Genomic DNA, 57,671 nt, shown 5'->3' with positions numbered 1-57,671 from the left:
GTCACCACCCGCCGCGCGCCGAGCAGGATGCCCGGCATGAAGCTGCTGTGGTGCAGGGAGTCGTGGCGGACGGTGAGGGTCTCGCCCTCGCCGCCGAGGAGGACCTCCTGGTGGGCGAGCAGGCCGCGCAGCCGGACCGCGTGGACCGGGATCCCGTCGACGCTGGCGCCGCGGGCGCCCTCCAGGGCCGTCTCCGTGGCGTCCGGGGCCGGTGCCGTGCCCGCCGCCCGGCGTGCCTCGGCGATGAGCTGAGCGGTGCGGGTGGCGGTCCCGGAGGGGGCGTCGACCTTCTTCGGGTGGTGCAGTTCGACGACCTCGACGGACTCGAAGTACGGCGCGGCGATCTGCGCGAACCTCATCGTCAGGACGGCGCCGATGGAGAAGTTCGGCGCGATGAGCACACCCGTCTTCGGGGAGGCGTCGAGCCAGCCGCGGAGCTGCGCGAGACGGTCGTCGGTCCAGCCGGTCGTGCCGACGACGGCGTGGATGCGGTGGCCGACGCAGTACTCCAGGTTGGCCATCACCGAGTCCGGCGTGGTCAGTTCGACCGCGACCTGGGCACCCGTCTCCGCCAGGGTCTCCAGCTGGTCGCCCCGGCTCAGGGCGGCGACCAGCTCCATGTCCTCGGCGGCCTCGACCGCCCGTACCGCCTCGGAGCCGATCCGGCCCTTGGCGCCGAGGACCGCCACGCGCAGCTTGCTCATCTCTTGTGCTTCCTTCAACCGGGGATGGTCAGGCGACGGCGTCGTGCAGCCGGGCCGCCTGCTTGTCCTTGAGCGGACCGATGACCGACAGCGAGGGCCGCACGCCCAGGATGTCGCGGGCGACCGCGCGCACGTCGTCGGGGGTCACGGCAGCGATGTGGGACAGCATGTCGTCGACGGACATCTGCTCCCCCCAGCACAGCTCGCTCTTGCCGATACGGTTCATCAGCGCGCCGGTGTCCTCCAGGCCGAGGACCGTGGAGCCGCGGAGCTGGCCGATGGCGCGGTCGATCTCGTCGTCGGACAGGCCGTGCTCGGCGACCTGGTCGAGCTCGTCCCGGCAGATCTTCAGCACGTCGTGGACCTGCGAGGGCCGGCAGCCGGCGTACACCCCGAAGAGGCCGCAGTCGGCGAAGCCGGACGTGTACGAGTACACGCTGTAGGCCAGGCCGCGCTTCTCGCGGACCTCCTGGAAGAGCCGGGAGGACATGCCGCCGCCGAGGGCGGTGTTGAGGACGCCGAGCGCCCAACGGCGTTCGTCTGTGCGGGCCAGGCCGGGCATGCCGAGGACGACGTGCGCCTGCTCGGTCTTGCGGCCGATCAGGTCGACGCGGCCGGCCGCCCGGATGCTGCGCCGTCCGTCGCGCGGGGCGATGGGGGCGGCCGCCGGGTCCTTGAAGGCGCCCGCCTTCTCGAAGGCGGCGCGGACCTGCCGGACGACCTTCTGGTGGTCGACGTTGCCCGCGGCGGCCACGACCAGGTGCGTCGGGTCGTAGTGCTTCTTGTAGAAGCGGCGGATGCGGTCGGCGGTGAGCGCGTTGACGGTGTCGACGGTGCCGAGGACGGGGCGGCCGAGGGGGTTGTCGCCGAACATGGTGTGCGCGAACAGGTCGTGCACGCAGTCGCCCGGGTCGTCCTCGGTCATGGCGATCTCCTCGAGGATGGCGCCGCGCTCGACGTCGACGTCCTCCTCGCGGATCAGCGAGCCGGTCAGCATGTCGCAGACGACGTCGATGGCGAGCGGCAGGTCGGTGTCGAGCACGCGCGCGTAGTAGCACGTGTACTCCTTCGCCGTGAAGGCGTTCATCTCGCCGCCCACCGCGTCGACCGCGGCGGAGATGTCCAGGGCGGACCGGCGGGCGGTGCCCTTGAACAGCAGGTGTTCCAGGTAGTGCGTGGCGCCGTTCAGCGCGGGCGTCTCGTCGCGGGAGCCGACGTGCGCCCAGATGCCGAAGGTCGCCGAGCGGACCGAGGGCAGGGTCTCGGTGACGATGCGCAGACCGCCGGGGAGGGTGGTCTTGCGGACCGTGCCGATGCCGTTCCGTCCCTTGATCAGGGTTTGGGTACGGGCGACGGCCCGCGCCTCCGAGGAGGTGCGGGCCGTCGTCGTGGAGCTACTGGACGTCACTTGTCGGCGTCGTCCTTCTTGTCGGCGGAGTCCTCTTCGCCCTCGATCACGGGGACGAGGGAGAGCTTCCCGCGGGAGTCGATCTCGGCGATCTCGACCTGGACCTTCTGGCCCACGCCGAGGACGTCCTCGACGTTCTCCACGCGCTTGCCACCGGCGAGCTTGCGGATCTGCGAGATGTGCAGCAGACCGTCCTTGCCGGGCAGCAGCGAGACGAACGCGCCGAAGGTCGTCGTCTTCACGACGGTGCCCAGGTAGCGCTCGCCGACCTCCGGCATGGTCGGGTTGGCGATGCCGTTGATCGTGGCGCGGGCGGCCTCGGCGGCCGGGCCGTCGGCGGCACCGATGTAGATGGTGCCGTCGTCCTCGATCGTGATCTCGGCGCCGGTGTCCTCCTGGATCTGGTTGATCATCTTGCCCTTGGGGCCGATGACCTCACCGATCTTGTCGACCGGGATCTTCACGGTGATGATCCGCGGCGCGTTCGGGGACATCTCGTCCGGCGTGTCGATCGCTTCCATCATCACGTCGAGGATGTGGAGGCGGGCGTCACGGGCCTGCTTCAGGGCCGCGGCCAGGACGGAGGCCGGGATGCCGTCCAGCTTGGTGTCGAGCTGGAGGGCGGTCACGAACTCCTTGGTGCCGGCGACCTTGAAGTCCATGTCGCCGAAGGCGTCCTCCGCACCGAGGATGTCGGTGAGGGTGACGTAGTGCGTCTCGCCCTCGATCTCCTGGGAGATCAGGCCCATGGCGATACCGGCGACGGGGGCCTTCAGCGGCACACCGGCGTTCAGCAGCGACATGGTGGAGGCGCAGACCGAGCCCATGGACGTCGAGCCGTTGGAGCTCAGCGCCTCGGAGACCTGGCGGATCGCGTAGGGGAACTCCTCGCGGGTCGGCAGGACCGGGACCAGGGCGCGCTCGGCGAGGGCGCCGTGGCCGATCTCGCGGCGCTTCGGGGAGCCGACGCGGCCGGTCTCGCCGGTGGAGTACGGCGGGAAGTTGTAGTTGTGCATGTAGCGCTTGCGGGTCACCGGGGAGAGGGTGTCCAGCTGCTGCTCCATGCGGAGCATGTTGAGGGTGGTGACGCCCAGGATCTGGGTCTCGCCACGCTCGAACACCGCGGAGCCGTGCACGCGCGGGATGGCCTCGACCTCGGCGGCGAGCGTACGGATGTCCGTGACGCCGCGGCCGTCGATGCGCTTCTTCTCCTTGATCACGCGCTCGCGGACGAGCTGCTTGGTCAGGGAGCGGTACGCGGCGGAGATCTCCTTCTCGCGGCCCTCGAACTCCGGGAGGAGCTTCTCGGCGGCGAGCGCCTTGACGCGGTCCAGCTCGGCCTCGCGCTCCTGCTTGCCGGCGATGGTCAGCGCGGAGGCGAGCTCCGGGCGGACGGCGGCGGAGAGCGCCTCCAGGACGTCGTCCTGGTAGTCGAGGAAGATCGGGAACTCGCCGGTCGGCTTGGCGGCCTTCGCGGCGAGGTCGGCCTGGGCCTTGCACAGGACCTTGATGAAGGGCTTCGCGGCCTCGAGACCGGCGGCGACGACCTCCTCGGTCGGCGCCTCGGCACCGCCCTTGACCAGCTGGATGGTCTTGTCGGTGGCCTCGGCCTCGACCATCATGATCGCGACGTCGCCGTCCTCCAGGGTGCGGCCCGCGACGACCATGTCGAAGACGGCGTCCTCGAGCTCGGTGTGCGTGGGGAAGGCGACCCACTGGCCGTTGATCAGCGCGACGCGGACGCCGCCGATCGGGCCGGAGAAGGGCAGGCCGGCCAGCTGCGTCGACGCGGACGCGGCGTTGATCGCCACGACGTCGTACAGGTGGTCGGGGTTGAGCGCCATGATCGTGGCGACGACCTGGATCTCGTTGCGCAGGCCCTTCTTGAAGGAGGGGCGCAGCGGGCGGTCGATCAGGCGGCAGGTGAGGATGGCGTCCTCGGAGGGACGGCCCTCACGGCGGAAGAAGCTGCCGGGGATCTTGCCGGCCGCGTACATCCGCTCCTCGACGTCCACCGTGAGGGGGAAGAAGTCGAGCTGGTCCTTGGGGTTCTTGGAGGCGGTGGTGGCCGACAGCACCATGGTGTCGTCGTCCAGGTACGCCACGGCGGAACCGGCGGCCTGCTTGGCCAGCCGGCCCGTCTCGAAGCGGATGGTGCGGGTGCCGAAGGAGCCGTTGTCGATGACGGCCTCGGCGTAGTGGGTCTCGTTCTCCACTAGCGTTTTCTCCGTTACTTGTCGTCTTTTGTCCGCCGGCTGCCCGTGTGGCAGGGGGACGGTGGCGGAGAAGCGCTCGGTGCGGGCCGGTCTTCGATCGAAGCACCCGGGGATCGCTTCCCCCCGGGGGCCACTACCGAGGACCGGCGGCGGCTAGGCGCGCTTCTCCTCGTGCCGTGGACCACATCGTTCCGTGTTCCACGTCATGCGTTGTGCTACCACACTACAAAGCGTGAGTGACAGTCCGCATGTTTCCGCACGTGCGGGCGGTTTCCGCATGTACGGCAAAGGGAGCGGCCCCCGAGTCGTCGGGAACCGCTCCCCTCATGGCGTCCTACTTGGCGCCCGCCGCACCGCGGCGGATGCCGAGGCGGTCGACCAGCGTACGGAAGCGCTGGATGTCCTTCTTGGCCAGGTACTGCAGAAGGCGGCGACGCTGACCGACCAGGATCAGCAGACCACGACGGGAGTGGTGGTCGTGCTTGTGGGTCTTGAGGTGCTCGGTCAGGTCGGAGATCCGACGGGAGAGCATGGCGACCTGGACCTCGGGGGAGCCGGTGTCGCCCTCCTTCTGGCCGAACTCGCTGATGATCTGCTTCTTCGTAGCGGCGTCGAGCGGCACGCGTACTCCTTGGGTGTCTTCTGTTGCCACCGAGTGCCCCTGGTCTGCATCTCAGGGGAGCTTCCGTGACTCGGGAGGCGGGGATCCGCTGGGCGCAGCCCCCAGGTGGACCGGGGGCGCGTACACAAACGGCCGTCACACAGCGTACCAGCCCCGAGGCACGCCCCCGGACGGGGCCCTCCCCGGCAGCGACCGGGTCAGAATCCGCCGCGGACCTCGGCGTACACGTCGAGGACGGCCAGGCAGATCGGCACCAGGGAGAGCAGCACCAGCGAGTCGGCGAGGTCCAGCATGCGGCCCCAGAAGGGCGACAGCCCCTTCTGCGGCACGATCAGGGCGATCGCGATGAGCAGGAGGACGCCCGCGCCGACGGAGGCTCCGAGCCAGAGGGTGCGTACGTCGACCGGTCCGGAGTTGCCCTGGAGCAGGTCCATGATGATGTCGGCCGGCGGAGAGATCGCGAGGCCGAGGACCAGCAGGGCGAGGGTGACGACGCCGGCCACGAACAGGCACGTCACCTGCGCGGTATAGCGGAAGAGCCGGGCGCGCAGCATCGCGGCCAGGCCGGTGCACAGGGCGAGCAGCTGGGCCCAGCCGCTGTCGCTGAAGCCGAGCACGGCGCCGGCGGAGCCGACGATGACCGCGGCGCATCCGCCGACCAGGCCGAGCAGGAGCTCGTGGCCGCGGCTGGTCTGGGCGACGATGCGCTGGACGTCGACGGCCTCCAGGTCCCCGTCGCGGCCCTCGCGGCGGGCGCGGGCCAGGTCCTCGGGGTTGCGGAAGCCGATGGGGAGCTTGGCGAAGCGGGCCGACCAGCCGGGCAGGAAGCCGACGACGGCCAGGGCGACGACGGCGGTGCCGGCGGCGATCTCGCGGGGCTCGGCCTCGGTGAGCACCCCGCAGAACACGGCGAGCGTGCCGATCGCGGAGGCGAGCGCGGCGGCCACGAACGGGGCGTCGCCCTGCGGCAGCAGCATGATCAGGACGACGGAGACGAGGAGCACGGCGACGCAGCCGACCAGGAACTGGATGCGTCCGGGGCCCTCCCCCGCGTCCTGCGGGATGGCGCCGGAGCCGGCGATCAGCGCGTGCGGCAGTGCCGAGATGCCGAGGGCGACGGCGGAGCCCCGGTCGTCGTAGACACGGGCGCGGACACCGGCGAGGGCGGTCAGGGCGATCGCGGTGACACCGGCGAGGATGCCCTGCAGTCCGTGCATGTCGTGCCGGACCGGGTCGGCGAACCAGAACACGAAACCGAGCATGACCAGCAGCAGGGACCCGGCGACGAGGCCGGCGAGCCGCATCAGGTTGTCGTTCCAGCTGCGCAGGTCCTGCTTGACGGCGGCGGCGATGGCGTCCACCACGTCGTCGTGCACGGCCGGCGGCAGCGAGTCCGCGAAGGTGCGCAGCAGCAGCACCTCGCCGTCCCTGACCCGGTGCTCCAGCAACGAACGGCTGGCGTCGAGCACCTGTCCCTCACGGGTGACGAGGTGGTAACCCGAGGGGCTGGTGTCCGACTGGACCAGGCCCGAGAGCCTCACGATCTCGGGAAAGAGGTCCTGGATCGGCAGGTCCTCGGGCAGCGCGACGTCGACACGGCTGTCCGGTGCTGCGATGGTGATTCGGCAGAAACCTGTCGAAGTCCCCGTGCTCACCTGGTGTTCCCCCTGCTAGACAAGGCTTCTTCGCGTCGCTCGTACGACGCGGTTGGCCACCCTATCCGTTGTGGCACCCGCCTCAGGGGGGACCTCCCGCATTCCTCCCAGGACCTGCGCCGCATCTCCATCCTCCTGGCTCCCTGGGGCCCTTCCGGCATCAGTAGGATCGACGCCTACGCGAACGGCGCCTACGCGAACAGAACGTCGCGGTACACGGGGGCGTCAATGCCAGGACGTATCAATCGCGAAGGATGAGTGCATCGGTGAGCGTCGTCATCATCAAGCGACCACCGCGGACAGTGCCCCCGGCCGTCCCGGACGGCGAGGTCAAACTCGAGACGCCGCCCGAGATTCCGCGCGAGGGCGACGAGAGCATGCTGATGAACCTGCTGCCCATGATGGGCATGCTGGGTTCGGTCGGCTTCTTCTTCATGCCCAACCTGCCCTCGTACATGAGGGTGGTCGGTGGTCTGATGCTGGCCTCGACGGTGGCCATGGCCATAGCCCAGTTCGCCAAGTCGCGGCAGGGCGGCGGCGCGGGCATGGCGCAGGACCGGCGTGACTACTTCCGCTATCTGGAGCAGGTCCGCAAGGACGTGCACAAGACCGCCGAACTCCAGCGGCAGAGCCAGCTGTTCCAGCATCCGGACCCGGAGCAGCTGTGGGCGGTGGCGGCGGACAGCAGGCGGCTGTGGGAGCGGCGCCCGACCGACGGCGACTTCGCCTCCGTGCGCATCGGCCGCGGCGTGCAGCAGCTCAACACCCCGCTGGTGGCGCCCGAGACGGCGCCCAAGGAGGAGCTGGAGCCGCTGACGGCGGCCGCCATGAAGGCGTTCCTCGACGCGCACGGCAGCCTGTCCGACCTGCCCGTCGCGATCTCGCTGCGCGCCTTCTACCACGTGACGATCTGCGGCGAGACGGAGACGGTCTACGGCAACGCCCGCGCGGCCCTGTCCCAACTGGCCACGCTGCACTCCCCCGAGGACCTGATGATCGCCGTCGTGGCGCATCCGTCCTCGGCGGAGGAGTGGGACTGGATCAAGTGGCTGCCGCACAGCCAGCACCCGAAGGTGAAGGACGGCGCCGGCTCGACCCGGCTCCTCTTCGACGACCTCGGCGAGCTGGAGGAGTCGCTGGCGGACCAGTTGGACGACCGGCCGCGCTGGAACCGCGAGGCGAACCCCGTCTACGACCAGCCGCACCTGATCGTCGTCCTGGACGGCGGCACCGTGCCCCCGGACTCCGAGCTGGCCAGCAGCGAGGGCTTGCAGGGCGTCACCTTCCTGGAGATCGCCCCCGGCGAGCTGGAGGAGGAGCTGCGGGCCGGCCTCACGGCGTACGTGAAGCCGCAGCGGATGCGGCTGTTCGTCGGCCACGAGTCCGCGTACAGCGGCCGACCGGACGTCCTCAACGTGGCGCAGGCCGAGTCCCTGGCCCGCCAGCTCGCCCCGTTCCGGGTGGGCTCGGCGGAGGAGGGCGAACCGCTGCTGTCCAACCTGGACTTCACCGACCTGATGGGCATCGGCGACGCCGGCACGGTCGACGTCTCCCGCACCTGGCGGCCGCGCACCCTGCACGAGCGGCTGCGCGTGCCGATCGGCGTCGGCGAGAACGGCGAACCGGTCATGCTCGACCTCAAGGAGGCCTCCCAGGAGGGCATGGGCCCGCACGGCCTGTGCGTCGGCGCCACCGGTTCCGGCAAGTCCGAGGTGCTGCGCACGCTGGTGCTCGGTCTCGCGGTCACGCACTCCTCGGAGACGCTGAACTTCATCCTCGCGGACTTCAAGGGTGGCGCGACCTTCGCCGGCATGGCGGACATGCCGCACACCGCGGCCGTCATCACCAACCTGGCGGACGACCTCACCCTGGTCGACCGTATGCGCGACTCGATCATGGGTGAGACGCAGCGCCGCCAGGAGCTGCTGCGCTCGGCGGGCAACTACGCCAACCTGCACGACTACGAGAAGGCCCGGGCCGCGGGCGCCGCGCTGGAGCCGCTGGCCTCTCTGGTGATCGTGCTCGACGAGTTCTCCGAACTCCTCACCGCCAAGCCCGACTTCATCGACATGTTCATCCAGATCGGCCGTATCGGCCGGTCGCTGGGCATCCACCTGCTGCTGGCCTCGCAGCGCCTGGAGGAGGGCAAGCTGCGCGGTCTGGACACCTACCTGTCGTACCGGATCGGTCTGCGGACGTTCTCCGCCGCCGAGTCCCGTACGGCGATCGGTGTGCCCGACGCCTACCACCTGCCGTCGATCCCTGGCTCCGGCTACCTGCGCTACGACACCGACACGATGGTCCGCTTCAAGGCCGCGTACGTGTCCGGGCCGTACCACGGCGAGGGCCCGTCGCGGGTGAGCCGTTCGACGCAGCTGCGGCCCGCGCTGTTCACGGCGGAGCAGGTGGCGCTGCCCCCGCAGCCCGTCGTGGAGGAGCCGGAGCCCGAGAACCGCGTCGACGACGCGCTGGCCGACACCGTCCTCGACGTCCTCGTCGGCCGCATGGTCAACCAGGGACCGCCCGCCCACCAGGTGTGGCTGCCGCCGCTGGAGGAGGCGCCGTCGCTGGAGCAGCTGCTCCCGCAGCTCGCCGTCACCCAGGACCGCGGTCTGACCGCACCGGACTACACGGCCCTGGGCCGGCTGAACGTACCGGTCGGCCTCGTCGACAAGCCGTTCGAGCAGCGGCGTGACGTGCTGTACCGGGACTTCTCCGGCGGTGCCGGTCACGGTCTGTTCGTGGGTGGCCCGCAGTCCGGCAAGTCGACCCTGCTGCGCACGCTGATCTCGTCGTTCGCCCTCACCCACACACCGTCCGAAGTGCAGTTCTACTGCCTGGACTTCGGTGGTGGCGGTCTGATCTCGATGGAGGAGCTGGCGCACGTCGGCGGCGTCGCCAACCGTCTGGACGCCGAGAAGGTGCGCCGCACGGTCAGCGAGGTCGAGGGCATCCTCAACGCCCGCGAGGAGTACTTCCGCACCAACAACGTCGACTCGATCACCACCTACCGGCAGCGCCGGGCGGCGGGGCAGCTGCCCGACCAGCCCTGGGGCGACGTGTTCCTGGTCGTCGACGGCTGGGCCACCTTCAAGACGGACTACGAGCAGCTGGAGGCGTCCGTCACCGAGATCGCGACACGCGGCCTCGGCTTCGGCGTGCACGTCATCCTCACCGCCAGCCGCTACACCGAGGTCCGGCCCGCGCTCAAGGACATGCTCCAGAACCGCATCGAGCTGCGGCTCGGCGACCCCACCGAGTCCGAGATCGACCGCAAGGTCGCGCAGAACGTCCCGGCGACCGTGCCGGGCCGCGGTCTGACCCAGGACAAGCTGCACTTCATGGCGGGTCTGCCGCGCGTCGACGGCTCCTCGGAGACGGAGGACCTGTCCGAGGCCACGTCCATCCTGATCCGCGGCATCAACGACAACTGGCAGGGCAGCCACGCCCCGGCGGTGCGCCTGCTGCCCACGATGATGCCGGCGGACCGGCTGCCGAAGGGCTTCGAGCACCCGGACCGCGGTGTCGCCATCGGTATCGACGAGTCCTCGCTGTCGCCGGTCTTCGTCGACTTCGAGACCGACCCGCTGTTCATCGTGTTCGGTGAGAGCGAGTCCGGTAAGTCGGCGATGCTGCGGCTGCTCATCAAGCAGATCACCGAGCGGTACACGCCGGAGCAGGCGAAGATCGTCATGGGTGACTACCGTCGCGCCCACCTGGAGGGCGTGCCCGAGTCGCACCTGTCGCGCTACTGCGCGGCGGCGCCGGCCCTGAGCGAGACGCTGGAGGGCCTGGCCGGTTCGATGCACCGCCGGATGCCCGGCCCGGACGTCACGCCCGAGCAGCTGCGCAACCGCAGCTGGTACAACAGCCCGGACGCGTTCGTCATCGTCGACGACTACGACCTGGTGGCGACCGGCGTGAACCCGCTGGCTCCGCTGCTCGAGTACCTGCCGTTCGCGCGTGACATCGGTCTGCGCGTGATCATCGCGCGGGCGTCGGGCGGTGCCAGCCGGTCGCTGTACGAGCCGGTGATGCAGCGGATGCGGGAGCTCGGCGCCCAGGGTGTCGTGCTCTCCGGCGACCGGTCCGAGGGCGCGCTCCTCGGCAACATCACGGCGACGCAGTTGCCGCCGGGGCGTGGGTACTTCCACACCCGCAGGCGTGGGGGGCAGCTCATCCAGACGGGGTGGCTGCCGAACCGGTTCTGAGCGCTGTCGGCTTTTGTGTGTGGGGCGGTACCCGAGGAGGGTGCCGCCCCTCCGGCGTCCAGGGGATGTCGCGGGGCTGTCCCGGGCCGGCCCGGGGCTGGGTCCGCGGCTGGTGCCCCGGTTATGGTGGCGGTGGGACAGAGATGCCGAGCCACGGGGGGCAGTTGTGTCATCGGACTACATGGACTCCGATCCCGCGGTCCTCAAGAGCGAGGGCTACACGATGTTCAGCGCCGGCGCGGACTTCGCCAAGGCCGTGAAGGCGCTCCAGACGGGTCTGACCGCGCTGGAGAAGGGCGACACCCCGCCCTGGGGCGACGACGACATCGGCGAGAAGTTCGGCGTCGTCTACGAGGGCCTGCGCGACGGCATGTACGAGTCGATGGGCAGCCTGGCGGAACGCATCGCCGGCATGGGCGTCGCCTTCACCAAGATGGGTCTGGCCCACGAGCAGAACGAGGCCGAGCAGGACGCCATCTGGCGCGACACGATGGCCGACTACGACGGGCAGGTCAAGGTGCCGTCGGGGGTGGCGCAGGGGCAGCTGCACACGCGGCCGTCGAACTGAGCCTGCGCCCATCGGTCTTCGCGGCACACCACTCGTCCGCTGTTCGCGGCCCACCATTCGTCCGCTGTTCGTGGCACACCACCCGCCCGGGGGACGAGTGCGCGACCGCCATGTGGGGGACTCCTGGCGTCAGTAGGGTGAGAGCCGTACGTCGTTCGCACGTCAGGAAGAGGCCCAGCGGCATGACCGAGGCACGCAACAACGAGGCCGGGACCGCGGCCGAGGACACCAAGGCGCGCAAGGAGCGGGAGCGGGACGAGCTGTACGCCCTCGACATCTCCGGCGTCGAGTGGCACTGCGCGCCCGGCACCGAGCAGGACGAGGAGCGCGTGGAGATCGCGTACCTGCCGAACGGCGCGGTCGCCATGCGGTCCTCCCTGGACCCCGGCACGGTGCTGCGCTACACCGAGGCGGAGTGGCAGGCGTTCGTCCTGGGCGCACGCGACGGCGAGTTCGACCTGGAGCCGGCGCCGGGCGAGTAGCGGGTCCGGGCTGGGGCGCGGGGTGCTCCTGTCCGTACGCCCCCACCGTCGTGTTCGTTCGCTGCCCGGCGCCTAAGATCGGGACCGTAACGATTGCGTCCGTGACGGCGGAGGACGGGGACCCATGACCGGCTCGACCGAGGACTACGCACCGCACCCCCACATAGGTGGCCGTACGGCGGCCTTGCGCGCACTCGCCGCGTGGCGGGCGGCGGCGCCCGGCGCCCCGCGCGTGGTGGTGCTCACCGGCGACGCGGGCAGCGGGCGTTCGCGACTGCTCACCGGGTTCCTCATGCTGTGCGAGCCGGAGTACCGCAAGCAGCTCCCGCTGGACGCGATGGACCCGTCGACGGTGCCGCCGGAGCTGCCGGCGCCCGCGGTGCCGAGCGCCGAGGGGCTGACCGCGGCCCAGGTCCTCTGGCTGATCGCCGACCACTTCGGGCTGCGGGCCACCGGCGTCCAGGGCGTGTACGCCGAACTGGCCGCACTGGACGAGCCGGTGACCGTGGTCGTCCCGGACGTGGACCGGGCGGGTCCGGTGCGCGCCGCCGACGAACCGGCCCGGCTCGTACGGGAGGTGCTGGCCCCGCTGGCCGCCACCGGGACCGTGCGGCTGATGGCCGAGGTGCCGCGTCCGCTCGCCGCCGAGGTGGCGGAGGGACTGCCGCCGGGCACCGCTCAGATCATCGACCTCGACGCACCGGAGTGGGCCGACCCGGACCTCCTGGTGCGGTACGCGCAGGCCGCGCTGGACCCGGAGTTCGGCGCACCGGAACTGCCGTTCACCGTGGACCCGGCCGCCCGGCTCGCACTGGGAGCGGCGATCGGGCGGCGGGCCGGAAGTCCGCTGGTCGTCCAACTCGCCGTCCACTGCGCGCTCATGGCCCCGGAGGGCTTCGATCCGGCCGACGAACGGTTCCTGCCGACGTCGGTCGGGACGGCCCTCGACCTGCACGCCCGGCGGCTCGGTACCGACTCGCAGACGCTGCGGCTGCTGCTGGCGCCGCTGGCGCTGGCCGAGGCGGAGGGGATACCCGTTCAGCTCTGGTCACGGCTGGCGAGCGCCGTCGCCGGGCACGACATGAGCCCGGCCATCGCGGGCGGCATGCTGCTCGCGGGGCCGTTCGTGCAGCCGGTGGAGGTTCCGGCGGAAGCGGAGGAGGCGGCGTCTGAAGGAGGGGGCGAGGCTGCCGGCGGGGGCGAGGAGGGCGCGGAGGGCGACAGCGCGGACGGTGAGCGCACTCTGCTGCGGCTGCTGCATCCGGCGCTCGCCGAGGAGATCCGCGCCGGTCTGCCGAACGTCGCGGCCGCCCAGACGCAGATCGCGATGGCGCTGCTGGAGGCCGTGCCGGACCAGGACTGGGGCAAGGCCGACCCGTACGTCCGCGACCACATCGCCGGCCACACGCTGGAGGCCGGGCTGCTGCCCCAACTCCTGACTGACCCCGGGCTGTTCGTGCACGCCGATCCGGTGCCGCTGCGGGCCGCCGTCGAGGCCGTACCGCTGGAGCAACTGGGCGCGCCGGCCCGGACGTATCTGCGGACGGCTCCCCTGCTGACCCGCACCCAGGCGCCCACCCTGCTGCGGGCGGCGCTCCTGGAGACCGCGTTCGTCGAGGACGGCCTGCCCGAGTACGCCGAGGCCATCCACGGACGGCTCGGCCTGGACCTGCCCTGGCAGACGCTGTGGAGCCTGCCGGTGGCCGGCGGCGTCAGCGCGGTGACGGTGGGCAGCCTGCCCGGCGCGGAGGGGGCCGGCGCCACGCCGGTCGCCGTGCTGGTCTTGCCGCCGGGGACGCCGGGCGCACGGCCCGTCGGCGCCGGTACGGGGGGCGGGGAATCCGGGACCACGGTGGAGGGCGGGGAGTCCGGGACCACGGCGGGGGGCGGGGTGTCCGGGACCGCCGTACTCGTCCACCGCCTCGTACAGCCGGGTCTCCTGGACGACGCCGATCTCGACCGGATCGTCCGCCCGTCCGAGGAGGAGCGTGCCGCCGCACCGCTCGGTCTGAGCCGTGGCGGGGACTACCTGCGGGTCTGGAACCGGGCGGACCAGGAGGTGGTGGCCGCGCTGATCTCGGACACGCCCTTCACGGCCGCCGACCTGTCCCCCGACGGCATCCTGCTCGTGGCCACAACACGGGGGGCGAAGGCCCTCCGGATCCGGGCGGCCGGCGCGGGGATAGCCTCGTAGGCGGCACGACCACCTGGGACGCAGCCCCGTCCCCACTCTTCCGCAGTGCAACGACCGATCGAAGGAGCCTCCCGTGACCAGCCAGGAGCAGGCGCTCGCCGTCGCCGACCGTTGGCTCAACCCGGAAGGGACGACGGAGCCGCGCCGCGAGGTCCGGATGCAGGAGTTCGACCTGGGCTGGGTCGTGTGGGCGGCACCCGCGGCGCCCGAGCGTGACCCGGAGACCGGGGAGCGGCGGCCGCCCTCCGAGATCGGCGCCGCGTGCGGCGTCGTGGACCGCCGCACCGGCGAACTGACGGTCTGGCCGTCGGTGCCGGTCGAGGAGGTCGTGCGGATGTACAGGGAGAAGCACGGGGGTGCGGGTGCCTCCGGTGCCGCGGGTGGCTCGGGCGAACGCCCGGTGACCGGGCCCGGGAACACGGCCGTGTTCACGTTCATCGATCCCGCGAACGGCGAGGAGACCACCCTCTTCCGCACCTCGGCCCCGGGGCAGCCCCCCGCCGAGTACCAGGCGTGGTCCGAGCTGCGGCGCATGCAGGTGCCCGTCGAGAACGTGGTCGCCGTCCACACGGACCTGCGCCCCAGCCTGCTGCCCGGCGGCTACACCGCCGAGCTCCTCAACACCTTCCGGAACGCCCAGTTGTCCTGCTCGCAGACGTACGGTGCCCGTGCGGAGACCCGGGCCGAGGGCATCGCGGCCCTGGTCGAGCAGGTCGAGACGACGCATCGCATCGCCGGCCAGCAGCCGCCGCCCCGCCCGCACCGCGTGTCGGTCCCGGCGCAGGTGACGCCCGCCGCGCCGATGTCCGACGAGGAGCTCGGCCGCCATCTCGTCGAGGTGTTCGGCGGGGAGGGCGTACGCCGGTACGCCACCGAGGCCCTGGCGGGCAGCGCGCTCCCGGAGACCGCCGCGTCCACGCTGACCTCGGCGGGGCTGCCCGACGACCTCCCGCTCTTCTTCACGGCCGACCGGCCCGACGCGCCCCCGGCCGGGGGCCTGTTCACCGACGTGACCACCAACCTGCGCGAGCGGCGCAGCCCGGCCGGCGAGGAGAAGATCGCCGCCCTGTCGTACCTGGTCCGCATCGGCTTCGACGGCGTCGCGGTCATCGCGGTGCAGTGCCTGCCCGGCAGCGGCCAGCCGGACGGCCTCGGCGCGCTCTGGGCGGTGGACCCGGTCACGGCGACGGCCCGCTACGTCAACGTCTCGACGGCCGCGTTCGCCCGCTCCCTCGCCCTGCTGGCGACGGCACGGCAACGGATGCGGGGCCTGGACCCGGTGGCGGCGGGCGCGGAAGTGGCCTCGCTGCAGGAGCAGTTGGTGGCGGTGGACGCGTCGGCGCTCACGGATCCGGACGCGTGGTGGTCGTTGGTGGTCGAGCAGATGTGGCACGGGTTGTTCTGACGGCAGGCGGGTGACGGCAGGCCGGTGATGGTGGGGGACGTGTCGGTGACGGCGTCGGGTTCCGGGCCTCTTGCTCCGGGTGCGGTGGTTGCGCGGGTGCGTGACTGGTGGGGTGACGGTTCGCCGGAGGACAGACATCTCGACGTCGTCGGCTTCGGTGGTGGTGCGGCGGTCCTCGACGAAATTGACCGGCGGATCCCTGAGAGTGTGCTCGTCGATGCCACAGGGGCTGATGCAGAGAGCGTGCTCCAAAGCGCTCTTAGAGTCGTCGGGGTGCCTGACGACGAGGCGCGACCCCATACCTGGCGCGATGCTGTCCGCAAGCACGGCGAAGGCAAGCTCGTACTCATCAGTCACGCGGGCCGCGCGGGTCTCACACGGCTCTCCGCCCAGCCGGCTCTTGTCCCAAAGCACGTGGCAGAGCGCCTCGCGCGCGCTGGTCTGAGCATCGTCGTCGACACACCGCCACTTGACGACGGCCAACTGCCAGATCGTTGGCCGTCGCTCCGGCTGGACGACGACTCACCGGGTGTTGTCGCAGCAGTCCCCCAGACGTTGGAACTCTGTGCGCTGGCGTTGTCGGAGCCGAGGCGGGTGCCCTGGGAGGTGTGGGGCGAGTTGGCCCGGGCGGCCGGGGCGAGGGACGCCGACGAGACGGCGCTCCGCGCGTTGGCCGCGCGATTCCCGGATGCCCTGATGACGACCGACGCTGAAGTGGCCTTCACCGACGAGTCGGTGGCCGACGCGCTGCGCCGGGGCGCCTCTGCGGAATTGGCTCGGCGGGTGAACAGCCACATGGTCACCTGGCTGCGCGGGCTGGCCCCGCAGCTGCGCCACCCGGACGGCTGGGCCGCCTCCGGTCCCCTGGGCCGCTACGCCGCGCACGGGCTGGCCATGCACGCCGTGCAGGCCGGCGAGTTCGACACACTCCTGCGTGACGGCGAGGTCCTGGCCAACCTCCCGCAGTCCTCGTTCCTGGACGCGGCGCATTGCGCGCACGAGGGTTCGGTCCCCGATACGAACGCGGCCGCCGACGCGGTCCACCTGCACATGTACGGGGTGAGCCCTGCCGAGCAGGGCGAGTGGGCGGCGTGGCTGCACCTGATGGCCACGGCCCGCCACGACACCGAGCTGTGCACGTCCATCGAGCGGGCGGGCGTGGAACTTCCCTGGAAGGTGCGCTGGACCCACTGGCGCCCACCAGGCGGATACGACCCGAGCTACCTCAAGCCCGGCCCCATCTCGTCACTGTTCGACGTGCGCTGGCACGGCCGTCCCGCGATCGTCTCCAGCACCTACCCCCATGGCATCCATGTCTGGGACGCCGAAACCGGCGACCTGCTGGCCGGGCCCTGGTACGGCGACAACCTCCCCGACGAAGCCATCTTGGCCCTGACCTGGCCGACAGCACCGGGCCAGGCTCCTCCCACCACCCGCAAGGAACTCCGGGCATTCAACGCCACCCAGGAAGGGCCCGACGACGAGTTCCTCCCCGCCCTCCTGCGCACCGGCCGCCTGACCGTACTCGCCGGACCAGACGGACTCTTCGCCGTGGAAGGCACCAGCCCCGCACCCCTGCCCGGACCACCGCTCCTGGGTACCAAAACCGCAGCCGGCCCGGCCCTCCTCACCGACGCCACGACCACCACGGCAGCCGCCCTCCCGCAGCTCTTCTCCACCGCCCGCGTCCTGCGCACCCCACCCGAGTCGCTGCCGCCGGGACTCACCGACGTGACCGCCCGCCGCGTCCTCACCGACATCGGTCTCCCGACCATGCAGGAGAAGGGCATCCGGCTGGAACCCGACTACGACAAATTCCTGTCGGAACTCCCCTGGACCCAGGGCCTGCAACCGCCTGCGGAAACCGGCCCGTTCTTCCAGATCGGCCTGTGGTCAGGCGCCGAGATCGTCATCGACGGCCCCACCGGCCACATCCTGCGCATGCCCCGCAGCACCGACGAAAGCGGCCTCGACGGCTACCTCGTCGCCACGAATCTCGACCGCTTCCTCGCCCTGGTCACCTGGTGGATCACCGGCCGCCGCATCCTCAACACCATCGAGAACCGAGACGAGGAACACCTCTTCCGCCAGCACATCGAAGACGCCGTCTGGATCATCGACAACGCAGGCTCCCGAGCCCAGATCTGGACCTACGCCCTCTACAACGACTGACGGGGAGGCGAACGCCAGAAGCGGGGGAGCGGGGTGGAAGTGGCACCCGAGCGAGCACTCGAACAGGCTCAAGCCTGGCTGGTGGAGCCCCACCGGCTGTACCGAACCCTTGCCGTCCGGGGGTGTCCCGGGCTCCGGGAAGACTGCCTTCCTCAGCGAGTTCGCATCCCGGATCCCGGACGCTGTCCATGTCGATTGCCGAGGCAGGAGCGCGGACGACTTCGCCCGCGAGCCTCTGCGCGCCTGGGCGCCACCGACTCCGCGACCTCGCTCGCTTCCGGAGCGCGGCGCATGCGAAGCGGCGGTGTGGCACTGCTGAGCAACGGGCAAAGGGCCGGCGAGTTCGTGCATCGACGCCCGTCGCAGCCTGTGGCAGTGGGCGGAGGACATCGACCCGGTGACGGTTGACGCGGATCACTGGGAGCAGGTCTTCGACGGAGATCTGGACTCCTGGGCCACGGAATAGGGTTTCGGTACGGCGATACGGCTGGGTCCGCAGCCGGTACTCACCCCCGGCGAGCGACTGTCGGGCACTTGGAAAGGACGTCATGGCTCCCGAACCCGAAGCCGAGCCCGCCGGATCCGTGGATCCGCGTGGTCCGCCGACCAGTGTGTGTCCAGGATTCAGTCATGGTGGCAGGAGCACGGCCCTGAGTGATCGGCCGAGGTCTTCTGGGCTGTCGGTTCGGGCAGGACCGGGGTCCTTCTGCGGCTGCGCGAGACGCTGCCCGACCCCGTGTACGTGGACGCCACCGGGCTCAGCGCCGAGGAGGTCCTGGGGAAGATCCTCGACGCGTTCGGTGTGCCCGATCTGTGGCCCCTGCGGGTTGATTGGCTGTGGCAGCTGAAGCGGGCGGGGGTGAGCGGCAGGCCGCTTCTCGTCGCCAACTCCCAGCGGGCGGGGCGTACGCGCCGATCGATGCAGCCCGGCCGTGTCCGCAAGCAGGTGCTGGACCCGCTGGTTCGGAATGCCGGGGCCAGGGTGAGCGTCGAATCGGGGCCGGAGCCGGACCGTTCACCACGGGACTGGCTGACTCTCCAGCTTCCCGCCCCGGCAAGCGCCCTTCCCGGCCTCGACGCCGTGCGCAGCCGGCCTGCGCTGCGTGCGCTCGCCTTGGCGGAGTTGCGGTGGACGCCCTTGCCGGTGTGGTCGGCGTTGGTGCACGGGGTCACCGATGAACGTATCGGTGAAGACGCCCTGGCCACCCTCGCCGAGGATCTACCCGACACGATCGAGACCGTCGATGGGCAGGTGCGCTTCCTGGACGAACGGCTCGTCGATGCGGTTCGGGCGGAAACGGCAGCCTTGGACCGGTGCCGAGTCCACACGCGGCTCGTGACGGAACTGCTGTCCCTTGCTGAGCGGTTGGTGTTCTCGGAGGGATGGGCGTCAACCGGGTCGGTCGGGCACTACCTGGCTCATGCTCTCCCCCTGCATGCCCTCCAAGCTGAACGCCTCGAGGACGTCAGCGGTGACGGGCGTCTGGTCGCGCACATCGCCCCGACGGCTCTCCTCGACGCGGCGAATCTGCAGGCCGCGGTGTCGTGCTGGCCGGGATCGGTGGCCTGGCGATGGTCACCCCTGGTGAACCGGACACCTGCAAGCAACCGGAGCCGCCGTACGGTTCCGCACTGCTCGGCCACTTCGTGCTGGTCGACAACAACGCACAGGACTTCTGGGAAGAACCCGATCGCACACTTCTCGAGGAACTCTTCGAGCCACAGGCAGTACAACGACTCGCAGCGACGGAGCTGCCACCAGGACTACTGGACGAGGACGCCCGGCACATCCTCCGCGAAGTGGGACTGCCCGCCTTCACCGGCGCCGAGATGAGTCTCGTGGCCGTGGCCGAGCAGGGACTCACGGAGCTCACGGCGGAAGAGGTGTGGGGGGACGGCGGCAGCAGCCCGTACTACCTCCTCGGAACCTGGCTGGACGGCCGTATCGTCCTCCACGGCGACAGCGGCGCCGTCCACCGCCTCCCGGCAGAGGGCGAGGAGGACGACTCGGACCCCCAGGTGGCCGCGTCCCTGGGCCAGTTCGTGACCATGCTGCAGAACTACATTTCGGGGCGCTGCCTGCTGCCGATGGCGTCCAGCCGCACCGAACGCGAGGATGTCCGCGACGAGATCGAGGACTCGCTGACCGCAATCGACGAGGGCGGCGGAGCCTCCCGAGCCTGGACGTATGCCCTTCATGACAATGACTGACCCTGCCCTCACCCCTGCACCCGTGTCCCCCGAGCAGGCGCTGGCCGAGCTTCTGGAGTGGTCGGAAAGTGACACTCAGAGCGTGGCCGAGGTGACCGGCCCGCCTGGGTCCGGACGGACGGAGACACTGCTGCGGCTGAGCGAGGCCCGCGGTGGCGCGGTGTTCGTGGATGCCACGGGGCTGACGTGCGAGGACGTCATCGAACGGGTCATGAGCGCCGCAGGGTGCTCCACGCTTCCGGAGAAGCGGTCGGACTGGGGATTCGAGCTCGAAGACTCCCCGCTGAGGGGCGGGCTCGTGATCATCGTCAACGCGCAACCGGGCCGGCCGCACTCGGCGCTCCAGCGAGCCGGAGCGCCTGGTGCACCGCTTCACCGTGGACCTGGCCGTGGTCGGCCGCCTCAAGGTCGTCATCGAACGGGACCTGCCGGAGGTCCGTGGGGCGCACAATCACCTGGTCGTGGCCTTGCGACCGGCCCCTGCCGGCGAGGCACCTGGTCTGGTGCCGGACGGGGCGGACGCTGAAGCGTTGCGTGCACTCGCACTGGCCGAGGTCCGTCGTGCTCCGATGCCCGTGTGGAGCGCCCTGGCCCGAGCGCTGGAACCTCATGTGGGCCGGTCCCTGCCTGTGGCCGCGGCACTGGAGACTGCCGGGGACTTCCTGGAGGTGGACGGCGACGGCTGGGTCCGCTTCCGCGACGAGCGCCACGCCGAGGCGCTGCGTCGGACCACCGCTGCAGAGGTCGTACGAGCGGTGAATGGAGAGTTGGTCGCATGGTTGCGCGAGCGGCCTGCGGCGGGGCCGACCGGCCCATACTCGGCGCAGGGGTTGGCGATGCATGCCGTGCAGGCAGGCGAGTTCGACGCTGTTCAACGCTCCGGCAGGCTCGTCGCCCGGATCGATCAGGTCGCCCTGATCGACGCGGCTCACGCCGACGATTCGTACGCCGTCAGCGGTGCGTCTCCGGCCGGTGACGCCGTCAACTTGTGGATGTGCGGGGTCGATTCGCTGCCCCAGGGTGAATGGGCGTCGTGGCTGCACTTGATGAGTACGGTGCGGGGCGACACGGAGACCGCCGCCGAGATCGCCTCGTCCGGCGAACCGCTGCCGTGGACGGTCCGCTGGGCTCACTGGCGGCCACCGGGTGCCCTGAGCGCCGCCTACGTGCGTCCCGGCCCGCTCGGCGACCCGGTGATCGCCCCCGAGGACTACCTTCCCGGCCGCCACGCCGTTGCCGCTCCCGGCGAGTGGGACGGCCGCCACCGAGTCTGGGACGCGGAGACCGGCGAACAACTGGCCGGCCCCTGGCCGGAGGCACTCCCGGCACCCGGCCAGCGCGAACCACTCTGGCCCACCTACACCGAACCCAACGTCACACCCGACTGGGACGACCTGTCCGTCTTCGAGATCCTGGCGCCCCCCTTCATGTCGGACCAGGTGAAGGTCGGCGACCTCCTGGTGGTGACGGGGCTCGGCGGCGTCTTCGCGGTCGACGTCCACGACCCGTCCATGAGCGAGGGCATCAGCACGGTGCACGGTGAACCGCTCTTCGACGACTCCGGCTTCGTCCCCGCCCTGCACCACGATCCGGCCCTGCGCCGTGACGCCTACGACCCCGACCTCTTCGAACCGGGCGTCGTACGTCGCCTGCCCGCCAGCCTGCTGCCCGACGGAGTGACGAACACCGATGCACGCCGCGTCCTCACGGACGTCGGACTACCCGCCTTCCAAGGCGCCGCACTCCGGATCGAGCCACTGGACGAGGCCGGCCTCCCCCTCCTCTCCCCCGACGCCCCGGAGGAAGTCAGCGCATCTGGCCCGTACTTCAAGATCGGCCTGTGGGGCGGGGGCGACCTGGCCCTGCACTGCGAAACGGGACAGGTCGTCGTGCTCGGCGCGGACGACTGGAGCAGCACGGAGGACGACTTCGACGACGAGCCCGACGAACCGGACGGCGACGGGGAGCAGGGCACCAGCCCGGTGGTGATCGCCAGCAGCCTGACCACGTTCATCGACCGCCTCCAGCACTACCTCGTGGCCCGCTGCATGCTGGCCTCGGCGTCGAGCCGCATCGAGCGCACCGCGATCAGGGACGACCTGGAGTCCACGCTGTCCGACGCCGACACCATGGGCACCGCGTTCTGGATGGCCCCATTGAGATCGACCTACTGACTGGCGTTGACCGCAAGGAGCTCGGCAGCGACGGGCGAGTACGAGCAGAGCGCTACGGCGAAGGATGCGGCGAGGGTCTGGATGCAACGCGTCACCGGTGCTGACGTAGCCTGGCTTCGTCGGGCCGGGTGGGGGTGGACGACAGTGCTGAGCGGGGATGCGGGCATCGCCCCCTGCGGGATCCGCAAGAGGATGCGCTCGCGGGGATGTGCACGGGAGGCATCGTGCTCCTGGCCAACGTGCAGGATCACGGACGGCGGCAGCCTCGACGGAGGCGACCTCATCGAAGAACTCGAAACCTGCCTCGCAGGCATCGACCCCGCCGCCGCAGCCACCCGCAACTGGGGACACGTCACAGAGACCGATGAATTCTTCTACCTGCAGGAAGACCTGACCCGAAGCACATGAGTACAAGCCCATACCCGGACGCCGTCTCAGCCGACCTCGCCTTGAATCGCGCCCTGCGCTGGATCGACCGCCCTCGCGACACCAGCGCGTGGATGTGGATCGGAGGGCGTGCGGGCAGCGGGAGAACCGCGCTGCTGCGTGAAGTCGTCGTCCGTCACCCTGGCGCGGTGTACGTCGACTGCACGGGCAAGTCCGCGGAAGACGTGGCCCGGGAGGCGGCGGCCGCCCTCGGCATCCGCGCCACGGACTCGTTCAAGGGCAACTTCGCCACCGTCGTCGGCCAGATCACCGACGACCCCGTAGTCATCCTCGCGAACACGCAGTGGGCTGGGCGACTGCGCACCACGCGTGAACCGGAACGTGTGCTCGGTCAGGTGGCGCACGCGCTGATCGAGCACCATCGGCGCGGCCTGCGGATGCGCTTGCTGGTCGAAGTCGACGACGGTCCGGGCAGGGTCGCCGAGTGGCACGGACGGCAACTGACACTGGAGGGCGGCTTCGAACCCGGGCCCGCCGCCCCGTCACCGGACGACGAGGCGCCTCTGCCGTCCGCCCTTCGCGCGCTGGCCTTGGCCGAGCACCGTTTCGTTCCCCTCTCCATATGGTCCGTTCTCTGCTCGGCCCTGGGCCGGGACATGTCGGAGGTCCAGCTCGAGTCGCTGCTCGACGACACGGCGGCCACGGAGTGGATCCACCGGACCGAGGACGGGACCGGCACTCCGCTGGTCTCCTTCAAGCAGGAAGCAGCCGCCCGGCACTTGCGTGGGCAGATGCCCGCCGACGAGGCCAGGCGCTGTCACGCGCCTATCGTCACCGCCCTGTCGGACGTAGACGCCTCAGACGCCACGCGCTGGTACGCCGAGCGTGCCCTGGCCGGTCACGCCGCCGCAGCCGGCCAGTTCGAGGGACTTCTCGAGGACGCCGCCGCAGTCGCCAGGGTCGGATTCGCAACGCTCTTCGAGGCGTTCGAGGCCGCTTTCCATGGGCAGCCCATTGCCCAGGGCACTGCGGGAGCCCGACTCCACTACCTGGTACGCCGTGGTGGGCAGCCTTCGTCCCAGGGTGAGTGGCTGGCCTTGTTGCACCTGACATTGATGCAGGGCGGACCGGCGGAAAGAGCGGTCGCCGACCGGCTCCTGGCTGCGGCCGGACCCGTGGTGCTGCCTTGGCGGACGCTCTGGGCCCAAGGTGTCGGCGCCGGTGCGTTCAGTACAGACGCCCTGGTCAAGCGCCCGATTGTCCGAACTCTCCAGATCACGCACACCTCGGCCGGTGACGTCCTCACAGCCCGCACCCGCCGCGACCACATCGGCACCTGGGACCTGGCCACGGGCGCACCACGCCCCGCGCCGGGCGAGGCCGCGAGCACGCCGAGTACGACGGCAGCTGATCAAGGGCCCCGCGGATGGCGCCCTGAGGGAGCCGCGGATGGCGAAGTGGATCTGCCTCGCATGCCCGAGTACGTTCGGCGAGGCGTGCGCCTGGGCCAGAACCTTGCACTGGCCTCCACGGACGGAGTGTTCGTGGTCGAGATCAATCAAAGCGCCGGGCGGGAGACCGCGTCCGGTCTCCTCAAACGGCTCCTGGGCACCGGAACGACTCTCGCTCCGGCGGACCTGCCGGCCGCGGCCTCGGCCCCCACGACCGAATGGCTGACGGACCTCTGGGGCCCTGCGGCGGTCAAGCACTTCTCGCAGGAAGCTGTGCCGTCCACCCTCTCGGACGCCGGCGCGCGCGAATTCCTCACCTCAGTCGGCTTCCCCTGCGTCACGGGCTTCCTCGAACTCGACACCACCGGCCTCGCGGACACCGGCCCGCGCCCCCTCGCCGGGCCGGCCGAGGAGGAATCCGCGTACTACTCGCTCGGATGGTGGCAAGGTGCGCGTCTGCTTCTCGACGGTCGCGACGGGCGGGTGCTGCAAGACGGTTCGTCCGGGATCGAGGACGCGCTGGCCGGCAGCAGCCTCGGTCAGTTCGTCGCCATGGTCCGTCTCTACTACTGGTGGTTCGCCTCCGACTGGTCGATCGAGGACACGGAGTCGGACCTACGTCACTGGCTCGATCTCATCGACCCCGATGCCTACCGGACACAGGGATGGCAAAGAGTCTTCGAGGACTACAACTTCGCCGACCGAGTCTGACCGGGGCGGGTCGAGGCCGGGTGCACGGGACGAGTTCGGGCTTCGCTCGGGAGGACGGCATCCCCCTCATGTGCGCGCCATCGCGCCGGGTCAGTAACGTCGCGGACCGCACCACCACTTCTGGAGGGGGAACACACGAGTGCCCGAGATCAACGCTGAGGCCTGGGCTCGCATCGAGGCCTGGCGGGAGCTGCCCGCACCGCAGCGGCGGGTGTTCTCCGTCCTCGGCCCGGCGCTGAGCGGCAAGAGCGCGTATCTACGGGCCGTCCAAGACCGCTGGCCCAGCGCCGTACTCATCGACTGCCGGGGCTTGAGCGCCGACGCCGTGGCAACAAGCATGCGCGAAGAGTGTCGTGCCGCTCCGGCCGGTCACCCGTGTGTCCTTCTCCTCGCGAACGTGCAGTACGCGGGTGAGGTGGTGACCTCGACCGAATCCGTCCGCGTGGCTGAAGTCCTGGCTCCTGGGTTTCGACGGTTCCAAGGGCGTGAGGTCTGGGTCATGGCGGAGTACGACCCGGACATCGTGGCAACCCCCCGCTTCGCCGAACATGAAGTCATCCTGCCCGCACCGGACGTGGGCACAAAAGTTGGCGGGGAGGAGGAGTTGGCCGCCCTGGCCGCTGCCGAGCTGCGTCAGGTGCCGCTACTTGTCTGGCAGTTGCTGTGCGACGCGCGCGACGTGCCCACGGAGGCGCGCTCGCTCCTCTCCTTCGCGGAGGAGCGCCCGGACATCCTGATCGTGGACGAGGACCGGTCGTCGGTCGCGTTCCGGTCCGAGGCGTTCCACCGTGCGTGGCGACGCAGGCAGCCTACGGATTCGGAGGTCCAGACCCGCATCGTCGACGCGTTGGTGTCCGCGACGACGGACGGCGACGGACCGGGTCTCTGGTCGGAGCGGGGGCCGGTGAGGCAGTACGCCGCTCGCGCTCTGCCTCTGCATGCGGCCCTGGCGGGCACCCTCCCCCACCTCCTGGACGACGGGCGTCTGCTGGCCCAGTTCTCGCCGACTGCGCTGCGTGAGGCTCTCGCCATCGCCCACCCGGACGGCGTGCCGTACGGCAGCGTGGCCGCGCTGCTGCACTATCTGGAGGCTCAGGGCGTTACTCCCTCGTCGCAGGTTGAATGGGTGGCCTGGCTCCACCACGCCGCGCTCAGCTCCGGCCGTGCGGAGCTGGCCGACGGGCTCCTGGCCGCGGGGGTCCCGCTGCCGTGGCGGACGACGTGGACCCACTGGCGCCCCGCAGGCATCTTCGGTCGCATCGAGAGCGAGGCCGGCCGGGTCGACGAACTCGGCATCGCGGTCGGAGAGTCGGGACTGACCGTCATCACGGCCCGGGACGTGACGACCGGCAAGATCGCCCACCCGAAGTACCAGTACGTCCGCCAGGAGTGGAGCCCGAGGACCGGGGAGCCTGTCTCGGCTCCCGTCGAGATGCGCGCCTCCCTGTCGGACGGACTTCTCCCCTGGAGCAGCCCGAGACGCTCCGAGGGTCCCGAGGTACCGGACGTCACGTTCGCCGAGCACACGGACACCGGCTGGAAGCTGGAGACGCCCACCGTCCCCGGCCCGCCCGCCTGCCCTCAGGCAGTGACGAAGGGCGCCTACGTCGACGGACACTGGGTACTCGCCGGCACCATGGGCCTCTTCGCCGTGTCCGTCCAGGCGACGGCCGACACCGCGCAGGACACCTACCCCAAGCGCCCTTTGATCGCCGCACACACCCGACCCGCCCCCTGGCCGCTCCCCCCATCCGCGGCAGCCGCCCTACGCGGTGACGGCATGCGGGACTGGCTCGAGGAGACCTTCGGCACAGGGGCCTGCCACCAGCTCACCGATGAGCGGCTTCCTGCCGGCCTCACGGACCTGGCCGCACGGGACTTCCTCACCCGGACCGGTCTGCCGGAGATCAGAGACTTCCTGCACCTGGCCATCACCCCGCGCGGAGACAGCCCCTTGGTCGAGGTGCCCTGGCCCGGCCAGGACCGGAGCCTGCCCCGGCAGCGCCGCGCCAAAAGCGAGGCACCCACCAGCGGCCCGTTCTATGAGCTGGGCACGTGGATGTACTCCAGACTCCTGCTCGACGGCGGCACCGGCCGGCTCTACCGAGACACCACGGGCGGCTCCCCCGACCCCGTCGCAGGCAGCAGCCTCACCCAGTTCTTCGCCACCGTCCGGCTGTACGACGAGTTCCGCAGGACCCACTTCCCCTACGCCACCGACCACAAAGACGCACTAGACAACCTCGCCAGGTGGCACGAGCACATCGATCCCGCAGCCTCTCGGGCCGAGACCTGGACGCTCATCCTCGAGGGCTACGACTTCGAGGACAGCACGTGGGACCTGGCGTCCTACGGACTGGAATGGATCTGAGCCGTAGTTCAAGCACCCCGCTTGTCCGCCGCCGACAACGGCAGTGATTCAGGGCCGCGTGCGGGGCCGTCAGTACAGCGAGAAACCCCCGCTGTGCCGCCCCCCGCCCGGCTTCTTGCCGCCCGGTTCCGAAGGCCCGCCCTCGGCGTCCTTCCGAGCGGCGTCGGCGTCGCCCTGCAAGGGCTCGCCGTGCCGAAGGCGGTCGCGCTCCTCCTCCGGCAGCGACTCCCACTGGCCGCGCAGGGACGCCAGTCCCCCGCTGCCGAAAGCCCGGGCGAACGCCGGGTCGTCCAGGGCGTCACGCAGAGCGAGCCGACCGGACAGCATCCGCTTGGCGGCCTCCTGGAGGTCCTTGCTCACGTTGTCGGTCTGCGACAGCTTGCGCAGCGCGGAGTTCAGGGACTTGATCTGCTCGGGCTCGAGGGCCTCGTCGAGCACGCCGCGCTCGGGCGACGCGCCGTGCGGGTTCGATGAGTTGTCGGGCTGCCGTGCCATGTCGCATCTCCTCGCTGTTCCGGTCCGCTCGTCGGCCCCCGCAGTATCTCGTGCTCTCGTGCGGGATGTTCCGTGGGACCGCATGGCTGCTGCCGTGGCCACCCCAACCGTACGGCCACCGCCGCCAGGAGCCGTACGGACCTCCACAACAGCCTCACGGGCGGACGCAGCAGTCTCACGGGGCCAAGCGGCAAGTACCGCCTCAGCCACTCGCCCAGGCCACCCGGTCGCGGCCGCTCGGCGGTCAGGGCAGCGCGTTGCCCAGCGTCGCGCCGACCGCGCCCACGATGGTCGCCATGAGGGCCCAGCGGGTGCGGCCGCGCCGGGCCAGTTCCACGCCGGGAGTGGCGGACACCAGGCCTATCGCGTAGGCCACGGTCCAGGCACCGGCCTCCGTGCCGCCGTTCAGCCGCCCCACGATCGCGAAAAGGCACGCCACCGCGACCAGTGCCCCTATGGCCATGAGGCCGCCACGAGCGCTCCGCGCCTGCTGCGAGCGCTCGCTCGGCGTGCTCGGCTCCGTGAGCCTCTGAGGACGCGCCCGCAGTTCCTTTACGTCTACGTCGTCCCGGACCGGACTGTCCGCGCCGCGTTCCGCCAGCATTTGTTCCCCATCACGCGTCGTCATGTGCAGGCAGCGTAGCGCCCGCGGGGCCGTACGCGAACGGCGGGCGAGTCCCATGATCCAGCCGCGCGGACGGCCGTCGCGTGGCGCTCCGCGACAGGCCTCCGCTCTGCTCTTCGCCCGGGGGTCTCGCTGGGAAGGTACGGGCGTCGGATGAGCGTCGGTCGGCCCGAAAGAAAGAGGCGTTCGGCGTGCATCGCGGTGACGCCGGCCGGGCCGTCGCGCCAACGGCTCAGTCCTGAAACGGACTTGTGACAGCACCACCCTGAGGCGGTTCGACGGTGATTCCGTAAACTTTGCGGACGGCTGTACTCCTGTGTGATTTCCCTGGACGGGTGAGGGAGTTGTACGGCCGTTCGGTCTGACGGGGGTGCTTTCTGCTGTGTCGATGATGCTGCCGGACGAGCTCGAGTGGGTACTCGAGATGCTGGGCTACCGATGGCCTACAGCGGACGAGGACAAGCTCAGAGACTGTGCCGAGGTGTGGCGGCAGTTCGGCGAGAAGGTCACCGAGCTGCACGGCACGGCGAACGGCGCCGCCCGTCAGGTCACCGCGCACAACGCCGGTGAGTCGATCGACAAGTTCGTCAAGACGTACGAGAAGTTCGACGGCGGTGGCGGCGGAGACGGTTACCTCCGCAACGCCGCCGAGGCCGCATTCCTCATCGCAAACGTGCTGGAAGCCTGCGCCTACCTCGTCGAGTTCGCCAAGTGGGCGGTCATCGCCCAGCTGATCGCCCTGGCGATCGAGATCGTCGCTGCGCACGCCGCCGCTCCCTTCACCTTCGGCCTGTCCGAGGTCGCCGGCCTCGGCGCCACCCAGGTCACGCGTCTCATCGTCCGCCGCCTCCTCGACGAGCTGAAGAAGGCTCTGCTCGAGGCGATCGTGGAGACGATGAAGGAGCCGGCCATCTCGGCGATCGAGGCGATCATCACCGACCTCGTCCGCCAGACGGTCAACGTCGGCTTCGGCGCTCAGGAGGGCTACGACGTCGGCGCCACCCTCAAGGCCGGTGGTACGGCGGGACTGGACGCGCTCAAGCAGAGCCCGCAGACGTTCGCCGAGGGCGTCCGCGACAGCCTGGGCCAGAAGGCCGGCAGCCGGGCCCGCCACGCCATCGACAGCCGCATCGACGGCTACGACGGGGCGTCGGGGCTGCCCAGCGGCGAGGTCGGCAGCGACCCCGGTTCGGACAGCGGCTCCAGGTCGTCCTCCTCGTCCTCCGACTCGCCGTCCTCCAACTCCTCGTCATCGAACTCGGACGGCAACTCCGGTACGTCCAACTCGGATTCGAACGGGTCGGACTCCTCGACGTCCACGCGGTCGGGCAACGGCAACAACCTGCCCGGCACGAACATAGGCAACGGCATATCCGCCGACACCGGCGGCAACAACATAGGCGGCCCCAATGTGGGGGCGGGTCCGGACTCTGGTTCTGGGCCGGGCTCGGACTCCAGCAGTCCGTCCTCCTCGGACACGCCGTACTCGCGGCCGGCGCAGTCGCCGTCCGACTCATCCCTGTCCGACTTCGACGACCCCTCGCCGGGCGGCCGCTCGCCCAGCGGCTCCGACAGCTCCACCGGCTCGTCCGGCTCGCCGAGCACGTCGGGCCCGTCCCACAGCGGCGGCTCGCCGGTGTCCGGGCTGTCGTCACCGTCCCCGCAGTCGGCGCCCGCGCACGCGTCGTCGTCCAGCAGTCCGTCGTCCTCGCCGACGGGCGGCTCGATCGGCACTCAGATCGACAGCCTGGCGGCCACCGCGCCCACGCAGACCAACGCGGCGCCGACGCCGACGACCAACGACTCCGCCCCGACCGGCTCCGGAGGCCGTCCGGACGGTGGTTCGGGCGGCATGCCGACGTCGCCCACCGCAGCCGCCCCCGCCGGTACGACCCCGGCCGCGAGCCACAGCTCGGGCGGCCCGTCGGCCGGCAGTACGTCCCCCACAAGCCCGAACGCCAACTCGGGCCCAGCGAGGAATCCTTCCGCCAACACGCCCGGCACGGCACCCGCAGCGGGTACGGGACCGGCCTCCACCCCGCGCCCCACCTCTCCTACGGTGCCTCGGAGCACGCCCACTCCCGACGGCCGCGTCCCCGGGGCCGGTGACAGCCGTACGCCGGGCACGCCCGACGGCCGAATACCGGCGCAGCGCCCCGGAGGCACCCCCACGGGAGACGCCGGCACGACCCGGAACACCCCGGGCTCGCCGACCGGCGACCGCACCGCACCGCGCGGCAACACGCCTGGTAGTCCTGCCACCGCCGGGGACGGCAACGCACCCCGGCCGCGTCCGACGACCGCGACCCCCAACGACGGAACGGCGTCCCGCACCAACACGAGTACGACGCCGGGCGACAACTCGACGTCCCGGAACAACGCCGGCACAAGGCCGAGCGACGCGTCAACGCCCCGCAGCAACCCCAGTACGACGCCGGGCGACAACTCGCCCTCTCGGAACACCCCTGGTACGAGGCCTAGCGACACCTCGACGCCCCGCAACAACCCCGGTACGACACCGAACGACCGCGGCGACCGCACGCCGCCCCGCACCACCATCCCCGGCAACCCGAGCACGACCCCCCGGAACGACAGCACCGCTCCGCGCAGCACACCGGACCAGCCCGGGAGCAGCCGTACTCCGACGCCGGGCCAGAGCCCCACCCAGTCGACACCTTCCAGGACGACACCGCCGTCCACATCGACACCGGGCGGCAGCACTCCCCACTCCCCGTCGACGTCACCGGGTCCCGCCACGCCCAACCAGCCGGGCACCGGCACCACCACCCCGTCCCGCCCGCCGCAGCAGCCCGCAGGCAGCACACCGAACCAGCCCGGTCCCCAGACCCAGCCGCAGCCGCACACCCAGCAGTCCCCTGCGAGCACCCCGAATCACCAGCAGCAGTCGCAGGTCACACCGGTCCCGATCCACCACGTGACCACCACGCCGAGCGGACAGCCCACTCCCTCCGCGCCCCACAACCCGGACTCGGGCGGCCCCACCACTCCCGACCACCAGAGCACCACCCCCGACGGCGCGAAGCCAAGGGACGTCCCGACCCCGGCCTCGGAGACGCGCAACACGAACCCCCCGGGTGGCGTGACCGACCCCACCCGGGCCGAACAGGACGCCCTGGAGAACTCGGTTCCCCGAGACGCGAACGGCGACCCGACCCGGCCGCCGGACCCGGCGGACGGCCCGTGGGTGCAGCGCATCAACGGCGACGGCCCTGACGCGCCGGGCCGGAGCAACAACTGTGTCGACACGGCCCTCTCCACGGTCGACACGTACGCGGGCAACCCGACGGCCGCTGGCGCCCGTACCCCCGACCTGGACGCGGACGGCAACCCGTCAGACCGCGGTGAGAGGGGCGGCCGCGACCGCATCGAGAACACGCTCGGCGCCCGCTTCAACGACATGGGCAACGGCCGAGATGCCTTCAACCGCCTGGAGAACACCCTCCGCGACAGCGGCCACGGCTCCCAGGCCGTCATCATCACCCAGGACGCCAACGGCCGCGCCCACGCCTGGAACGCCGTCAACCACAACGGCAAGATCACCTACATCGACGCCCAGACGGGCCAGCAGAGCCGGACCCCGCTCCACAACGGCGACCACGGCGTCTTCGCCATCCCCCTGGACCCGAACCGCCAGCCGGTCAGGTCGGAGAACAGCGGCCAGTCCAGGCCAGGCACCACCTCACGGCCCACCAGTGAGATACCAGGTGGTCGGCGGGCGGCCGAAGAGCCAGCTGGCGCCGATAACCACGAGGGTAAGAAAAACGAAAAGACTGAGGATCAAAAAAAGCATGAGGAGAGTCAGAAAGAAGCCAAGAAATCCAAGAAGTCGAAAACCCCCGAAGAAAAAGCAGCTGAGATAGCAAGGGCCAGGGAGGTTGCCAGAGATCCCTACAATTCGTCGCGGGCCGAAGGTATCCCGGGGTATGGCGTGGATCAGCCTGGAGACGGCTCTCACACTCACTACGGGATGCACACCGATGACTCGCAAGACAGGCTGCGCCAGACGAATCGCGTGGAGCAGATGGACCTCGGACCCGTCGTCCGGCGCCTCCAAGAGTGGGCAGAACCAGGTCCGGAGGGCACGACTCCGCCACTCGTCGCTGCCGCGCGAGAGTCCGCCTCCGGGCCAATCAGCCAACAACGATTGGGCGAATTGCTTCGCCCAGGCTTCGAGGAGATGAGCCGCGAGGAAAAGATGGCAGCCGTTGCGGCAATCGCCCGCCTCAGCAGCGCCTTCCATGAAGCACACTCCGTCGAGGAGTCCGGCGGAGCAGAACTTCATTCCAGGCACAACCCCAAGACCGGTGAACGTCTGGATCCGGCTTCACTGGCGCGTGAATATGCGGCGGCTCAAGAGCTCCTGGAAGGCGGCCACGACCCTGAAAACGGTAAGGAGATGCGCGCCGAGAAACGCAAGTTCACATCACTTTGGAACGAGCACGTAGGCGACAAAGCCAGAATCGCGAAGGAAGAGGCAGGCAAAACCGAAAAAGAAAAGCAAGAGATGCGGGAAAAACGGAGGCTACTGCGCCCCGATTTCTCTGGAAAGAATTACGCAGTACTTGAGATAGTGGAGACTAAAGACGACGGCAGCACCGAAACGCATTACATCATCGATTCGTCAGTTCCACCAAACTCTGAGGATATCGGCCAGGATCACTCCGAACCAGTACTTGGTGAAGCATTCCGCGCGCTCGACCACGCGAATCCAGGACGCTACACGGCGGCTGCGATGTACACAGAATTCGAGCCTTGCGGGGACAAGACCCACCCTGCCTCCGCCAACTGCTCAGACTATCTAGTGCACGAATTGGAACGCCCGGAGGGACAGGAGCGGAAAAAGTATCACGAGAAAACGGATGAAGAGAGAGCAGCTCCGGAAGGAAAGAAAAACAAAACAACCATATATTACGCCGCAGGCTACCGGATGGGAGAGATGGATCCGACTGCCATTCAGCCAGAAGACGGCGAGACGATGGAAGAAGCCACGAGAAGAACGCACAGGGAGGCCAAGAACCGTCGTGACGAGGACATGCATCGCTTCCGTGGTGAACTTGTCCGGGTCTGGATGAAAGCTGCACAGAACAGTGTCGTAAGCTGACGCGCGAGGGCCGATTGGAGGGACGAACAATGATCCTTGCTGACGCCGAGCGCGCCGTTGGTGACTGGCTTGCCGAGCCCCGGAAACGCGGATCGGTGCTGTCGGTGGTGGGACCCGTCACGATGGGCAAGACCGCACTTCTGAGAAGGACGCACGAGCGGTTCCCGTCGTCCATCTTCATCGAGTGCAGTGGCCTGACAACGGACGAGGTGGCCCGCAGGCTCCTCGCGGAATTCTCCATCGACGCGGTTAACCCCCGGAGTAAGGACCCGCTGCTCGACGCCGTCGTGAACATACGCAGGGACGCCATCATCCTGCTGGCCAACGTGCAATGGTCCGGCCCGTTGTTCACATCGCGGGAACCTGGCCGCATCGCGGGTGCGTTGGCCACGACAATCGCTGCCCACACCCGCGGATGTGTACGTGTGGTCGTCGAGGCCGACTCGGCCCGTGATCGAGTGCGTGTGCCGGGGACGAACGAAATCATCCTGGACGCAGAGCCCGGCACCCCACCTCGTACGGCGACCGCCGACTCGTATCCCGCAGTACGCGCCCTCGCCGCATCCGAGGTACACGACACCCCCCTGCCGGTCTGGGAGCACCTCTGCGCCATACTCGGGGAACATACGGATGCGGCCTCTCTCCAGCGGCTGGCACAGCAACTACCGGACACAGTCCTCATACACGAGACCGCCCCCGGGGTCAGCGCCCGCTTCATCTCGAATTCCCACAAATACGACATCAGGGCACATCACCCACTGACCGCCACCGAGCAACTCGCGATCACCGAATCCCTGCTCGGCGCCTCAGTCCGTGCCGACCCGTCACATCCGGACCAAGCCGAGGCGACCTCGGCGGTCCGTGCCTACAGGGCTCGTGCCGCAGCCCTCCACGCCGCTCTGGGCGGAGCCCTGCCCCGGCTTCTGGACGAGCGGCCGGACTTCGTGGCCCTCTGCGACCGGACCGGACTGCTCGAAGCGATCTCCGCGGCATGGCCGAAGGGCGTGCCCACGGGCGGTGCCGCCGCTGACGCGCGCTACCTGGATGCGGAAGGGGTCGCACCGCAGTCCCATCGCGAGTGGCTGGCATGGCTCCACTGGGCCGCCGTGAACCGCGGACGTACGGACTGGGCGAACGCCCTCGCCGAGACGGTACGGCTGCCCTGGCGCACCGCATGGTCGCGGTGGCGTCCGTACGGCGTCTTCGGGAAGCACCCAGGCACGAGCGGGGCCGTGGACTACGTCGAGCTCGGACTCAGCGACGGCGGCGTTCCCGTGGTGACCACCCAGCGCGAGCTCCCGGTGCCGGCGGACGACGAGTCGGAGGAGCCAGGCGACGAGCGGTATCTGGAGCGGGTATGGCGTCTGACGGACGGCACCGAGCTCGCCACCCCGTCCGTCGTGGACGTATTCCTCGATGCCGACGGCGAGGTCGACCGTGTGCTGGGCCGTACGGTCGACATCTACCCGCACGCCCCGGCGCACCCGGAGGTCCCGCGCCCGCAACTGCCGCACAGCGTCCGGGATGTGGAGCCGGCCGGCGACGGTCGCTGGGTGCTGGGCGGCAGCGGAGGCGTTTTCGCCCTGGACGTCTTCGAACCCGACGAAATGGCAGGAGCTCCGAACCGCTGGCCCAGCCCCCTCGTCGCACCCGCCCGTCGTACGGCGGTGTGGCCCGTGCCTGCCCTACCCGGTCCGGAGGAAGACCCCGATCATTCCTGGTGGGCGACCGCTTTCGGTGAGGGGACCCTGCGCCGGCTCGAGCGGTCCGCCATCCCTGCCGGGGTCGTCCACGCGCAGACGCTGGCGACCCTTACCGGCATCGGCTTCCCCGCCCTCGACGGGAGCGAGCCGAAATTCCTGAGCACCGTCGACCTGGCGCAGACCGGCTTGGAACCCCTCGACGCTCCGGGCAACGTCGAGCCGACGTATCTCCTGGGGTTCTGGCTGGGCGAGAAAATCGCCGTGGGCGGAGAGTCCGGCCGTGTGCTGATGACCTCTGCCGCGGGGGTGCAACTCCTCGGCAGCAGCCTGCGTCAATTCATGACCCTGGTCAGCCTCTACGTCACACTGCGTCGCAGCGAATTCTCCACGCGATACGAAGAAGAAGACGCGCGTCGCAGCCTCACGGCCTGGGCCCGTCAGATCGACCCGGCGGCAGGCTCCTCCGCGTCCTGGACCGCAGCCTTCGACGGGGACCTGGACGTCCCGGAATCGCTGTGATGCGGCGCCCGGCCGCACTCCTACCTGCTACAGCGGTCCCGCCTCACGCCCCCTCGAGCACCGCCAGCCCCAACGCCAACGGCAAGGCGCCCACGGCGAGCACCAAGCCGATCGCCGCCAGCCCGGGCCGGACCTCCCGGTTGCCCCGGAAGGCCAGGTAGGCGCCGATCGGCGGCAGGATGCAGCACAGCAGCAGGCTGAAGCGCCAACCCTCTTCGCGGATGAAGAAGAACATGAGTGCAAGGCTCACGGGAACCAGACAGGCACTCATGATCCGGGCACGTCCGAGGAAGAGATCGAGGCCCCCGGTGCCGTTGAAGAAACTCATTCCGCCCGTCCCGTTCAGCAGTCAGCCATTATTCTTTTGTTCTTTCTGGGGCTAGACGGCCGCGTGGTCATAGCCGCCGGTGCCCACCTGCGGAAATCCGTCCGCGGCGGCGAATCCGTTCACGGCCGTCGACATGACCAGACCAAGCGCGCTCAGCGCCGAAGCGAACGTGTCGAACGCCTTCGACGCCTCGGCCCACAGCTGCATGAGCCGGATGGCCTCCGCCGCGGCCAGCGCGAACATCGCCGCCGAAGCGACCTGTCCGCCGACCGGGATGACGTTGACGGCCTGCGCGGCGAGCAGGTTGACCAGCCAGATGACGAGCAGGTCGCAGAACATCACCAGGAACGACTTCAGGAACTCCGCGAACTGGAACGCCATCTGCGCCGCCTGCGCATAACAGCGCTGCAGAGACGTGAACGTCTCCTTGATCTCCTCGAGCTTCTTGGTGAACTCGTCGAAGTACACGGTCGCCGCATTCGCGGCGTTGCCGTCCCACGTCAGACCGACGTTCTGGGTGCCCTTGCGCACGTTGGCGGCGAGCGCGTCGCAGAAGGACGCGAGACTGCCCCAGACGTCGGAGCAGTCGTTGTACCCGTTCCAGTCCCCGAACACCCAGTTCGTCACTTCGGCGAATGGGTCGAAGTCGAAGAGCAGCTTGGACGCCTCCACGGCCATCGCCGAGGGGCTGCCCAGGTCCAGGACGCTGCCCAGCGTCTTCTGCACGGGGCTCATCTGGTATTCGTCCGCGTGCCCGGACGCGTATTTCACGAAGGGATTGCTGGGATCCCCGGGCGCCTTCAGCAGGTCCACCGCGTCGCTGGCGTCGGAGAAGTCGTGCGGATCGCCGCCGGAGTCCCCGCCCGAGACCTTGGAACCCGGGTAGGTGGCGTCGAGCTTGGCCGCCTCGTCCGTGTCGGTCGCCCTGTAGTACTTCGCCGTGCCGGTCAGCTCCTTCTCGGACGCCTCCAGCAGGCTCTTGACCTTTTCCAGCGCCTTCTTGGCCTCGCTGACGTACCGGTCGTGCTCACCTGCGACGAGGTCCCAGGCCATTCCACCGACCGACTTGTCGATCTTCGCGTTGTTGCCGACGAACGAGACCGCCTGCGCGCCGCCGTCCGCGGCACGGCCGACGAGCTTCGAGAAGCCGTCGATCGCACCGGGTTCCACCCGAAAGTTCACTTCTCCCCCATTGCCGGGATCAGAGCCGCGTACAGCCGCTCGGTACCGGGGCCGGCCACCGCTCGGTTCGAGGGCGGGGACCGGTCTCCCCTCGTTCTGGTTCCAGCCGCCCCTAGTACAGGGACCAGCCACGCCCGTCGTGACGCCGATTGCCGCCGGAACGGTTCTCGGACTCCGTGCGCCGCTCCTCCTCGAGCTTCTGGCGCTCTTCCTCCAGCCGGCGCTCTCCCTCCGCGGCGAGGGCCTCGCGCTCGCTGTCGGACATGGCGGCCCACTTCTCCGCCAGCGGCGCCGACCGCTGCACGGCCTCCTCGGCGTACGCCGAGACGTTGGCGGCCTCGCGCAGCCCCATGCGCCCGGAGAGGACCTCCTGGGCCATCTCCTTGAGGGCCGGACCGCCCAGTCCCGAGGCGAGGTGCTCCAGGGACTGCCGCAGGATCTTCGCCTGGGCAGGGTCCTGCTGGGTCATCTCCAGAAACTCGGAGTCGTCGACGCTTTTGTCGGAACTGTTCTCGGCGCTGTCCAAGGGAAACCTCATCAGGAGGGTCGGCGGGTCTCGACCGGCGTGAACCTACCAACGCATCTGCGAACGCTTCAACACACGCCCCACGGGACATGCCCGCCCGGCGCTCAACTCCACATGGGCCAGTAATGGTTGGCGCTCGACGAACGGTATCCCTACGTATCCCTGTGAACAGGCCCACTCGCGACGAGCGGGCTCGATATGCCTGCCTCTCTCCGGTACTCCCGGAAGATGCGACGGGCATGCCCGTGTGAATATTCCTGGGAGAAATCGTCACAAGCTCTTGAGGTCCGCCGACGCAGAGGCATCAACGACTCGACCTCACCCGAACTCGTTCCGAGCCCAGTCGGCGCCGGCCGCCGCAGGTACGGCGGGCGGGTCGGCGGGTGTGCCTGTGGGCGGGTCGGCGGGCGGAGTCGATTCAGCGGACCCCTGCTCCCCGCCCGCCGCCCCACCATGCCCGCTCAACGCGTCGACTCCCCGCTGCACGCGGTCGCCGGCCGCGCCCGTGACCGCCTCCGTGCCGCGGTCGATGTACGTGTTCGGGTCGAGGTAACCGGCGAGCGACGAGCCCTCTCCTCCCGTGACCTCCGTCTTCAGGCCGTCCAGGTACTCGCCGCCCGCCTTCTTGGCGACGTCGGCCGTCTCCCCGAGGTCGATGCCGGAGCGGGCGTCGAAGTACGCCTCGATGCTCTGCTGGCCGACGTTCTGGGCCATGCCGACGGCGGCCTCGCGCGCCTTCTCCTTGGCCGCGTCGACGACCTTCTCCTGGACGATCTGCTTGACCTGATCCTTGACGACCCGCTTGGCGACCTTCTTCAGGGCGTCCACGGTGGCGTGCTCCATGGCCTTGGTGACCGCCTCCATGACCTCCTTCTTGAGACGGTCGAGCAGCTCACGGACGATCACACGGGTGGCCTGGGTCGCGCCCATCGCTCCGAGTTCGGACAGCCCGAAGGTGAAGGGTGCCACGGCCTGCGCCGCGATGATCTCGATGGCCAGCGCGATGAGCTGGGCGATGACGGAGAGCTTCGCGGTGAGGACCGCGATCGCAGCCGCGTCGAAGGCGAGGGCGATCACCTCGCACGCGAGCTTCGCGTCGGGCAGGTACCTGTCCTCGCCGTTCGCGCCGGTGTAGGCGCCCCAGTCCTTGCTGAAGCCGTCGATGGCGGACCCGATGTTGGCGGAGACGACGGTGCGGGCGAAGCCTTCGCCCTGCGCCTCGATCTTCTCGAGTTGAGCGCCGAAGCCGCGCCAGGTCTCGGCGACCTGGTGGAGCGCCTCCTCGTCGGCCTCGGGCCAGTTGTATCCGAGCAGGTCCAGGACCCAGACGAGCTCGCCGGGCAGAGTGAGCGACATGTGAAGTACCCCCGCCCGGCTCAGAGTTGACCGGCGATGCCGCTCAGCAGCCCGCTGTTCGACGTATCGGAGGCGTCGTACGTACGGGCGTTGTCCTGAAGTGTGTGCCCGATCTGCTGGAGTCGTTCGGCGAGGCTGTCCATCGAGGCGAGGATTCCGTCCCGGATCGGCGTGTAGATCTCGCCGAAGACATCTCCGAAATCAGCGTCTGACCAGGGCTCTCCGAGACCTTCCAGAGCACTCTCCAGTTGTTTGGACGCTTTGGCGAAATCGCCTCCGAGGTCGGTGAAATTCTGGCCCTGCCGTCGCAGCACAGCCGTATCCACGTCAAATCCGCCGAACGTCATCAGTTCTCCCCCGAACTCCTAGTGCAGCACGTCGTATTGCACGACTGGCCGGTAGCTTAGACTCCTCGCGCACGACCCGGAAAGTCGACGGGTCAAGAGATCGTCAAGTTGACCAAAGGACCCTCAAGTGGTGACGTCACCGCCGCATCGCCCCAGCTCAGCGGCCCTGTGGACAGGACGGCTCATCGGGCTGGGAGCAGTGCTCGCGGCGATCCTCATCGCCGCGGTGGCGATAGCGGAACTGCGCGGCGAACTCGCCGGAGGGGGCACCGAAGGAACCCTCACCGTTGCTTCATGCGAGGCGCACACGAAAACCCGCTACGGCGGCGGCTCGCACCGGCGTAGCACTGAACTCCGGTTCAACTGTGCCGGAACCTGGACCGCGCAACACGGTGACCTTTCCCACGAAGACGTGGAAGTGGACACTTCATCGCGTTTCGAGACGGGTTCCAAGATCCCAGTGATACAGGTCGACGACACATTCGAACTTCCCCAGAACCGCGATCCCGGAGACGACGCCGCCGTCGTCGCGCTCTGCCTGTCCTTGCTGGCGGCGGGCGCCTACTGCCTGCTCACCGGCTTCGGCGCCCGCAACGGCCTCGGCTTCGCGGCCTCCTCGCGCCGTCTGCCGGCCGCCACGGTCACCGGCCCCGTCCTGGGCGGCCTTTTCGGCCTGGGCGTCCTGGCGGCACTGATCTGCGCGCTCGTCCTGTGAGGCCTGAACCCGGGGCTGCCCGCCCCGGACTGGGGCTCTCACCACGACCAGTGACCACCCCCGTAACCACACCGTGAGGAGCACCCCATGGCACAAGCACAAGCGAGCTCCACCTCGTCGGGATCGAGCACAGGCGGTCTCGGCCGGCTCATCGGCGTCGGCCTGCTCCTGGCCGGCGTGGTCCTCCTGGCCCTGGGCGCGTACCTGGGCCCGTACACCTACGCCACATCCACTCCGGGCAAGCTGACGGTCGAGACCTGCACGGTCGACTACAAGCACCGCAGCACCAGTTCCAGCAGCTCGCGCAAGCGCACCAAGACCAAGTGGTGCTACGGCACGTTCACCGCGACGGACGGCTCCGTCAAGGACCTCAACGCCGAGCTGCGCAGCGACTCCCTGCACCAGCGGGGCGAGGTGATCGACGCCCTCAAGACCGGGGACACGTCGTACCAGCAGGACACCGGTTGGGACAGCTCGATAGCGGTGGGCTGCGCGTGGTGGTTCGGCGCCCTGATCCCGCTCGCCCTCGGCCTCCTCTGCACCGCCACCGGCTTCGCCTTCGGCGGCGCGTCCGACTTCAACTGGGCCAAGCGGGCGGTGGCACCCGGACTGCTCAGCACGGTCTACACGCTGCTCGCGGTCGGCATCGTCGGCGTCGCGCTCAGCTTCCTGGTGATGTTCATCGCGTGACACAGGCCCCGGCGCCGCCTCCAGGAGACGAACGCCGGGTACGACCGCCGAACGAGCGGCCCGTCAGGCAGGGCGCGGAACCGCGTCGAGGTGACTCAGCCGCACCGGAAACACGTCCGGCACCTGGCTTGCCCGAGAAGTGGACCGAGCACCACGAACCATCGACGAAGCCGATCTCGTGGTCACCGCCCACCACATCGCTTCGGTCCCGGATCCAGGCCACATTACGGATGTCCGTGCCCCACCCCGCTTCGACCGGGCCTGGCTGGCCGGTGAGGGAGCGCACACGGGACACGTACACGATGTGCAGACGGCGGTCGGTCACGTGCATGACCACGAGCGCGGGGTTCGCCGGGTTCTTCGTGCGAGGGACAAGGCCGCGGGCAAGATGCCCGGCCATGCTGTTCCAGCCGCCGTGGAACGGCTTGCCCGGCTTCCTCTTCTCGCGCTCCGTGAACGCCTCGATCAACCGCTCGAACGGACTCAAGGTGGCCGTGACAATTCTCAGGAGCCAGGCGAACGGGGCCAGCAACCAGCTGCTGAGCGCACGCCGTTCGGACGGAAGAACGCGCGGGCGACGGAAGTAGCCGGGCGAAGGCGCGCGCACGGCCAGACCGAGTATGTGCTCGACGCGCAGCACATCACCGGCCGGCACCGACGCCCTCGCCCGCTCAACCGTGTCGCGAACGAAGTCCGCCTGATCCATTCTGCTCACCCGAAATCGTCCCTCACTGTCCTTGCCGCGCTCGACGGCGTGACGTCCGTACGCTCGCCGAGCATCTTCGAATCGGGACGCTGATGGTATTCGTAGCGCTCCTCCGCCACACCGGGACCGTCCTCCAGCAGACTCCCCTGAACCGCTCCGGCCGGATCCGCGCCGATGGCATCCTTGACCACCCCCTTTACGCCCTTCTTGACGACCCGGTAGCCCGCATACATGGCCAGGTCGTTGATGTTGCGCTCGGCTATCGGATTCCCGCGCTCACCGACCTTTTTGATGTAGCGCATGAGACCCCCGATCCTCACCCGCCATCGCTGAGCATCGAGGCGCGTGATGAAGCCCCGGCTCGCATCCAGGAACGGGCGGGCCGGGGCTGGGAGGGGGCGTCACTCCTTCGTACCTTGTTCCCTGGAAGCGTCGTCGCTCACATGCAGCCCAACGGCGGCCCACACCCCGAGAAATGCGACGACTCCCGCCGTCCAGCGCCATCCGTTGGCCACGTCGAAGGTCATGAGTGCCGCACTGGCAATCACCACCGCGCAGATCTGGAACATGAACGGATCGACGTACGACGGCCATTGTGCGCGTACGTCGAACAGCCGCAGACGGCGACTCCCCTGCGGCATGGTCGCCACTTTCCCCAAGGAGACACCCCCGGAGGCGAGTGCTTGTGCCTCCTCGACCTTCATCATCCCGTGCAGGACCAGTCCATGGTCGAAGACCAAGGCCGCAGGGGTCATGCTCGGCGAGAATCGAGAAGACCGTGCCCCCCGATGCGCATCCCAGCACACCCAGAGAGGATCGTGCTCCATGAACTCGGGCAAGCTACGACTGCCAGTGATCGTGTGGAAGCGGGCGATTCCGGCATCGGTCTGGATCTCGAGGCGGGTCGGGCCCTCGGAAGATTCTCTTCGGCCTCTGGAATCAAAGAGGGCGACTCGCTTGTACCGCCCTCGAATGGCTCTGTCCTTCTCTCCCAGACGGGAAAAGGATCGAAAACCGTGACTCGTCGACATGTGGCTGACGGCACCAAGACAGCTGAGGCCCCAGGCCGCGACGAACGCCCAACGCAGGTACGCGGGCATGGTCTCTCCCCGCAACTCGGCGCCCAGACTGCGCTCGCCGCCTGCCACTGCGCCCAGCTCCGGCTGCGACGGCGCGTACAGCACGGTCACCGGGTCACCCGGACTCAACGGCTGGTTGGTCGTCGCCTTGACCACGGCGGACATGGGCTCTTCGCCTGTCGCGGCAGGCAGCCGGACGACGACCGTTGCGATGTAGGGGTCCTTGCCCCTGGAGGACTTCCGTCGAACATCGCTGATCTTCTCCGCCGTTGCGGTGCCGAACTCGGCTCCGGCCGCGTGGATACGCTCGACGCGCCCCGACCTTTGAGGGGTTCCCGCCGCCAATGCGAGGATCGCCAAGAGCGCGGTGGCGATCCCGGCCACCCAGGCGAGGCTCCGCACCTGCTGACCTCGCCTCGAGGGAAGCATGAGCGGCAGATCCGCTGTTTCAAGGGTGGATCCCGGCGCCTCGTCCGCCGGCTCGTCCACCGAACGAGCGGAGGCGGCCAGGGCGACCTCGCGCACCGACTTTCGCCCACCGAATGCCCGTTGTCGCAGTGCGATCACCACGACGCACATCAACGTGGTGGCCAGGCACATCAGGATCAGCAATCGACGCCGGTCCGAGTCCGTGCCGAACAGCCAGAGCCCGAATACGGACGTTGTGGCCAGGAGCCCCAGCCCCGCACACCAGGCACCTAGTGCGGCCGAGGAGGTGGGGGAAGGAGTGCGGGTGGCTTCCACTTGGGTCATCAGCCGAAGTCCTCGCGAATCCGATCCGTCGCTGTCCTGCTGTCCGCGGCGACGCCTCGCCCGGCAGACTTCTGCGCCCCTGAGGCGCCCTTGTCCACTCCGTCGAAACCGTCCTTCGCCGCGTTCGCAGACACGCCCCCGGCGACGGGAGTGGAAGCCCCGAACGCCGCATCCACACCCGTCTGCTGATACTCCGGACGACCCTCGGCGTAAGCGAAGTCATTGTCGTTCTTCACGCCCCGGGCCATGTCGTCAAGGCCTCGGTCGACGGCCCGTGCCCCGCCGCCGAGCCCACCGGCGGCGGCGCCCGTGATACCGGTCACGGCGCTCTGACGGATGTCGAAGCGCTCGCCCTTCCGCACGGAGTCCAGGTAGTCCCCCGACATCCCCCCGGCCGCGCCTCCCGCCATGCCGCTGAGGATCTCCTTGCCTCCAACAGCGGTCACCGCCTTGCCCGCAGCGGTACCGACGGTGGCGCCGGCCAGGCCGCCAAGCATGTTCGTACCCATTTCCCAGCCCTTGCCGCTGAGCTCGCTGGTGATCACGCCTCCGGCTGTGCCGCCAGCCCAGTTCAGGGCTCCCTCGACCAGAAGTCTCCCTGCTTTTCCGCGTTTGTAGAGGTTTCTGTATGCAGTACCGATGATGCGCAAGGCCCTGCCCAGCCGTCCCGCTGCGTCCAGGGCTCTTGCAGCCAGCATGGTCACACGAGCTGTGCCGACCGCGGCCGAGACGCCCAGGGTGAGGAAGGACATCCCGACGGACACACCGATGGAGATCCCGATCTCCACATAGATGTCCTCGATCTCGTCATTGACCTCGCGAATGCATTTCGCGGCGTCGTCGAGGCCCTTGGCTGCCTCATCGAAATCCTCGGTGGCGCCGCGCACAGCAGCCGCGAACTCATCCCAATGATCCGCAAAGGCATCGGCCGCTTCGCCACGCCAGGTGTCTCCCACAGTTGCCCTGATGTCCTTGTCCAGGGCTTTCACCATGTCCTCGACCTCAGACTTCAGCTGACGCCACGCCTTGGCTGCGGCTTCCAGCTCCTCCGGGCGTCCACCCGGTCTGATGACCTCGATACCGAGCTCGACGATCTCTTCGGCAAGAGACTCGTTCCCGCTCACTGCTCGCCGCCCTTCGACTTTCCGAAGAGGACCGCGAGTTCGTCGTCGGTGACCTCGGTGTTCGCATTCACCTTGCGCAGAGCGTCGGCGATCCTGTCCAGGTGCTTGTGCACGACCTTCATGGCACTTGCGACGTCCTCCGAGTAGGAGATGTAGGCGCTGGTGACCTCCGCGGATTCCGTCAGCACTCCGAAACCATCAGTGATGGCCTCTTCCCCCGTCTCCTCCTCGAACCTCTTCAGATAGGCCCTCAGGTCGTAGGCCTGCATCTCGAACTTGCGGGCCAGGCTCCTTCCGGCAGTGGGTTCGTAGAAGGAGGTTCCGTCGTCAGCCATCCACTGTTCCTCTTCGGTGACGTGCAACTACGAGCGCGGAACACACTGATCTCATCCAGTGCCGACTCGGTGGGATCAGGCCGCTCTTCTCGCTTTGAACCGGGACAGCTGCGCTCGAGACTCCCCCCATGTCCGGCCTGGATCGGGCGACTACTGGCCCTGGTGCGGAGGCGGTTGTTTGTAGGGGTTTGGCGCCTGCGATGCCGGCTGCTGCCCAGGAGGAGCCGGGTAGCCCTGGTGGGAGGCCGGCGGGTACGGCGGCTGGGCGAGCGGGTACGCCTGTTGCTGGTATCCCGACTGGGGCGCGTGAGGCCCCGGCCAGGGATGGCCGGGCACCGGGCCGGCGTTGCGCCGACTACGGCTCTTGGCCGCGACGACAACCGCGATGACGGCTCCCAGTACCACGACACCGACGACCAGGACGATGGCGCCCATTCAGGTAAGTCCCTTCTCGTTCTCGACCAGATGCGCTGCCTGTTGTATCTAACGACCTGACCAGACGGTGGGTAGCGCCGGCAGAGCATCCGTCTCATGCCACACGGTGTGCGACCTGGCCGGCCTCGCGCCTCGCGCGCCGGCTTGCGGACCAGGGCCGCAACCCTCGGTCCTTCGTCCCCTAGGACAGGCCGACCCTATTGTCCCTGGTGCGGCGGCTGCTGCGAGTAGGGGCCGGGGTACTGCTGTGGGGCGGGCGGGTACGCGCCGGGCTGCGACGGGTAGCCGCCGGGAACGGCGCCGCCTGAGCCGGGGCCGCCGTTGTTGCCGCCATTGCGGCGGCTGCGGACGACGGCGACGAGGATGCCGACGATGACCACCGCTGCGGCGAGGCCACCGACCAGGAGAAACTTGCCGGGGGAGGACTTCCTCTTCGTCTTTTTCTTGGCGTGAGTCATGCCGTCGCTGTTGTCTGAACCTGCCGCGGAATCAGCCGAACTCGACGACGATCGCTTGATGACGGGCCCCCGCTTGGGCCCCTTGGGGATGCTCATGGTCAGGGCCGTGCCGGGGCGGGCGATGCCGTAGCCTAGTTCACGGTCCGGGGCCTTCCTACCTTCATGCTGAAGGAAGGACGCGGACTTGACCAAGCGGTTGATGATTTGTCCTGCGGTCAGGTCGGGGTACTTGGAGCGGAGAAGCGCCACGATGGCGGACACGTAAGCGGTCGAGCCTGAGGTGCCATTCGCGCGTACATAGCCACTCGAAACGGTGGGATCAGCCTGAGGGGTCTCAACACCGGGCGCTGCAACCGTCACCTCGCCAGTGTTCGACCTCGACCAGAAGTTGAGCGCCTGATCCACAGCCGTTACGGCGACCACACCGGGAAGTGCGGCAGGATAGTTGACGGTACCGGCGTCATTTCCCGCACCTGCCACTACGACTACGTCATGATCTTGCGCGTACTTGATCGCTTTAGCGGCACTGGATCCGGGATAGGCGCTAGAGTCGACCAGCGACAAATTGATAACAGTGGCGCCCTGGTCCACCGCGTAGCGCACACCCGCAGCCCAAGCCGTCGTAGCGAGTTTGTCGCCCTCCGAGCCATAGCGAACTGGCAAAATCTTAGCTCTCGGGGCAAGCCCCACGACTCCTGATGAGCCATTCACCCCATGGCCATGTCCGGCAATGAGGCTCGCCATCCCAGTTCCATGGCCGTCATCATCCCTGTGTGGGTCGCCGTCGCCACTGAAGTCTTTTCCAGGCAGGACCTGACCAAGAAGGTCGGGGTGACTCGCGTCAACCCCCGAGTCGACCACCGCAACTGTGACGCCTTCTCCTTGCGACGTCTTCCACACTTTCTCAGCGTCGTAGACTGTCAAGGGCCACTGAGCGTCTCGCACCTCATCAGCCGATGCCGTGGGTGCCAACGTGAGGAGCAAAATGCCCGTCAACGCCACGACTCCAGTGGTGGACCGGATTCGCTTGACACCCATTCCTTGCTCCTCACTCAGCTTTGGCTACACAGGCCTGGCTCGACGGACGATGCCCAGCCCGTCAATTCCGCTCGCGGTGATTCAGTCTTCGTTTACAGTCAGGTAGTCAGGTAGTCGGGTAGTCAGGTGGCCACCCGGAGCTTCGCATTCTCGGACCGCCCATTGCGGGCGGCCGGCAGACCTCGCATCCTCGGTCGCGCCGATCACACTGCGTGTAAGCCACTGGGGCTCACGCCTGTTGGCTTCGGTGATACCTCGCCTTGCACATCACTCGCGTGCCACCCAGTGACCCATCGCATCGTCGCCTCTCACGGCGAGGCTGCAGCACACGGCCGCGCCCCGGGCATGCCGCTGCCCGGGGCGCGAGGTGGGGCGTTCTTGTTTCAGGAGTATTGATTGGGGTTCTGCGGGCCCTGGCCGGGACGCGGTGAGTAGCCCTGCCCCGAGGCAGCGTTGGGATACGGCTGAGAGCCCGGTCCCTGAGAGGCGCCACCGCTGGCGCCAGGGCCGCCGCTGTTGCCGCCGTTACGGCGGCTGCGGATTACTACGAAGACGATCACACCGATGACAACTACTGCGGCGATGCCGCCGATGAGCACGAGGTTGCTGGACGAGGACTTCTTCTCGTCTTGAGTCGCAGAGTCCTTACCTGCGGACGACTGATTAGAGACGGAAGCTGCCTCAAGCTGCCCCAGAGGGTTCGTCTTCGGCCCGACCGGGATGTCCATCGTGAGCGCAGAGTAGGGCCGGACGATGCCGTAACCGTACTTCTCGTCGGGCGCCTTCAAGCCCTCGTGGTGGGCGAACGTAGCCGTCTTGATCAGGCGGTTGATCACCTGGCCTGCGGTGAGATCAGGGTACTTAGACCGGACTAGGGCAGCGGCAGCAGATACGTAAGCCGTGGCGTCTGAAGTACCGCTTCCTACGCCATACCCATTAGACATTGTCGGGTTTGCGCCGACGATTTTGACACCCGGGGCAGTGAGCGACAAACCTTTTCCGGTGTTGGAATCGGCCCAAAGATTTGCCTTTTCATCTACGGCACCGACTGAGATAACGCCGGGTAGAGCCGCTGGCTCACTTACCGCCGAGTAGCCGTCGTTTCCCGATCCCGCCACAACAACCACATCATGCTGCTGGGCATACGCGATAGCTTCGCGACCAGCACTCAGAGTCTTTCCACCATCGTTGGCGATGGATAGATTGATCACCTTTGCACCGTTATCTACCGCATATTTGACCGCTGCACCCCAGGTCTCGTCGAGATTCCTATCGGAATCCTTCTGAAGTGTACGCAGGGGCAGGATTTTAGCTTTGGGTGCTAGACCGATTACACCCGAGGAGTTGCCCGCACCGTGACCGTGGCCAGCGATGAGACTCGCCATCTTTGTACCATGACCGAGAACGTCTTCCTGAGCATTTCCTCCGCCAGTGAAATCCTTACCTTTAAGTACCTGACCGGTAAGATCAGGGTGACTTCCGTCGACCCCAGAATCAACGACGGCGATTGTGACACCGGCACCTTCGGACTCGGCCCAGACGTCCTTTGCGGCGAACGCATTCAACGCCCACTGTTGGTCCCGTACGTAATCAGCAAAAGCCGCTGGCGCCGCAGTGAAGAGCAAGGCCCCCGTCAGACTCACGACTCCCGCCGTGGACCAGACTTGCTTAAGACTCACTTCATGGCTCCTCACTCAACTCCGCCTGGCTGCGCCAGCGCTCGTGCGAGCGAGCCGCACGCATGTCGTGCGGCTCGCTCAGGTGGCTACTCGATGGTTCGCGGTACGTTCCGCTTCCGGTCTTCCTCCGAGATCCAGGTCTCTTCGTCCTCGACCAAGTAGTCGGGACGGTCACCCTGGCTGTTTTCATCCCCAGGTCGCCGACCCTTGCGGCCACCCATACCACCAGCCATACCACCGGCCATGCCACCGCGCCCAGTTCCGCCACGGCTACCGTGCAAGCCGGCGCCACCGCCAGCGCCCTTCCCCGCGATGCCCTTAGCTGCGCCCACCACCCCGCCTCGGGCCTTTGCAAGAGCGCCACGACCGCCGCCAGCGCCAGCGCCACGACCAGCCCCACCGGCCCCGGCGCCTCCCATGCCCCCAATGCCAGCCCGGCCACTGGCTCCGCGACCAGTCGCCGCGCCGCCACCGGTCATGCCGCTACGGCCACTGGTCGTTCCAAGGCCGCCACGTCCTGCGGTGGCACCACGACCGAAGCCAGCACCGGTTCCGGAAGGCATAACACCAGGCCCCTGAGCGCCGCCAGCACCAAGACCACCGCCGGCACCACTTCCTGCTCCGGGGCCCGACACCGAGCCAGGACCAGTCAGGCCAGGAGTGATGCTATCCACCTTTGTCTTCGCCGTCGGCGGTAGCTGCGTGCCCCCCGTGATGCCCTGGTCGCGGGGCACATTGGGGGCAGGCTTGACGCTGTTGGTCGGACCAGCGTTCCACGGCTTGGGCGCCGCTCCGACCGTTCCAGGACGTGAAGCGCCTCCGGTGCCAGGAGGAGTCACCGGCGGCGGGTACTCGATATCACGGTTCGGCTCCTTGACGGTGCCGTCAGGGTTCTGAACGACCCGGTTCCTCTGAAGGTTACCCGTGATGCGCATGTATTGGGCGCCCAGGTTCTCCATTACAGCGACGCCATTGAGTTGGGCTTCTCGACTAGCGCCGATTTTGCCCTCATTGATTTCTGCCACCTCTTTGGCAGTCAGCTTCCGGTCCTTCAGGTCACTGGCAACGGCTTCGCCGTTGTCCCATTGCCAGTCACTCAAAGCGTCACCTAGCTTGGCCCAGCCGCTAGGCTCTTCAATCTCGTCCAGCTGCGCCTTGTACCTTCGCAGCTGGAAGCCGGCGTCGGACATCTGGCCGCTATTGAGATCCGCATGCCAGGCAGCGTTTCTGAGGCTCTGCGAGATTTCCCGCGCCTTCTTTTCAAAGCTCCGGGCTGCGTCTCCATCCCAGTGTTCCAAGACGTTGTCAACCGCCTTGTCAAGGAGGCCAGCAATACCGCCACCTTCTCCGCCGGAGAGGATTTCGTTCACCTTGCCCCAATGACGGCCGACATCTTCGATGGCGCCAGGGTTTGTGCCATCCAGCATCTGCTTGAGTTCTTTCAGCGAGTGCTCGATGAACTGCGTCTTGGTTTGCGGACGTCCAGGATCCGCAACGCATGTGTCGTTCACGATCTTAGGCTTGGGCAGATCTTTTTCGCCGGCCATTCTGAACTCCTCCCTCTGCTAGGTGATACTCGACCGCTCTACTTTGCGTACGAGCCGCTCGAGCCCCCCGTGTCACCACCCATTTGGTGCTTGTTCGCGTACTCCTGCTCGGTGTACTTGTCCTTGACCTTGGAGGTGCTCGTACCGAACTTTTCGATCAGGCCGTGCAAGCCCTGAATGACTTTCTCAAGATCATTCTTCATGTTCTGGTGTGCCGCATGCAGATCACCCGCCTCCAAAAAGAGGCAAGAGTTCCCGAACGCATCCATTGGGATCTCCGTGTTGTACCGCGACGTCTGCCCCGCCTTGTCCATGTCGTCCAGCAGCGTCCACAGCTTCCGGATGACCTCGTCCAATGCGCTCAGGTCGACCCGCATCCCGTTACTCATACCCCGTTGTCCTCTCCCCTGTTGTCCAAGTCCTCGGCATCCCCGGATGCCTGCTCATCGCCCGGTCCGCCCGGTCCGCCCCGTCCGTCGGGTGCGCCAGTCCCGGACGGCTACGCCGCTGCCCGCGATCACCAGGGCCAGGGCCACTCCCGTGCCCAATACGTAGACGGCGGTGCGGCGTTCACGTTCCGCCTCGGTCTCCCCCATCGTCACAGCCATCGGGACGACACCGCCAGACCCCGCCTTCACCGGCGGGTCCGGTTCCGGGGCCGTGCCCGGGGTCGAGTCGTCCGAAAGGGCTGCCACCGGGTCGACGACGCCCCAGCCGATGAAGCCGTTGGGGCCGCGGCCCGGGCGCTGGGCGGTCTCCTCGATGCGGGTGACGATCTGGGACGCCTTCCACTCCGGGTGCTTCTCCTTGAGCAGCGCCGCCACGCCCGCGACGTACGGTGCCGCGAAGCTCGTGCCGTCGGCGGTGCACTGGCCGCCGCCCGGGACGGTCGAGACCATGCCGACGCCGGGTGCCGCCACGTCCACGAAGTCGCCGGACTGCGAGAAGAAGGCCCGCTCGTCGTTGCGGTCGGAGGCGCCGACCGCCAGGACGCCGTCGTACGCGGCCGGGTAGGTGTCGGCGAACTTGCCGTCCGCCCCGTCGTTGCCGGCGGCCGCGACGATCAGCGCGCCCTTGCGTACGGCGGCGGCGACGGTGTCGCGCAGTGTGCCGTTGTCCTGCCTGTTCGCGGTGTCCGAGGAGATGTTGATGATGTCGGCCCCGGCGGCGACCGCGGCCTCGATCGCCTGGGACATCGTGCGGGAGTTGCCCTGCTTCTCCTGGCCGCCCGTGTAGCGGAAGGACAGGATGTCGGCGTCGGGGGCGAGGCCCACGAAGCCGGTGCCCTTCAGCGGGCGGGCGGCGATGATGCCCGCCACGCGTGTCCCGTGACCCTCGATGTCCCGGGTGGCGGAGCCGTCGACGTAGCTCTTGCCGCCGGACACCGCGGCCGTCAGCTGGCGGTTCCGCTTGTCCACGCCCGTGTCGATCACCGCGACCTTGACGCCCTTGCCGGTGGAGTGCTCCCACAGCTGGTCCAGGAGGATCCGCTGGAGCGACCAGGGCGTGGACTTGATGACGTCGCCGCCGAACACGCACTCGGTGCTGGCCGACAGACCGAAGTCCGGGCCGCCGTCGGACGCCGCCGCCGTCGGGGCGAACGGCGTCGCGGTCACGCAGACACCCGTCACGGCGAGCACGCCGAGGACCCGCTTCAGTGCGCGGGTTCCACTCGTGCGGCCACTCGTGCGGCTACGCGAACCGGCCTTGTGGCCCTCCACGTTCAGGCCCCTCATGTCCAGGCCCCCAGGGCTTCCTTGTCGACGGTGTCCCGGCCGCCGGCGCGTACGCCGCGCCGTCGGCCGGTGTGAAGATTCGGCGGATTTACCGTGTGCGGTCCGGAAGCCGGTGTGAACGACCCCGGAGCAGAGGTCGGCCCAGCGGACGCCAAGGCGTCGGCTGGGCCGAATCTCTTCATCCGATGTCCCCCGGCTCGCCGGCTGGCTCAGCTCCAGGTGGAGGCGTTGCTCTTCTCCGTGGCCTGGTAGTTCTCGGCGGCGCTCTGCAGGGCGGTGGAGATCTTCAGCAGGGTGGAGTGCAGGTCGGCGGCGGTCTGGTCCCACTCGCGCTGCTTGCGCTGGTAGCCCTCCTGCGCCTCACCTTCCCAGGTGTTGGCGACACGCTTGACCGCGGCCTCGAGGTCGTCCAGCTGCTGCTTGATGCGGCCGGCCGTCGTCTTCACGTCGGTGGACGCGTTGGTGATGGTTGCGTAATTGACGAGGATCGACATCGTCATTCCCTTTCAGGAAGATTCGGAGGAAAGTCGCTGGAAAGAGGTGAGGAACGGACGGGTCATGCCGGTGGACGGCACGACGCGCGAACCGGTCGGCTCGATCAGCCGAAGTCCGACATGATCTTGCTGATCTCGGAGTTCTGCTGCTCCTCGGACGCGGAGTAGTTGCTCCGCGTGGAGTCCACGGCTTCCTTGATGTCGTTGAGGATGTCGCTCATCTTCTTCGCGTCCGCGTTCCAGCGCTCCTGCAGCTGGCGGTAGGACTGGGCAGCCTGGCCCTTCCAGCCGCCCGCGATCTGGTCGATCACTCCGTTGAGGCGGCGGATCTCGCCCTGCAGCTGACCGTTGGCGGTGCTGATGTCGCTGGAGAGCTTGGTGAGTTCGTCCTCTGTTACCCGGAACTGGCCGGCCATGTGAACCTTCCCCCATGTCGTCGTTGGTCCGGGTAACCCGATGCCGTTGCCCGGAGCTGCTTCGCACGCTTGAGCGCTGCAAACACTCTATCGTCAGCCTGTCACTCATCCACAGGCGAGGCCAATCAGTTACACGCCTCACACACATGGGCGACGAAGCTGTGACCCGTGCGTCGTCCTACCTCAAATGGCCTACGACGCCGGGCTGTTGGGGCCGGCCGCCCCGGCCCCGTCCAGCGGCCTCCCGCGTCACTGACTCTGCGGCTGCGACGCCCCCGCCGTGTCGAGCATCGGCCCCTTCGGGATGAACGTCGCCCACGTCTGCGGCACGATCGCCGGCTGGTTGAGGTCCTCGTAGCCCAGCCGCGTACGGGCCTTGTCCGTCTCGCTGGCCTCGCCCTGGGACGAGCCGCCACCGGCCGACGCGGCCGGGTTCTGCGCCTCGCTGTCGTTGCCCTTCGGCAGGGAGTACCGCAGGCCCGTGTCCGTCAGCAGGTACGTGGCACCGCCACCGGCGGCCGTACCGGCGACCTCCTTGAACAGCAGGCCGGAGCCGGAGGAGACGTAGGCGCTCAGCGAGTCGGTGATGACCTTCTTCGGGTAGTCGGCCCCGGCCCAGGCCGCCAGGCTCGGCTTGCGGTCGGCGCCGAAGGTGCCCTTGTAGACGCTGCAGGACGTCCTGGCCGCCGCGCCGGTCGTCGGGTTGGCGCTGTTGGCCTGCCGGGGCACGATCTCGGGCCAGCCCTTGTCGGCGTAGAAACGGTCGGCGCGGCCGCCGTTGGCCTCGATGACGACGCGGGTCTCGACCTGCATGGCGCCGTTCTCGTCGCGGGCCACCAGCAGGGCGGCGACGAACGGCGAGACGGCCGCGACCTTGTCCTTCAGGACGATGTAGAACTGCTCGCCCTGGGCGTCCCGGGCCCGCAGCACCTGGCCGATCGTGCCGGCCTCGGCGGGGAGTCCCTGGACGGAGGTCCGGCCGCCGGCGCCGGGCACGACGGGGAAGGTGATGTCCCCGCCGTCGTTGAGGGTGTTGAGCCATTCCTGGCTCACCGGCTGCGGGTCGGTGGTGGCGCTGCTGCCGATGACGGCGGAGCGCAGCTGCTCCATCGAGGTCTCGTCGAGGCCGGACTTCCCGCCGAGCAGGAAGCGGTTCCCCCTGCTGTCGACCAGGTACTCGGCCTTGGTCCTGCTGTCGGTGACGTACAGGGCCTCGCGGGGGTCGACCTTCCCCGTGCTCTCCAGGGACTTGGCGTCGCTGTCGTCGAAGACGAAGACGGCGCGGTCGATGGCCGCCTTGGAGCCCGGCGCCGGACGCTCGCACACCGCCCAGGTCTTGGTCTTCTCGGCGTCCTCCTTGGAGGGGAGCCGGTCGGGCGCGTAGGGGATGCCGATGGTCGCGCCGTGCCGGATGCCGCTCTTGTCGATCTCCTTGCCCGGGACCTCGAGGACGCTGCCCTTGCCCTTGTCGAGCAGCAGCTTCGCGGAGGCGTAGTTGAGGACCGGATGGAGGACCTTCTCCACCTTGCTGTCCTTGGGGTTCGGGTCGAGGACCACGTACCGCGTGGTGGAGTCGCTGTCGACGATGATGTGCTCGCCGGGGGTGTCCCAGCCCTTCGGGGCCGTGGGCTTGATCACGCCCCACGCGATGAAGCCGATGACCAGGACCACGCCGATGGCTAGGCTCGGCATCACCGTGCGCACGGGTCGCGGGGCGCCTTCCTCCGAGCCGCCCGGCGACGGCGCCAGGAAGGCGGCGACGGTGCGCTTGCGAGCGAACGTGTAGGCGGCGAGCTCGTCCCGACGCTTTGCCATGGTCCCCGTATCTCCCGTTTGGTGATGCTTCGATCGCGCTCGAAAAGGCCGCAACGGCCGTGCAGGGACCTACTATGCCCTGCGCCGTGTGCCGACGATCCCTCAGGTGGGAACCGGCCCACGCATCTTCACAGAGCTTCTCCACAGCCCTCCACCACGCGGGCGCGGACCATGGCAGGCTGGCCGTCCGGGGCTGGTGTGCCGTCCGTGGGTCCGGGTGTCCCCTGTGTCGCCCGGCGTGCCGCAGCGGGTACCGTGAGCCACCCGCATGGATGGTGTGGGCCGATGAAGACCCTGGCCCGGCGCCGGGATCCGGGACAGCGGTTCCCGCCCGCCCGACGGCCACTACTTCGCGAAAGGGATGTCCCGGGGGATGAGCAGCGCTACGAGCACTCGGCGCGGACGCCGCGCACCGCAGCAACCGGGAGGCCCGGACGGCAGACGTACGCCTGCCCCGCCCGCGGCTCCCTCCGCCGCCTCGCCGCGTACGCTGCCCCGCCCGGGCGGGCTCGGTCCGGTCCGGCTGCAGCAGTTGATCCTGGTGGAGCTGGCCGCGGCCGTCATGGTCGCCGCCTGGGCCGTCGGGACGTCCTGGCTGCTGGCCCCGGCCGGTGCCGTGGCCGCGCTGCTGCTGCTCCTCGCGGTGCTGCGCCGCGGCCGCCGTCCCCTGCCGGAGTGGTGGGAGACGACGCGCGCGCTGCGGCAGCGCCGGCGGGACGCCAAACTGCCCGTGCCGCCGGGGACGGACGCCATGCTGGTGCCGGTCGTCGAGTGCGATCCGGCCCTGCGGACCTATTCGTTCGTCTCCCGTGACGACCGCTCGATCGGGATGATCGGCGACGGCACGTTCCTGACGGCCGTGCTCTTCGTGCAGCCCGGCGACCAGCCGCTGCGGCCCGGAGCGGGCGAACGGCAGCTGCCGCTGAGGCTGATCCAGGACGCCCTGGAGGTCGACGGGATCCGGCTGGCCTCCGTGCAGGTCGTGCAGCACACCCAGCCGGCGCCCGCGCCGCACCTGCCGTCGCAGTCGCTCGCGGCGCGCTCCTACGGCCCGCTGCAGGCGCAGTCCGGTTCGCCGGCCCTGCGGCTCACCTGGGTGGCCCTCAAGCTGGACCCGGAGCTGTGCCCGGAGGCGGTGAAGGCGCGCGGGGACGGTGTCCCGGGTACGCAGCGCGCCCTGTTGCGGGTCGCGGACCAGTTGGCGAGCCGGCTGGCGGGCGCGGGCTTCAAGGCGACCATCCTCGACGAGACCGAACTGGTCCAGGCGCTCGCGACATCGAGCTGCCTGAACCCGCGCGCCAACCAGCAGCATGGCCAGGACGGGCGCACCCAGCGCCGTACGGTCGAGGCGGTGCGCACCTGGCGGGTCGACGACCGGTGGCACACGACGTACTGGGTGTCCCGCTGGCCGCAGTTGGGCCCCGGCGGGGTGGCGCTGCCGGAGCTGGTGACGCGTTTCACGTCGCTGCCGGTGCTGGCCACGACGTTCAGCATGACCCTGAGCAAGGCCGGCAACCGGGGTGTGGCCCTCACCGGGCACATCCGTGTCACCGCGCGCGGTGACGACGAACTCGGTCAGGTGGGCAGGGAGTTGGAGCGGACCGCGAGCTCCGCGAAGGTCGGTCTGGTCCGCCTCGACCGGGAGCAGGTCCCCGGGGCCCTCGCCACTCTGCCGCTCGGAGGTACCTACTGATGTCCCAGCCCGCTCCGACCATGCCCCCGGGACAGCAGGGCCGCGCTCCCGGCACCCCGGCCCATGTGGCCTCCCCGACCGACACCGGCATGATCCCGATCATCCGGCAGCCGGACGCGCCCCAGCGTCAACGGCGCATCTTCAGCCCGGGGTTCGGGCTGCGCGGCCCGCGCCGCAACCGTCATGTGGTGACGGTCGACGAGCTCGCGGCGATCAGCATGCCGATCGGTGACGACGGTGTGCTCATCGGCACCGACGCGGAGTCGCATCCGGCGGTGCTCGGCCTGGCCCGTCCCACGCCGTTCGACGTCGTGCTCGTGGGCGGTCTGTGGCTGGCGCAGGTGCTGGCGCTGCGGGCGGCCGCGACCGGGGCGCGCGTGGGTGTGGAGACCGGCCGTCCGCAGGCGTGGCAGCAGTTGGCCCAGGCGGCAGGCGGCGGTCAGCAGTGTGTGACGGTGTACCCGGTGGGCCGGGTGCCCGCGCAGGGCCCGTCCGTTTCCAGCCCGGTGGTGCTGATCCGGGACTGCGGTATCCGTCCGCCGCGCGGGCGGGTGACGTCGGTGCCGTGGCAGTCCGTGGTGACGGTGCTGCCGTTCGTCAGTGAGCACGCGCCGCGCTGGCTGTCGCAGGCCCATCTCGTGGGCATCCAGCGCATCTCGCCGTACGAGACCGAGTCCGTGAAGGACACGCTGGGCATTCCGGAGGAGCACCTTCAGCATCTTCCGACGCTGCACGACGGCGTCGCGCTGTGGTGTACGCGCAAGCACCAGAAGTTCGTGATGACCGAGCCCACCGACGCGGAGACGGGGCTGCTCGGTGTGGCACGCCGGATGGACTGAGCCGTCGTCGGTGCCGGGCGGGGTGTGAACGGGCCGGGTCCGCAGGGGACTTGCGCCCGGGTTCGCCGGGCACGGGCTCCGAGGCCCGGCCGTCACGTCGTCCAGCGGCTCGACGGTGGCGTCCCCCGGAGTCGGAGGTCGTCCCGCTCCTGGGTCGGCGGCCGGCGGTCGACGGGCTCGGCGGTCAGGTCGCTCCGGGCCCGGAAACCCCTTCCGTCCACGGAGTCCGGGCTATAGCGTCCGCGCACATGGGGCCTTTTCCGTCCCGCCATGCGAGTGATTAGGCTTCTGGTGGTGCGGTGACGATCGCAGTCGCGGGGGACTCGCCACTCGGTCCGCCCGGCCGCGACGACGACACGCTCAGCAGCAGTGGCTGACCAGGAGGCAAGCAGTGAACAGGGATCGGTCCGAGTACAACGGCGGGAGCCCTTCCTCGGACGGGGACGATCACGAGGTGGATCTGACGGGCGAGTTCGAGATCGTCTACACACCTCCCGCCTGGTATGCCCAGAGCACGCAGGGTGGCTCCTCGCCGACCGGTCAGCAGGAGGCCGAGCGGGCGGCACCACCGCCGCCGACCGGCCCACCCGTCGGCACGCCCACGGGTCCGCCCGGCGCTCCGGCAGGCCCGGGCCCCGCGCCTGCCCAGGGCACGCCGGCCGCGCCCCAGCAGGGGCAGACCGCGGGCGGCTACGGATTCCCCCAGCAGCAGTCCGTCCCGGGCGCCGCCCCGGCGTCGGGCGCCTACGGCTACCCGCAGCAGCAGCCGGGCCCCACCGCGCCGCAGCAGAGCCAGGACACCTCCGGCGGATTCGGCACGCCTCAGCCGAACACCCCCGGCGGCTACGGCTACCCCCAGCAGCCCGCCACCCCCGCACCCCAGCAGGCCCAGGACACCTCCGGCGGATTCCAGGCGCCCCAGCAGACGGCGCCCGTCCCGCCCGCGGCCGCGCCGGCGGCTCCCCCCGTCGCAC

The 57,671-nt window shown here is 69.2% G+C and carries 45 protein-coding genes (1 of these 45 running past the window's edge); 17 read left to right on the top strand and 28 right to left on the bottom strand.

Features of this window, described 5'->3' with window-relative positions:
- The 5 genes from dapB to eccD all read right to left on the bottom strand — a co-directional run.
- Positions 1-704 carry the 5' portion of a 4-hydroxy-tetrahydrodipicolinate reductase gene (gene dapB, locus ADL34_RS21725; RefSeq protein WP_062669181.1) on the bottom strand. Its footprint begins 49 nt before the window's first position, so 704 of the gene's 753 nt are visible here — the first part of the coding sequence; it begins with the start codon at positions 702-704; the stop codon falls past the left edge of the window.
- Between the two features lie 28 nt (positions 705-732).
- Positions 733-2,112, bottom strand: a complete 1,380-nt coding sequence (locus tag ADL34_RS21720; RefSeq protein WP_062669182.1) for a M16 family metallopeptidase — start codon at positions 2,110-2,112, stop codon at positions 733-735.
- Entirely contained in the window at positions 2,109-4,328 is a 2,220-nt protein-coding gene (locus ADL34_RS21715) for a polyribonucleotide nucleotidyltransferase (RefSeq protein ID WP_062669183.1), read from the bottom strand. The genes ADL34_RS21720 and ADL34_RS21715 overlap by 4 nt, the downstream gene beginning before the upstream one ends.
- Before the next feature lie 334 nt (positions 4,329-4,662).
- Positions 4,663-4,950 carry a 30S ribosomal protein S15 gene (gene rpsO, locus ADL34_RS21710; RefSeq protein WP_030046008.1) on the bottom strand — a complete coding sequence of 96 codons (288 nt, stop codon included), beginning with the start codon at positions 4,948-4,950 and terminating at the stop codon, positions 4,663-4,665.
- Between the two features lie 197 nt (positions 4,951-5,147).
- Positions 5,148-6,605 carry a type VII secretion integral membrane protein EccD gene (gene eccD, locus ADL34_RS21705; RefSeq protein WP_079034258.1) on the bottom strand — a complete coding sequence of 486 codons (1,458 nt, stop codon included), beginning with the start codon at positions 6,603-6,605 and terminating at the stop codon, positions 5,148-5,150.
- 266 nt (positions 6,606-6,871) lie between these two features.
- On the opposite strand from eccD, the gene eccCa reads away from it, so the two are divergent.
- The 10 genes from eccCa to ADL34_RS21645 all read left to right on the top strand — a co-directional run bounded on the left by eccCa (position 6,872) and on the right by ADL34_RS21645 (position 26,942).
- A complete protein-coding gene (gene eccCa / locus ADL34_RS21700; RefSeq protein WP_062669184.1) occupies positions 6,872-10,816 on the top strand; it encodes a type VII secretion protein EccCa in 3,945 nt (1,314 codons plus the stop codon).
- A 181-nt stretch (positions 10,817-10,997) separates the two neighbouring features.
- A complete protein-coding gene (locus ADL34_RS21695; RefSeq protein ID WP_062669185.1) occupies positions 10,998-11,384 on the top strand; it encodes a hypothetical protein in 387 nt (128 codons plus the stop codon).
- Between the two features lie 182 nt (positions 11,385-11,566).
- On the top strand, positions 11,567-11,866 hold the full coding sequence (locus ADL34_RS21690; protein WP_062669186.1) for a DUF397 domain-containing protein: 300 nt from the start codon (positions 11,567-11,569) through the stop codon (positions 11,864-11,866).
- Between the two features lie 124 nt (positions 11,867-11,990).
- A complete protein-coding gene (locus tag ADL34_RS21685; RefSeq protein WP_062669187.1) occupies positions 11,991-14,060 on the top strand; it encodes a hypothetical protein in 2,070 nt (689 codons plus the stop codon).
- A gap of 73 nt (positions 14,061-14,133) precedes the next feature.
- Complete coding sequence (locus ADL34_RS21680; RefSeq protein WP_062669188.1) at positions 14,134-15,465, top strand: SUKH-4 family immunity protein; 1,332 nt, start codon at positions 14,134-14,136, stop codon at positions 15,463-15,465.
- 39 nt (positions 15,466-15,504) lie between these two features.
- Positions 15,505-17,637 carry an SUKH-4 family immunity protein gene (locus tag ADL34_RS21675; RefSeq protein ID WP_159038966.1) on the top strand — a complete coding sequence of 711 codons (2,133 nt, stop codon included), beginning with the start codon at positions 15,505-15,507 and terminating at the stop codon, positions 17,635-17,637.
- A 1,572-nt stretch (positions 17,638-19,209) separates the two neighbouring features.
- Entirely contained in the window at positions 19,210-19,848 is a 639-nt protein-coding gene (locus ADL34_RS35010; RefSeq protein WP_234375069.1) for an SUKH-4 family immunity protein, read from the top strand.
- Between the two features lie 362 nt (positions 19,849-20,210).
- Positions 20,211-22,022 (top strand): SUKH-4 family immunity protein, encoded by a 1,812-nt coding sequence (locus ADL34_RS35760; protein WP_107115670.1) that lies wholly within the window; start codon positions 20,211-20,213, stop codon positions 22,020-22,022.
- A gap of 404 nt (positions 22,023-22,426) precedes the next feature.
- Positions 22,427-24,571, top strand: coding sequence for an SUKH-4 family immunity protein (locus tag ADL34_RS21650; protein ID WP_062669195.1), 2,145 nt, complete (start codon positions 22,427-22,429; stop codon positions 24,569-24,571).
- Between the two features lie 499 nt (positions 24,572-25,070).
- Positions 25,071-26,942 carry an SUKH-4 family immunity protein gene (locus ADL34_RS21645; RefSeq protein WP_159038965.1) on the top strand — a complete coding sequence of 624 codons (1,872 nt, stop codon included), beginning with the start codon at positions 25,071-25,073 and terminating at the stop codon, positions 26,940-26,942.
- A gap of 69 nt (positions 26,943-27,011) precedes the next feature.
- Here the strand turns inward: ADL34_RS21645 and ADL34_RS21640 are convergent, their stop codons facing one another.
- The 5 genes from ADL34_RS21640 to ADL34_RS36185 all read right to left on the bottom strand — a co-directional run bounded on the left by ADL34_RS21640 (position 27,012) and on the right by ADL34_RS36185 (position 30,009).
- The gene (locus ADL34_RS21640) at positions 27,012-27,437 is read right to left on the bottom strand and encodes a hypothetical protein (protein ID WP_062669197.1); all 426 of its coding nucleotides are present in this window, start codon (positions 27,435-27,437) and stop codon (positions 27,012-27,014) included.
- A 244-nt stretch (positions 27,438-27,681) separates the two neighbouring features.
- The gene (locus tag ADL34_RS21635) at positions 27,682-28,065 is read right to left on the bottom strand and encodes a hypothetical protein (RefSeq protein ID WP_159038964.1); all 384 of its coding nucleotides are present in this window, start codon (positions 28,063-28,065) and stop codon (positions 27,682-27,684) included.
- 229 nt (positions 28,066-28,294) lie between these two features.
- Entirely contained in the window at positions 28,295-29,176 is an 882-nt protein-coding gene (locus ADL34_RS36195; protein ID WP_159038963.1) for a hypothetical protein, read from the bottom strand.
- 23 nt (positions 29,177-29,199) lie between these two features.
- Positions 29,200-29,796: a hypothetical protein gene (locus ADL34_RS36190; RefSeq protein ID WP_062669200.1), complete on the bottom strand. Its 597-nt coding sequence runs from the start codon at positions 29,794-29,796 to the stop codon at positions 29,200-29,202.
- Entirely contained in the window at positions 29,797-30,009 is a 213-nt protein-coding gene (locus ADL34_RS36185; protein WP_159038962.1) for a hypothetical protein, read from the bottom strand.
- Between the two features lie 1,153 nt (positions 30,010-31,162).
- Here ADL34_RS36185 and ADL34_RS36180 point away from each other — a divergent pair.
- Together ADL34_RS36180 and ADL34_RS21605 are read left to right on the top strand one after the other, a co-directional pair.
- A complete protein-coding gene (locus tag ADL34_RS36180) occupies positions 31,163-33,184 on the top strand; it encodes a toxin glutamine deamidase domain-containing protein (protein WP_159038961.1) in 2,022 nt (673 codons plus the stop codon).
- A gap of 29 nt (positions 33,185-33,213) precedes the next feature.
- Positions 33,214-35,406 (top strand): ATP-binding protein, encoded by a 2,193-nt coding sequence (locus tag ADL34_RS21605; protein WP_062669204.1) that lies wholly within the window; start codon positions 33,214-33,216, stop codon positions 35,404-35,406.
- A gap of 43 nt (positions 35,407-35,449) precedes the next feature.
- On the opposite strand, the gene ADL34_RS21600 is transcribed toward ADL34_RS21605, so the two are convergent.
- The 5 genes from ADL34_RS21600 to ADL34_RS21580 form a co-directional block, all read right to left on the bottom strand.
- Positions 35,450-35,734 carry a hypothetical protein gene (locus tag ADL34_RS21600; protein WP_062669205.1) on the bottom strand — a complete coding sequence of 95 codons (285 nt, stop codon included), beginning with the start codon at positions 35,732-35,734 and terminating at the stop codon, positions 35,450-35,452.
- Between the two features lie 51 nt (positions 35,735-35,785).
- On the bottom strand, positions 35,786-36,904 hold the full coding sequence (locus ADL34_RS21595; protein ID WP_079034263.1) for a hypothetical protein: 1,119 nt from the start codon (positions 36,902-36,904) through the stop codon (positions 35,786-35,788).
- 124 nt (positions 36,905-37,028) lie between these two features.
- Complete coding sequence (locus tag ADL34_RS21590; RefSeq protein ID WP_062669207.1) at positions 37,029-37,442, bottom strand: hypothetical protein; 414 nt, start codon at positions 37,440-37,442, stop codon at positions 37,029-37,031.
- 318 nt (positions 37,443-37,760) lie between these two features.
- Positions 37,761-38,798, bottom strand: coding sequence for a hypothetical protein (locus ADL34_RS21585; protein ID WP_063892350.1), 1,038 nt, complete (start codon positions 38,796-38,798; stop codon positions 37,761-37,763).
- A 20-nt stretch (positions 38,799-38,818) separates the two neighbouring features.
- Positions 38,819-39,145: a WXG100 family type VII secretion target gene (locus tag ADL34_RS21580; RefSeq protein WP_062669208.1), complete on the bottom strand. Its 327-nt coding sequence runs from the start codon at positions 39,143-39,145 to the stop codon at positions 38,819-38,821.
- A 199-nt stretch (positions 39,146-39,344) separates the two neighbouring features.
- Here ADL34_RS21580 and ADL34_RS36175 point away from each other — a divergent pair, with 199 nt between their 5' ends.
- Both ADL34_RS36175 and ADL34_RS21570 read left to right on the top strand, forming a co-directional pair.
- Positions 39,345-39,860 carry a hypothetical protein gene (locus ADL34_RS36175; RefSeq protein ID WP_159038960.1) on the top strand — a complete coding sequence of 172 codons (516 nt, stop codon included), beginning with the start codon at positions 39,345-39,347 and terminating at the stop codon, positions 39,858-39,860.
- An 87-nt stretch (positions 39,861-39,947) separates the two neighbouring features.
- Positions 39,948-40,550, top strand: a complete 603-nt coding sequence (locus ADL34_RS21570) for a hypothetical protein (RefSeq protein WP_062669210.1) — start codon at positions 39,948-39,950, stop codon at positions 40,548-40,550.
- Here the strand turns inward: ADL34_RS21570 and ADL34_RS21565 are convergent.
- From ADL34_RS21565 to eccB, 13 genes are all read right to left on the bottom strand, one after another.
- Positions 40,540-41,256 (bottom strand): hypothetical protein, encoded by a 717-nt coding sequence (locus tag ADL34_RS21565; RefSeq protein ID WP_062669211.1) that lies wholly within the window; start codon positions 41,254-41,256, stop codon positions 40,540-40,542. The two genes, ADL34_RS21570 and ADL34_RS21565, sit on opposite strands and share 11 nt — an antisense overlap.
- Before the next feature lie 5 nt (positions 41,257-41,261).
- Positions 41,262-41,558 carry a hypothetical protein gene (locus ADL34_RS21560; RefSeq protein ID WP_062669212.1) on the bottom strand — a complete coding sequence of 99 codons (297 nt, stop codon included), beginning with the start codon at positions 41,556-41,558 and terminating at the stop codon, positions 41,262-41,264.
- Positions 41,559-41,657: 99 nt separating this feature from the next.
- A complete protein-coding gene (locus ADL34_RS21555; protein ID WP_062669213.1) occupies positions 41,658-43,088 on the bottom strand; it encodes a hypothetical protein in 1,431 nt (476 codons plus the stop codon).
- Entirely contained in the window at positions 43,088-44,212 is a 1,125-nt protein-coding gene (locus ADL34_RS21550; RefSeq protein ID WP_062669214.1) for a WXG100 family type VII secretion target, read from the bottom strand. Before ADL34_RS21550 ends, ADL34_RS21555 begins: the two co-directional genes overlap by 1 nt.
- The gene (locus tag ADL34_RS21545) at positions 44,209-44,547 is read right to left on the bottom strand and encodes a hypothetical protein (RefSeq protein WP_062669215.1); all 339 of its coding nucleotides are present in this window, start codon (positions 44,545-44,547) and stop codon (positions 44,209-44,211) included. Before ADL34_RS21545 ends, ADL34_RS21550 begins: the two co-directional genes overlap by 4 nt.
- 632 nt (positions 44,548-45,179) lie before the next feature.
- Complete coding sequence (locus tag ADL34_RS21540; RefSeq protein ID WP_063892349.1) at positions 45,180-46,478, bottom strand: S8 family serine peptidase; 1,299 nt, start codon at positions 46,476-46,478, stop codon at positions 45,180-45,182.
- 383 nt (positions 46,479-46,861) lie between these two features.
- Entirely contained in the window at positions 46,862-48,121 is a 1,260-nt protein-coding gene (mycP, locus tag ADL34_RS34995) for a type VII secretion-associated serine protease mycosin (RefSeq protein WP_234375068.1), read from the bottom strand.
- Between the two features lie 122 nt (positions 48,122-48,243).
- Positions 48,244-49,704, bottom strand: a complete 1,461-nt coding sequence (locus tag ADL34_RS36170; protein ID WP_159038959.1) for a hypothetical protein — start codon at positions 49,702-49,704, stop codon at positions 48,244-48,246.
- A 38-nt stretch (positions 49,705-49,742) separates the two neighbouring features.
- On the bottom strand, positions 49,743-50,093 hold the full coding sequence (locus ADL34_RS21535) for a hypothetical protein (protein ID WP_062669216.1): 351 nt from the start codon (positions 50,091-50,093) through the stop codon (positions 49,743-49,745).
- A 54-nt stretch (positions 50,094-50,147) separates the two neighbouring features.
- Positions 50,148-51,320, bottom strand: a complete 1,173-nt coding sequence (mycP, locus tag ADL34_RS21530) for a type VII secretion-associated serine protease mycosin (RefSeq protein WP_234375067.1) — start codon at positions 51,318-51,320, stop codon at positions 50,148-50,150.
- Positions 51,321-51,649: 329 nt separating this feature from the next.
- Positions 51,650-51,940, bottom strand: coding sequence for a WXG100 family type VII secretion target (locus ADL34_RS21525; protein ID WP_062669217.1), 291 nt, complete (start codon positions 51,938-51,940; stop codon positions 51,650-51,652).
- A gap of 98 nt (positions 51,941-52,038) precedes the next feature.
- A complete protein-coding gene (locus ADL34_RS21520; RefSeq protein WP_055623214.1) occupies positions 52,039-52,350 on the bottom strand; it encodes a WXG100 family type VII secretion target in 312 nt (103 codons plus the stop codon).
- A gap of 249 nt (positions 52,351-52,599) precedes the next feature.
- Entirely contained in the window at positions 52,600-54,165 is a 1,566-nt protein-coding gene (gene eccB, locus ADL34_RS21515; RefSeq protein WP_062669218.1) for a type VII secretion protein EccB, read from the bottom strand.
- Between the two features lie 373 nt (positions 54,166-54,538).
- Between eccB and eccE the strand changes: the two genes are divergently transcribed.
- The 3 genes from eccE to ADL34_RS21500 form a co-directional block, all read left to right on the top strand.
- Positions 54,539-55,858 (top strand): type VII secretion protein EccE, encoded by a 1,320-nt coding sequence (eccE, locus tag ADL34_RS21510; protein WP_199835609.1) that lies wholly within the window; start codon positions 54,539-54,541, stop codon positions 55,856-55,858.
- Positions 55,858-56,697, top strand: coding sequence for a hypothetical protein (locus ADL34_RS21505; protein WP_062669219.1), 840 nt, complete (start codon positions 55,858-55,860; stop codon positions 56,695-56,697). The genes eccE and ADL34_RS21505 overlap by 1 nt, the downstream gene beginning before the upstream one ends.
- 391 nt (positions 56,698-57,088) lie before the next feature.
- A partial coding sequence (locus ADL34_RS21500; protein ID WP_267891645.1) for an SCO5717 family growth-regulating ATPase occupies positions 57,089-57,671 on the top strand: 583 nt, incomplete at its 3' end.

It is taken from the genome of Streptomyces sp. NRRL WC-3605, assembly GCF_001509795.1.
In the GTDB taxonomy this organism is placed as follows: Bacteria; Actinomycetota; Actinomycetes; order Streptomycetales; family Streptomycetaceae; genus Streptomyces; species Streptomyces viridochromogenes.
The sequence above is the reverse complement of the archived record's forward strand: the minus strand, read 5'-3'. Positions and strand labels throughout refer to the sequence as shown.

What these genes read in the sequence shown, in the direction of transcription:
- ADL34_RS21635 (WP_159038964.1), bottom strand. Translation starts at nt 28,065, where the DNA reads ATGACGACGCGTGATGGGGAACAAATGCTGGCGGAACGCGGCGCGGAC.
- ADL34_RS21535 (WP_062669216.1), bottom strand. Translation starts at nt 50,093, where the DNA reads ATGAGTAACGGGATGCGGGTCGACCTGAGCGCATTGGACGAGGTCATC.
- ADL34_RS21605 (WP_062669204.1), top strand. Translation starts at nt 33,214, where the DNA reads ATGATCCTTGCTGACGCCGAGCGCGCCGTTGGTGACTGGCTTGCCGAG.
- ADL34_RS21690 (WP_062669186.1), top strand. Translation starts at nt 11,567, where the DNA reads ATGACCGAGGCACGCAACAACGAGGCCGGGACCGCGGCCGAGGACACC.
- ADL34_RS21600 (WP_062669205.1), bottom strand. Translation starts at nt 35,734, where the DNA reads ATGAGTTTCTTCAACGGCACCGGGGGCCTCGATCTCTTCCTCGGACGT.
- ADL34_RS21640 (WP_062669197.1), bottom strand. Translation starts at nt 27,437, where the DNA reads ATGGCACGGCAGCCCGACAACTCATCGAACCCGCACGGCGCGTCGCCC.
- ADL34_RS21570 (WP_062669210.1), top strand. Translation starts at nt 39,948, where the DNA reads ATGGCACAAGCACAAGCGAGCTCCACCTCGTCGGGATCGAGCACAGGC.
- ADL34_RS21650 (WP_062669195.1), top strand. Translation starts at nt 22,427, where the DNA reads ATGAGTACAAGCCCATACCCGGACGCCGTCTCAGCCGACCTCGCCTTG.
- ADL34_RS35010 (WP_234375069.1), top strand. Translation starts at nt 19,210, where the DNA reads ATGGTCACCCCTGGTGAACCGGACACCTGCAAGCAACCGGAGCCGCCG.
- ADL34_RS21685 (WP_062669187.1), top strand. Translation starts at nt 11,991, where the DNA reads ATGACCGGCTCGACCGAGGACTACGCACCGCACCCCCACATAGGTGGC.
- eccB (WP_062669218.1), bottom strand. Translation starts at nt 54,165, where the DNA reads ATGGCAAAGCGTCGGGACGAGCTCGCCGCCTACACGTTCGCTCGCAAG.
- ADL34_RS21555 (WP_062669213.1), bottom strand. Translation starts at nt 43,088, where the DNA reads ATGACCCAAGTGGAAGCCACCCGCACTCCTTCCCCCACCTCCTCGGCC.
- eccE (WP_199835609.1), top strand. Translation starts at nt 54,539, where the DNA reads ATGAGCAGCGCTACGAGCACTCGGCGCGGACGCCGCGCACCGCAGCAA.
- ADL34_RS21520 (WP_055623214.1), bottom strand. Translation starts at nt 52,350, where the DNA reads ATGGCCGGCCAGTTCCGGGTAACAGAGGACGAACTCACCAAGCTCTCC.
- ADL34_RS21695 (WP_062669185.1), top strand. Translation starts at nt 10,998, where the DNA reads ATGGACTCCGATCCCGCGGTCCTCAAGAGCGAGGGCTACACGATGTTC.
- ADL34_RS21645 (WP_159038965.1), top strand. Translation starts at nt 25,071, where the DNA reads ATGGCGGAGTACGACCCGGACATCGTGGCAACCCCCCGCTTCGCCGAA.
- ADL34_RS21505 (WP_062669219.1), top strand. Translation starts at nt 55,858, where the DNA reads ATGTCCCAGCCCGCTCCGACCATGCCCCCGGGACAGCAGGGCCGCGCT.
- ADL34_RS21580 (WP_062669208.1), bottom strand. Translation starts at nt 39,145, where the DNA reads ATGACGTTCGGCGGATTTGACGTGGATACGGCTGTGCTGCGACGGCAG.
- ADL34_RS36170 (WP_159038959.1), bottom strand. Translation starts at nt 49,704, where the DNA reads ATGGCCGGCGAAAAAGATCTGCCCAAGCCTAAGATCGTGAACGACACA.
- ADL34_RS21525 (WP_062669217.1), bottom strand. Translation starts at nt 51,940, where the DNA reads ATGACGATGTCGATCCTCGTCAATTACGCAACCATCACCAACGCGTCC.
- ADL34_RS21545 (WP_062669215.1), bottom strand. Translation starts at nt 44,547, where the DNA reads ATGGCTGACGACGGAACCTCCTTCTACGAACCCACTGCCGGAAGGAGC.
- ADL34_RS21585 (WP_063892350.1), bottom strand. Translation starts at nt 38,798, where the DNA reads ATGTCGCTCACTCTGCCCGGCGAGCTCGTCTGGGTCCTGGACCTGCTC.
- ADL34_RS21560 (WP_062669212.1), bottom strand. Translation starts at nt 41,558, where the DNA reads ATGCGCTACATCAAAAAGGTCGGTGAGCGCGGGAATCCGATAGCCGAG.
- ADL34_RS21565 (WP_062669211.1), bottom strand. Translation starts at nt 41,256, where the DNA reads ATGGATCAGGCGGACTTCGTTCGCGACACGGTTGAGCGGGCGAGGGCG.
- ADL34_RS21540 (WP_063892349.1), bottom strand. Translation starts at nt 46,478, where the DNA reads ATGGGTGTCAAGCGAATCCGGTCCACCACTGGAGTCGTGGCGTTGACG.